Source organism: Paenibacillus sp. DS2015, from assembly GCF_050433705.1.
In the GTDB taxonomy this organism is placed as follows: domain Bacteria; phylum Bacillota; class Bacilli; order Paenibacillales; family Paenibacillaceae; genus Paenibacillus_AQ.
The window spans coordinates 115,343-173,013 of the sequence record NZ_JBNPWS010000008.1; the positions used below are offsets into that span (position 1 = coordinate 115,343).

Consider the following 57,671-nt stretch of genomic DNA (forward strand, 5'->3'; position numbering starts at 1 on the left):
AAGGGATCTTGTACTTCTGTGAAATATCATTAATCATCAGACGTGTATCGAAATTATCAGTACCATCCATGATTAAATCTACACCAGAGATTAGACTTTCCATCTCCTCCACTCGTACATCCAGCACATGGGTGTCCACAATAACTAATGAATTAATTTGTTCCAATCGTCGTTTAGCAGCCACCGCCTTAGGCAGTCGCTCCGCCGCATCATGCTCAGTGAACAATTGTTGACGTTGTAAATTGCTCCACTCCACATAATCTCGATCTGCCAAGGTAATATGTCCTACACCTGCACGTACTAAAGTTTCGGCAATGGACGTACCAAGGGCACCCGCACCAACAATAAGAACATGGCTTTCACCTAGCTTACTCTGACCTTGGACACCTAGCGGAGCAAATCTTTCTTGCCTAGAATAACGTTCAAATACATCAAATGCACCCTTACGGTCATTTCCTCCGCTTTCCATTGCTTGTCCCCTTTCGTACTAAGCCTTCTTAGAAGACCATGCTTCAACGTCCCAAGTTTTTGTAACCCAATCCTCATAGAATTCCGGTTCATGGGATACAAGAAGTACAGTCCCTTTGAACTCTTTTAGAGCACGTTTCAATTCTGCCTTAGCAACAATATCCAAGTGATTCGTCGGCTCATCAAATAGAATCCAGTTCGCCTCATGCATCATTAACTTACAAAGGCGCACCTTAGCCTGTTCGCCACCACTGAGTCTACTTAGCGGACGTGTAATATGCTCGTTCTTAAGTCCACAACGTGCTAAATGTCCCCGTACTTCATTCTGATTCAGAGATGGGAAAGCATTCCACACATCATCGATAGGCGTAATATTCTCTGCGATTGCTTCCTGCTCAAAATAAGCCGGTTGTAAAAAGTCACCCAGATATGTTCTACCACTAAGTACGGGTATTTTACCAAGAATAGACTTAAGCAATGTCGATTTACCGACACCGTTACAACCTACAATCGCGATTTTCTCTCCGCGTTCAATAATCATACTCATCTTAGGGAGTAATGCATGAGTATAACCAATCTCGAACTCAACACCTTCAAATACAGTCTTCGCGCTAGCTCTTGCTTCCTTGAAATGAAACGTAGGCTTAATCGCTTCTTCTGGTTTATCAATCCGTTCCATCTTGTCCAATTGTTTCTCCCTACTCTTAGCACGAGTAGATGTAGAGGCACGCGCTTTGTTCCGCGAAATGAAATCTTCTTGCTTCTTAATGAAGTCCTGCTGTTTCTCATAAGCCTCAAAGTGCTGATTCTTATTCATACTAGACATTTCAAGGAACTTCTCATAGTTCGCTGTGTATCTTGTCAGTTTCGAAAATTCTAAATGATAAATCACATTCACGACTTGATTCATAAACTCTGTATCATGGGATATCAGCATAAAAGCATGAGGGTAATTTTTCAAATACTGAGTTAACCAATCAATGTGCTCAACATCTAAATAGTTGGTAGGCTCATCAAGTAGCAGTACATTCGGTTTCTCAAGCAATAACTTTGCAAGCAACACTTTAGTACGCTGTCCACCACTTAATGAAGTAACGTCACGCTCAAGACCAATCACGTTAAGTCCTAATCCGCTGGCCATTTCCTCCACTTTCACATCAATCAAATAGAAGTCACCAATATCTAGTTGCTCTTGAATATCACCCATTTGCTCTAATAATACGTCCAATTCTTCAGGAGTAGCTTCACCCATTTTTTCTGTAATTGCCAGCATTTCCGTCTCTAGCACTAAAAGGGGAAGAAAAGCATCCTTAAGAACATCACGTACCGTCTTTCCTGGTGTTAGCTTTGTATGCTGATCCAAATAACCAAAGCGGACCCTAGGAGTCCACTCTACTTTCCCCGTATCTTTAAGCAATGTGCCTGTTAAAATATTCATTAATGTGGATTTACCGACACCATTAGCACCAACAAAGCCCACATGTTCTCCATCTAAAAGTCGAAAAGATACATCTTTAAATAACGTACGCCCTCCAAAGTTATGGGAGACATCTTCTACAGTTAATAAGCTCATCGTTCCTCTTTAACCCCTATCTATAGTAAAAATCATTATAATCTCATCCCGAAGATCATCAAGATTTCATTGTAACATAAATAGGAGGCTTGCTGAAACTAAGTATTTAAAATTTACAAGTTAATTTACAAGTTATGGTGTAACTTTATTCTCGCATGTTTTCTCATAATAGCCTGCCGCAGCAGCATTCTTTTCACTAGGGTATACCTCTTCGATCCGCACCTGTGGGAATGAACAGGAACTCCTATAAAAATACTTAATCCCTGTTATCTTATCTACTCCTGCATAGATATCATGTACCTTCACTAATCTTCCCCCTCCTAATGCATAATCATTATAATAGCGATCTCCTACAGGTACACCTTGTATAAATGCCATCATTCCAATATCATCCACCGAGTTATTCCATTCCTCTTGAGAAATCGACGGTAAGGTAAATAGGTACGAAATTCCGTTACGAGCGGCCCATTCATTATGTCTGTTGATATAATAAGCTAAATCTTCCTGAATCGATGATACAATGCTAGCTCTGCGTACTTGCTCGAATTTGTCATGTTCTTGTAGAAGTGGAATCGTTGTATCCTTACCTATTTCTCCCGCCAGTCCCTTTACCCATTCTCCTATTCTTGCATCAAAGGCTTCGATATAAGTATCCAGTGTAAAATGAATACTGTTCCCCAGTGCATCACTATATGTGTAAGGTTTCTTTGCCATCCATAGTGGTTCTCGGAGATTGTTACCCTCGTCATCTTGGTATTCTCCTGATGTATACACGTAGTAACCATCATAATCCATGACAACAATTACAGGTATGTATGTCTGAAGAGATCCCTGAGCAACAGGATCATCCTCAATCTCCATATTCATGTATAACGTATGCTGAAATGTACTTAAAGCTAACTCTTTGTCTGCTCTGAAATACTTCTCCGAATGGTATCCCGCTTCCATTTCCTGCTGTTCATTCATATGGAGAACCCGCCCGCCATCTTGGACAGCAGTTCGAAGCGCAGTTCTGTATTTCATTTCTAGTAACTGCACTTCTCTCTGGTCTTGTACATGGAACTCCATGATCATAAATAGGGGAAACATCATACATACGAAGATAATAGAGAAATCAGTAATCTTCATTTAATACCATTCCTCCATACGGAAATACAATAACTGTTCGACCTTTACTTAATTCTCTTATCCCATATAGAAAATCAGACATAATCGTGCCTGGAGTAATATTTGTATTCTTTACCGTAACTTTAAAGAAGTCACCGACCATCATTTTGTATTTCCGTGAATCACTATCCTTGGGTAACCCGCTATCAGGGAATAATATAGCTAATATAGACGCTTCGTAAAAACCTTCATAAACCACACTAAATGTGTCCTGAAATGTTGTAGCGTTAGCAGCATCCGTGTACTCCGGATGATACTTTTTATGCCTGTGTTCCATCTGAACCTCATAATCATTTCCGGTCACGTGAAGACTCTGTAAGAACTCATTGTACATCGATGGCGTGATATATCCTTTTACCCTAACAGCATCTACAAACTCAGTAACTACGTTATAAACAACAATCTGAGATAAATCGTCTTGACGTTGAGCCCCTTCAGCGGTGGGATATATATACAAGAGCAGCAAAGCTAGAATCACGCTTACAAATTTGGAAACAGCTTGGGTCATATGCTTGTCCCCTTCAGTCCCGTGAATATAAGTCTAATAATATTTCCACTTCCATCTCTTATATAGCCAACGCTATACATTTGCTGCACATCTATACGGTTATAATCCGTTTCTAATATTTCTGCACTATCAAAAATATATCCGTCTACTTCAACTATGATCCCTATTCGTTTACTTTCACTAAGGCTATATAACACCTGAGAACCGCTGTAGACTTCTGAACTGCTTGTACGAAGAGTCACCTGTATGCTCTGGGACTGACCTTGATTAGCAGCTGAAACAGCCTGTAATGTGTGATCCATTTGTCTTAGCATGTTCAATGTAATCCAGCTTGCACTTACAAATACGACTAGTGAGACGCTTAGAAAGATCATATTTTGTGCATTTTCTGACATTGGGTTACTCCCCCCCTCTACTACTCAAGTCACTCATTTCCTTAATATTGTCCAAAAAGCAACCCTCTGACGACGTTGGAGCTATCCTTTACGATACTGGCCTTAAATTTACCACTAGGATTTACATATTGATCACTAGCCTCATCCAATGTTAGTTGAATATCTCCTTGACGCGAATTAGGCGAAATTACAGACCCATACTTATCCGCTGCCGCTGAAGATGAAATATCCAGAACATTACCATACCAGACACCGGCATTATGAGTTTTACCTGTTTCTACTTGGATGCCAAATTGATCTTTATCTTTAAATTTCCGAAGTGCATTCGTAACCTGAGACCCACTAATCGTTGTATTATCATATACAGTAAAAGAAGCTTGTGATAATTCTGTTTGAATATCCGAGAAATTATTCTGTGCCGTCTTAGTGGCCTCTTGTGCCGAAATAAATAAAATGACCACAATGGTAATTAATGCAATGGTTAGAAAAATACCTGCTGCCACTTTTAGTGCTGATGATGCGTTATTCATAGTTCCATCTCCTTATAAATGTTGGATTTGTTCATAATACATACTCATTTGCATAAAGCTCATACTAATTAATGGAATGACTAAATAGAGAAATATCAGGGCATACATTGGTGCAAAGCCAATCATTCTTCCCCAGCCAGCCTTTGTATCAATAATTCGCTCATACTCTTGCTTACGCTGTTCGAAATAGAATGACATTTCACTCTCCAGATCATCAAAAGCCTGTGTGATTGGAATTTTATCTACAGCAAGTAATAATTTATCTATAATTCTCTGGAATTCAGGAAATAAGATTTCATCCTTAAGTCCTTGAAGCGCCATCTCCGCTCCGTGATCATAATGGAGGAGACCTTTATGAATCGGAGTTTTGAATATAACTGCGAACCGATCCATCCACTCTAATATCGTTTCAACAGACATCCTATCCATATCCCGAAGCATTGAAATAACCGTGTGAAATTGGTATACCTCATGTCTCATATCCATCGTTCGTACTTTCTTCTGAAAATAAAGAATCCATAATGGCAATTGATATCCCATGGCCCCCATCATGAACGCTAATAGAACTTCCCACCATTTCACATATTCCTCGTTATATTGTTGAAGCTTATCCAGTATACGTTGGACAGAAGCTACAAACTGATCTTGTTGTGCAGGCTTCTCATTCATTTCAATTAACTTGAGTGCCACTTGATCATAACTGGCATCCGGGGATACATCGACCCGCTCCATGACTTTCCGATCACTGGCTGCAAGCACATCTCCCTGACGTTTCTCTTCTATAGACAGACGACCGAAGAAAGAGTCACTTTTAACCGGATCATACATGATATGTTCTCTCGCTGAGTGATGCAGAAATAATATCGTCGTTAGTGTCAGTGCAAATCCAACCATGAAGAAGACAATTCTACGAATATAGAACCATTCATAACGAAGAGTACTATTTGTGTCTTTGAGCAGTCTTATGATGATCCCGTATGGCCTTGTCTGAGGCTTAGGCGCTACTAGTGACGTTACCCAGCTCAAAACACGAATAGATGACACTATCTGCTCCCATGATTTCTTAGACTTACCTGTACGGTATGTCGTCTCGTCATTCTGCTGCAGCTTCTGGAGTAACATATATGCCACAATAATAATGACAAAAATACTTATTTTAGTGATGTATCCCACTTTACTCATATAGAACTGATCCATGGCAGGAAAGCTATTTCTAGCCCAACTCTCAATGGGTTTCGTGAAAAATATAGGAGCAAGAGCGATGATATTCAACCCTTTTAGTAAATAGTCAAGTTTGTCTCTCCGTAATATCTCCAAATGGATCTCTTTACTCAGACTACTCAGCCCTTGCAAGTATATTGAACCTTGTTCCTTTGTCTTATCACCAAATTCCATAATCATATATGAAATACCCGCAAAGGCCTTAAGAAAGCGATTAGGCGCTGCCTCATAATACAGTTCTAACTGTTCATCAGGGTTTTTCGAAGTAAGTGATTCATAGATCTTGTTCGTATGTAAAGAAACCTCGTAACCCGCTGTTTCGGCAGCTTCATAGAGTGCTTCTTCTACCATGCCATGTTGATGGTAGCGATGACGAACATCTGAGAATAGATCTACCATTTGAGAAAGTAATCGTTTCTCTAAAGAATTAACATACGTATCAACTAAGAAGCTATTCAGAACGATCGCCGCTAAAATAACTGTTAGAAGAAAACTGATACTTTGATTGACCATAAATAGCAGAACAACTGAAAGTCCCAAAGTTCCAAGAACAGCATAGGTCATTTTCATGACCTCGTGCCGAAGATGAAATTCATCATAAGCATGTACACCAGAAAGACGTTTACGCATTCTGCGAATATAATGCGATAATAACGGGATTCTAAGACCCATTGAATACGAAGACTGTAAAAAAGCATGTCCCCGTTCTCTATATCTGATCTTGTCATTCCCACCCCGGCCATATAACACAGACTGCTCAACATTTCTTTCCCGACTGCGTACCCATGACAATACGCCATACAGAAGGATAAACATACTTAGCGCAATAATCAGTGTCATCTGTAACGCGGAATTAACCGACATTTCTATCACCCCAATGATCGCTCATAAATTCCTTGAAAAGAACTGCGTCTTCAGGGCTCATGTGCTCCAGCATTTCCGAACGGTTCCAATCAGAAATAGCAGCACCTACGACATATTCTCCATCTCGATACTCTACAATATTATGTGACGTGAAAGCCGTAGGGACGCCCATTCTCTGGTAATACTGACTACTTAATTGCATGAATTGGCCTAACATTTGCTTTATAGATCCACCCTGATCATTCCATTCAGGAAGAGTCATGTATTCCCGTGGTATGCACTCTGTAATTCTTTCAATGAACCTATTACCCGCAGAATCGCGTTTCATATGAATATCAAAATTTATAACACTAACTACCTGTTGCTCTGCTATAGATTCATTATGAAACACCCCACTTTTGAGTAGAGAATTCCGTAAGGAATGAATTAGATCTTTGAACGTCTTAGCATGATGTGTGAATACAGTAAACAGACTCGCAACTTGAGACATTTGAATCATCCAAGACGCCACTTCATCACTTGCCACTTCTCCAAGAATATTAACGGTACCATCCGTCTTCTTCTGGAGGTCCAATCCAGCCTGTCCGGAAATATATTCCGTTTCTCTGAAACTCAGAATATTACGGCGACTATATATTTTTCTTAAATGGAGTTCGAATGCCATCTCTTGTACTCGGAGTGTGTATGAAGCATATATATGTTGAATCATAGCCATTAATAAAGTCGTTTTACCTGAACCCTGCGCTCCCGTGACTGCCGTTATACGGCTACCTTTCATAAGATAAGAAATTAAGGTGATAGGAAGTGCTGCATTAGCTCCGTTGATCAGTTGAGAAAGGGAAGCATTAGGTATATCAAATTTACGAACGAAAAATGCCCAACTCTCCGCAAAAGGAGGTCTAACGACCACGACCCGTGATCCATCCTTCATTTCATTCACCTTATAACTAGCTGCTTCGGATAATTGCCCCGGGTAATTATATTTATAGATATTTTGACAGACACGCTTTAATTCAAGCTCGGATCCAAACGAAAGGAATCCCAAGTGGATCGATTTCCCTTTATAAAAGACCCACACACTGTCGATCCCTTTTACTGGAATATCCGTTCGATTGACGGTTTGCGATACATACCAATCTAGTTCTGCATCATAACCTGATACCCCATTCACACCTCCACTTACACCATCTATTCGTTGATCACGAAGCTCATCAATCACTGAAAAACCTTTATATTGCTGATAGATACGTTGGACCACAATCTCCACCTTTTCTTCAAAAGACAGAAGACGATATTCAGCGTGAAATAGCCTGTGAACATCCTCTGCTACAATGGCATAGATAGGTTCATCCCCATACCCTTCAACAATACGAGCCTCATCCAGATCATATTTTTCAACCAGCTTACTGAATGCATCCTGATGATATTGCTGATGAAATAAATACAGGATGATTTCGAATTGATCCTGAGCATTTAATAGATTACTCTGTTCAAAAGAGATCGCCTCGTCGACAGTTGTCTCATTCAATCCATAGCTCTTAACTAATAAATCAGCCATAAATTGTTTCACATACTGTTTGTCATATAGATCTCCTGAGATGCATCCCTTGAGTGCTTTGCGAAGTTCACTACGTTTATTCAACCTTCGTCTGTATTCCTCTTCATGAAGCCCTAAGTCCGATAATTGACTATGCGTGAGCTCGTGAAGCGTTTTTTTCACAAAATCAGTCATAGAATCAATTGTATATTTATCTTGAGCTGAATCGTTCGTTAGTAGGGGATTACGAAGCTCTAAGTATTTAATGTAAATAAACAGTGCTGCAAATAATAGAATAAGTGCAATGATAAGTAAATTGATAACACTCCCGAAAAGCATCAAGCGCCTCTCTCCATTATTTTTACAGAAGCTGTCAGATGAAGTTGAACCATAATATCCTTAGCGAGTGCCCTAATACTGTCAAAGAATGAAGCTGAAGGATGCTGAGCATTCATATGCCGACTTCTCTGGATAAAAGGTAGAACTGCTTTCATATTCCATGCATCCATGAAGTCAGTTGAATAAGGAATTCCGTGTATATTTCCTTTGAATCCGAATCTTCTTTTTACATTCTGTAAGGTACAGTGTGATTGACGATCATACCGCCCAACTACGACGATAATAGGTTTATTCTGTAGCGCTTGGGGTAAGTTATTTCCTAAAAAGAAGTTCTCTAGTGATTGAATATTCTGTGTAAGACTCACTACAATCAGATCGGCAGCTTCTAATATAGCCCCGTCTCCTTTAGCATCAATGTCATGAACCCCACAACCCGCATCCATAAGCACTAAATCATAATACTGATTAGCTAATGTAAGAATAGATTGGATTAACTGGGCACGGTATCCCGGGAGTGTTCCTTCACACTTCGCATTTCCGCTCACAAAATCAAGCCTATCTAGCATTAGAGGTACGGTATAATCACGAATATTCTCTTTATTAAGGCGTCGATTTAAGCACAACCTTTCGAGCGCATCCATTCCGCTATCGTTAAACGAAATAAAGGAGTCATCTAGAGCCACTTTCCCTGTATGAAATGCCCCTTCCACCCGCTCTCCAGCAACGCCTCCATGTCCTAGTAACATACGAACCTTATACTCTAAGCCAATCATGGCCGCAACAGACGTTATATGCGCAGTACTTCCGCTTCCCCCTTGAAGTGGACTCCAAAAAGCAACTGTACTCATATCTTTGTCCTTCCTGCGCTACGTAGAGCGCGTTTAATATGTTCATCATCTAATTCAGCTAGTTTCATTAATATTCCTAACGCTTTCTTATAACGTCTAGAGAGAGGCTTCATGCGAAGCTGTCTTTGATGCTCGTTCTCAAGTTTCAATGCCATATCCATCTCATCCCAAGGAATGATAATAGGCTCTCTCTCCCAACAAACAGGCCACCCCTCAACATAATCCTCTATATAAGAACTCTCTAAGAGCGTATCTACTGCGTGCATATAGACAAGTTGGAATATCATATCTTTCAGTTCGGAATGTTGTCTGTTAAGAGCATTCAGCCACTGGCTACCTTCAGATAGAGACCACACGCCATAGTCTGTAGTCCAGACCCTTAAATCTGAGTCGCGCCATGTCTCCATAGCACAGAACGATAAGTTCTCCACGTCATAAATAACATAATCATATCGTTCTAACTTTTCTTCTCCATATCGCAAATGTTCTTCCAAATGCACCTGTGAAGTAAAACCACACGCAACATCAAAATTCATAAATTCAGTGATCTCAAGAGGTTTATCTAGTAAACCGATATACAGAGGATATTTATGGCTCTGAGTTGCATCGACTAAAAGTACCCGCTTGTCTACTGACGCTAACAATTTACATAAATAGAGAAGCAAATCGCTTTTTTCACATAGGCCTGCAAAAATCCATGTTTTCAATGCCATTCCGCTCCTTCCTCGTATTATCGTGAAGAGTTCTACTGAACAGCTGTAAATGAAGATTCATCCGCAGCATTTTGAGATAAAATATGTTCTCTCTGCTCAATATCATTGTAAGAATCCTTCTCCTCTTCAATAGGGTTACTGTCTACATTAGGTTGTACCGTAGATGGATATGAGTTGGTTGAACCAGATTCTGAACGGATCGACGTTTCTGAGGATACTGACGGATCTATGGAAGCCAAGTCTCTCTCAAGAGCAGTCCGTACGGATTCAGATAAATGTTTCTCCGCCTTGTTCACAATATTCGGATCACTCGCCATTAATTTAAGAACTTCCTTATTCACAGGATAAGTGGGTACCGCTCGGTCTTGCATTTCAGGTTCTACATACGTTAATGCATATATCGAAGCTTGGTGAAGGTATGCATCTACCATGGCACTTGATAAAGATAAAATTTCCTCTTCGCTAAGTGTGAACCACATCGTTGGACTCAATAAATTATCAATTTTCTTCTTAGAGAGTACGATGAAATCTTGACCTGTCGGAAATTGAATGCGTATATCGATAACGTCTCCGACCTTCAAATCAGATGGAAGAATGATTTCATTTATCTCTTTATTCCTTAGATCAGGAGAAGTCATCTTACCTTCATTAAACATCGTTGCTGTCAGAGGTGTTCCTTTATGCAGCTCAATCTTCGAACTCGAACCAATAATAACCTGTGGATTATCAATCAAATTGTCAGGAGCAACAAGTCCAGGTAACTTCACAGCAATCAGGTCTTGTGAACCTATCGTCTGCCCTGGTTCAATATCCCTCGCAGACATGAATCCCTGAATCATCGACCTCTCTTGTTCAATCTGTGCATCCATTAAGACTTTAATTTCTTGCTGATACTCTTGCCTTATGTTCACCCGCCGATCATGTTCAAGCTTCATGTTATATATCGCATATCCAGCAAAAATAACGCCCATGATGGCAGCCCCAGCAAGCCCTGCATAGATAAGGTGCTTATTCCGCTGCCTAATTTTCGACATGCATATTCCCCTTTGTCCATAGACTTATTAAACTTATCAATGAAAATAAATGCTGATCTTGTATCAATGTAGCCCGAAACGAAACTTCCTTTTTTTCACAGGGACTGGTGCGAATCCTCGAAATATTTGTGAGCAGACTCTCTCCATCTCCTCGCACTGATCAAAGGGATCCATATGCAATGGCAGACTGTATACCTTCGTTGTATTTAATTGCTTACGAAGTCGTTGGACAGCTTCTCTGGCTGCCAATGCCAGACAATAGGTCCATTTCGTCTGTGGATATACAGCTAATCTAGATACCGCCTCGGTGACATCTTGCTGACGCCATTCTGAACCCGAGCCGACCAGAATTGGAACATCAGCACGCAGAAATTCTTCCAAACGATCGTTATCCTCATATGACCCCAAATCCATAATGACATAACGATAGCTGCCTCCAAGAAGACCGATGATATTGGCTCTAGCTGTCTGTACCCAATAGTCCACTCCCTCGACTGAGAAACTGCGATGCGTGTGACGTCCCGTAGTATGATCACCTACGACAATCTGTTGAATTCTACTAAAAGCATTCGCCTTTATATCCATCTCGACCAGTGCTACCTTCTCGGAGCTTCTAGCTAAGTAATGGGCCATCGCAATGGCTGTATGCGTAGTTCCAACACCTCCCGTTGCGCCCATCACAGCAATAACACATGTCCCTACCGATTCATTTCTTATTGATGTTGGCTCTTGATTGGGTATCCTTCGGTTATGAGATAAAGCCTGTCGAACATCTCTTGCGGATTGAAATCGATCATCTGGTGAATGTTCCAGTAGCTTACGAATGATAGGAATGATGTCTCGTGGAAAATCACCCTGTATATATTGATCAACCCCCGTTAACCATTCACTTCTCTTGCCCCCAGTTGACAAATATAAGAGCAGTGCGCCTAATCCATACAAGTCAGATCTCGCATCACTTTGCCCTGTCCCATATTGTTCAGGCGCGGCAAAACCAACAGTACCTAGCTTCATCGTATCTTGATCTTGATTCTGTTTATAATTACGTGCAATACCGAAATCAATTAACCTTAACTCAAGCTGAGGAGTCAACATGATGTTAGAAGGCTTAAGGTCTCGAAACACAATAGGCGGATCATGGTGATGTAAATAATCTAGAACTTCAAGCAATTGATTGGCCAAATGTAGTATGAATTCGCTCTTAACTTTTCCTTTATGATTGTTGAAATATTTCTCTAAAGTCATTCCTTGAATATAATCCATGACCAAATACGCAACGCCATATTTATCTGGTGGAAAAAAATCAACAATACGCGGCAACCGTGGGTGACTGAGTGTGATGAGCAGCTCCGCTTCTTCTTCTATACTGCTATACTGCTGTGGCAGAGGATAACATTGTTTGACAGCCCAATGTTTACCTGGTAGCTTCATATCTTCAACTAAATAAACATGGCTCATGCCCCCCGATCCAATGACTTGCTGAATCTTATATCTCTCACCGATCGTTTGTCCCTCTAGAAGCAGAGAACCTTTATCCATCCTTTCACCTCCATTTCACTGCAACAAAAAAAAAGGAAAGCCTCCCTGAAAAGTTGAAGTCTCGATTAGATTCAATCACTTCGTACTTTTCGGGATGCTTTCCCTATATTGTTGGTTGGTTAAATTTGGAATTAGTATAAAACAATATAACGAGAATTGTAAAGAGTTATTTTAAATTCCTCATTATCGTTCACACAACATTTAATTCATAACATTAATATTTAATCATGTGAAGTGTTATCTCCTCACGATTATGAAAGAGCTGCTTCGCGTACTGTAGCTGCATATTGGTCTCTTCGAACGAGGCAATAACCTCTCTAATCAGAGCCATTGGCTTTTTGTGCATCAGCTTCACAGTCACGATGGCGGTTCCCCCAGGGGACAGCGCATATAGCAGATCTTTAACCAGTTTCACCATCTGTTTCGGGCTCCAACTCATATCACAGACTAACAAGTCGAATTGATTATCACGGAATTTCACCTCGGAAGCATTCTTCCGCATAATTTTCAACTTATCGTGTCCTTTAAGTGATTCGTGCATCAATGCAGGATCAACCGCCGTTACATGCATGCCTCGTTCGAGCAGAAAGGATGTCCATCCCCCAGGTGCAGCTCCAATGTCCAACGCGTGACGAAAAGCTGAGAAATCGATACCAAACGTCTTTTCTGCCTCTAACAATTTGAACTTAGCTCTTGAAATCTGTCCATCCTCACGTTGGAAACGTACAGCCCCACCACTCCAATCCGAGATGTTATCCTTAGGATCAGATACTCCTATATAAATGTGATCTGAAGAAACAAACACAGATAGAATCCATTCAGCATCCTGCACAGTAAATTGGGCATGCAGTTCGCTAAGGTCGCTTAATAATTGTTCACGGAGCGCTCCTGCACTTTGTTCACTCAGGCTCTGCTCTGCTTTACGTACTTGTAAAGAGACCGTTGTCCCCTGCAATTCATGTTGCTGCATAACGAATGATTTTAACTGTTCTAATCCAGTAGCTAGATGATCTGTAGCGATATCACATTGTACAGGTTGAATATGTCTAACAAAGATGGGTGCTTGATTGGCAATCATTTCCGCAGCTTCCTGCCAGCTAAAAGATACTGTAACTAGAAAGACTTCCCCTGATACAAGTACAGAACTTTTAACACTACCAAATAATCTTCGTAATTCTTCTTGTGCAAAAGGAGCAAAACCATGATTTGCTGTCATGATGAATCGTGATTGTTCCTGTTCCTGTTCTTGCTCTTGTTCTTGCTCTTGTTCTTGCTCTTGTTCACTTGTACTTACCTTGTTATCATCCAAACGGATTAACCTCCAGAAGTTACCTTGATCCAGGGACGTCCATTGTCCCATTCCAGCTCAACTGGAATTTCATAGGTACGTTTTATCATTTCTTTCGTTAGAACTTGTTCTTTCGGACCGGCCCCTGCAAGCTTACCATCTTTAATAAGGGCTACGTGCGTAAAGAGGGGTACAATTTCCTCAACATGATGTGTTACATAAACCACTGTAATGTCCCGTTGTCTTAGATGATCTATTTCAATTAGCATTTTTTCTCTCTCAAATAGATCAAGACCTGCACAAGGCTCGTCCATAATTAGCAACTTCGGATCTCCCATTAAGCAACGGGCTAACATCACCTTTTTACGTTCGCCTTGAGACAACGTTCCTAGCGGATGATCTATCAATCCACCTAGATTCATATCCTTTAGCAGCTGGATCGACTTCTCTTTCACTTCCGCGGGTATATCTTGATAGAATCGCAAGAATGCATAGGCTCCCGTAGCTACAACTTCCCATATCGGATCGGTAAGTGACATTTTTTCCATTAACGTCGGGCTGATGTAGCCTATTTGTTTGCGAATTTCACGTATGTCACATTGTCCGTATACATTTCCTAATACCTCAATCCGGCCTTTGCTTGGAAAAAGATAGCCTGTCATCATTTCTAAAAGCGTTGTTTTACCCGAACCGTTACGGCCTAATATGACCCAATTCTCACCTTTGTTTACTTGCAAAGATACATCATCTAGAATAAGGTTGTCCTCTCTTTGGAGAGAAATATGCTGCATCGATATCATTCTACCACACTCCTTATTTCATTCAGTAGTTCTTCCACAGATCCCATTCGATAGCGGATAATAGGTGGATTCAGCTTGCTAGCGTCTGTAACGAGCAAAGCGGGAACACTTGTGATCTGATATAGCTGGACCAATTGAGGCATCATATTCACATCAGCACTCATTATGATACCTGGCGGAAGCAACTGCTCAGCAACCTCCAACATCCTTCTAGCAACCTTACAAGTACCACACAATGGAGTATAGAAAAAAACAGCCAGTGGCGATATCGTGTTACTAAGCTCTATGATAAGCTCTTGCTGATTAAGATCCTTCATCAGACGTGCTCTGCTGCAATTTTTTGCAATAGTTCAGTACTCATGGGTCCATTATGAAGGATGACTTCAGAAGGCTTATGTTCATATAACAACTGATACATTTCTTGCTTACCAAATAAGCTTGATGTATGCAAGTAGATTTCTTTTGGATACAATTGTTCACGAATGATAGCATTCACGACATCCCTACCGCACATATTACTTTCAAAACCAAGTTCATAATCTAGAGATAGAATATCCACCTTACACTCTCGAAGCATCATCAAACACTCTTCACCACTACGTGCCAAGGAGAAGCCTGCAGGGCAGCGGCGGCAATCATCTAAATATAAATGAATCATAGCACACCCTCCTTTCTTAATAGCTTATCCATCCAATCTAAGACCACTTCATAACTGTGGCTATATCTTCTTTATGTGTTCCATCCTCACCCGTCTCTGTTTCCATGATCGCAACGATTTGTTGAAATTCAGGAAAAGAGAAGAATTCCCTAAACGATTTTTCTCCAATATAACCCTCACCCATTCGAGCATGACGATCCTGACCAGAGCCAAAAGGAAATTTAGAGTCATTCAGGTGAATCGCTTCAACATGGTTCCAATACTCTAACTCTCGGCCCTTCTCAATCAGTGCCTTAGTATCGGATGTATCCCATAATCCTGCAGCAAATGCATGACATGTATCGAAACAGAACCCGATTTTATCTGGATGATGTGATAGACCACGAATCTGAACCAATTCCTCTACCGTAGTTCCCATCATTCCACCATGTCCGGCTTGATTCTCAATTAACAGCTTGGTTTTACCTTGCCAAGAACTTAGTACGTCATTTAAACATTCTATAATATTTTTGTATCCTTGTAATGGATCAATCCCTTTATAATGGCCAAAATGAACCACAATGCCGAGCGAACCACACGCCTCCGCAATTTCCAAATCATTCTGAAGTGAGGCTACAGTTAAATTGTAAAGTTCTGAGCCACGACTCTGACCGACGGCCATGTTCACGGGGTACGGTGTATGTGCAATACTCGAAATCCCTTTTTCTTTACAGTACATAGCGCAATCCGCTGCATCCTTACTATTAAATGTCTTAACATGCAAGCTGCGAGGATTTTTCGGAAAATATTGAAAAGACTTGGCACCCATCTCTACCGTACGACGTGCTGCACTCCCATAGCCGCCTCGGATACTCATATGGATTCCAATCTTAATCTTACTGATCATGTTGACATGATGGACAGAAAAATGCCTTCCGTCCCGTCAATTCTACTCTACTTACTACACCACCACAGTGATAGCAAGTCTCCCCTTCGCGATCATACACCTTGAACTTCGCTTTGTACCTTCCCGTCTGCTGATCATCTTTGTAGATCGGTGTATCCATGTAACCGCCATCTTCAATGGCCTCAGTTAGAACTTCAACCACGCTACTGTAAAGCCGTTGCAGAGCTTCATCTCCAAGATCCTGGATCTTAGCGGAAGGCAACAAGTTAGCACGGTAAGCTATCTCATCTGCATAACGATTCCCAATTCCAGCCACGACGTGCTGGTTTACGATCATCGTTTTGAGTCCACCTCGACGTTTTTTAGCGATTTTAACAAAACGTTCTTCATTCATTCTCCGATCTAAAGGCTCAGGTCCAAGCTCACTAAACACTTGGTCTACCTCTTTTGCTGATAACAAATGAATATATCCTAGACGTAGTCCTATAAAACATAGCTTGTAATCTCCAAACGAAATCTCAACTTGCGTGCTACGTTCCGGAAGATCCTCATCCGTACCATAATACATTAGACCACCTAGCATCAGATGAATAAGTAAACGAGTCCCATTACTCATGTGGAAATTCAGATATTTCCCTCTTCGCTCCACAAAAATAACCCTGTTCCCTATTAATGCAGAAGCAAAAGTCTCCACGGGTACATTAATCGATTTATCCCGATTCACTTTTATGTCAGAGATCGGTATATCAAGTATATGATTTGAAAGTACTCTTCGGTAATTTTCCATTTCGGGTAATTCTGGCATGATTATCATCTTTCCTTTCTTGTTGTACTATTTAGACTTAGCACTGCTTAAAAAATGTAAAGTGTTGATATGACCGCTACGGTGACGGATTATTCTTCCGAGGGCAAAGCGTATGCTTTCGAAGTAGCTTTCCGTAGGAAAGCTTTCAGACGAAGGCCAACGCTTCTCCAGAACAATTCCGTCCCTTCGCTACAATCAGCATAGAGTTCTATCATCAGCAAGCACTGATTTTATTACGGTTTAGGTATAATCAGTCCCTTTTTGCATCAAGGACATAAGAGCTCTATCGCCTCTTGTAAGTCTCTACATATTGCGTCAGGTTGAATACCCGTTACTTCAATGTGCTGCTGTAGGTTTTCTGCTGTGGTGATACCCGTAAGGACGAGTATCGTTTCACATCCTGCTGCTGCCCCTGCAGCGATATCTGTATGCATGTTGTCACCCATAACAGTAACCTCTGTCGGATGTAATTTCAACAAATCTGTTGCATACGTCATTAAATGACTTGCAGGTTTACCAATAACAATTGGCTTCACACCCGTCCCGGCTTCTATGGCTGCGCCAATCGTCCCAGCACCCGGAATGAATCCATGATCTGAGGGAAGCCTTAAATCAGGGTTGGTAAGTATCGATATCGCACCTTCATTAATCCACCGAACGGCTGCTGATAAGGAATCATATGTAAATGACCGATCTATCCCTTGCACTACATATTCAGGAGATTCATGTACTTCTTGCAATCCTGCATTTAACAATGCACCCCGTAATCCTTCTTCTCCAAGAATTAATACTCTAGCACCTGGAGACTTCTGAGCAATATACTTTGCTGTTGCCTGCGAAGAAGTGCATACATCTTCCGGATCTGCTTGAATTCCCATACTATTCAGTAATCCAGCAACACTTTGTGGTGTCCGAGATGAATTATTCGTAACAAATAGATAAGGAATATGCCGAGATTTCAATGTATCAATTAGAACATCCGCTCCAGGAATCATTTGATTTCCATGATAAAGCGTACCATCCAAATCTATCAGTAACCCTTTGATTTGTTTCATTTTTACGTAAACACCCTTCCTAACCTTTAGTTCATGTGATGATTTATTAATCAACTTAACTATCGAGTTTATTAACCAGTACTTGCTCCATTGGAAAGGTATCAAAACAACTTATTTATTAAACGTATTTCCCTGAGATTTTAGCATATATGGCGCGTATGAATGAAATTCTAATCAAGATTCGTCATAAATTATCGAAGTTTGATTGCTGCGGTGGTTAATGACATAGAATATATTGTCATTCCTTGCGCTTTCCCGAGAAATAATGATCCATCTCCATTTCCCGGGTATCATCACTATATCTAAGATCTTCTAACTTCAATTATGCTTAGCTCTTCAGCTAGTCTCGTATTAGGAAATACTTCTTGAGCCTCATCTAAGAGAACTGTTAATTGCTCTAAATCCTTATAACGAGAGCTGAAGTGGGTTAACACCAGTTCGGTGACGTCTGAATTCTTCGCTGCTACTGCAGCTTGTAAAGCTGTACTGTGGTAGTAATCATGTGCAGTATCCACCATATCATGCAGGAAAGTAGCTTCATGTACAAGTAAATCTGCATCTTTAGCAAGCAAATGAACAGAAGGACAAGGTCTTGTATCACCAAGAATAGTAACAATTCTTCCCTTCTTGGGAGTACCAAGTACATCTTCTGGCTTTAATATCTTTCCATCACCTAGGTCAATGCTCTCACCCCTCTTGAGCTTGCCATATACAGGACCTGGCTTAATCCCATGAGATTCGAGTAAAGCAAGGTTAAGACTACCCGGTCTTTCCTTCTCTGTTATGCGGTAGCCGTAGCTATCTATCCGATGTTCTAACAATTCAGACTCCACTTTGAAACCATCATCTTCAAAAATAACGCCACCATCATGTTCCACTATATTTAATTCATATTCCATTCTAGATTGACTCAAAGACATAACGGTATCAATAAACTGTTTTAAACCAACGGGTCCGTATAGCGTCAGTGGAGATATTCCGCCTTGATTAGACCTGCTGGCAAGTAAACCCGGAAGCCCAAATAAATGATCACCATGTAAATGTGTAATGAATATCTTCTCAAGTTTACTCAATTTAAGTGAGGAGCGTAATATTTGATGTTGTGTAGCTTCTCCACAGTCAAACAGCCAGAAACTTCTTCTCTCTTCGAATAGTCTTAGCGCAATAGCCGTTACATTACGTTGCAAAGTCGGAACCCCTGCATTTGTTCCTAAGAAGGTTATCTCCATTACACTCACATTCTCCCTTCACTAATCCAGCAAAAAAGCCTCCGAAATATCGGAGGATTATTGCACTTCAGGTTCATTCTCTTCACTGATCTTATTATTATAACTTTTCCACATTGAAATATTGAGCTTGCGGATGACTGAACACCATGGCCGATACAGACGCTTCGGGTTCCATCATAAAACCTTCTGTCAATTCAATCCCTATATCCTCTGGATTCAGAAGCTTAAACAAAGGCCCCTGATCCTCTAGATCAGGACAGGCAGGATAACCAAAGGATACACGAATGCCTTGATAACGAGCACCGTGCCGTTGCTTCATGGTCATCGTAGCTGGATCTGAGAATCCCCATGTGTCTCTCATCATATGGTGAATTCGCTCAGCTAAGCCCTCTGCAGTCTCTAACGCTGTTGCCTGTAGAACATGAGAGCGAAGATAATCTCCTTTGTCCTTCCATTCTGTAGATAGCTGTTGAATACCATGACCGGCTGTAACGATTAAGAAACCTACATAATCCATGATCCCGCTGTCAACAGATTTCAAGAAGTCAGCTAAGCATAGATAGGGTTCTACCTTTTGCCGTGGGAAACTAAATGTGTGCAATATTCGGGTCTGATCTTGCGGATCATAGATGATAACATCGTTTCCTTGAGACTGAGCTGGGAAAAACCGATAGATCGCATGTGCCTGAATAATTCCATCCTGAGTTGCTTCTTTTAATATAGCATCAACACTCGCTTTTAATTCCACTGCTTTAGGATTCTCTTCGGCAAGCAACTGCTCAACTGACCCACGAAGTCCAAGATGATGCCCCATCAGCATCTGCATATTTACATAAGGAAGAATATGAGATATAGGGTAATTCCGCAGTACATGTCTCTCCAGATCTGGCGGTATATATACTGGATTATCTGTAGCAATATTGGACTTCACTGCTCTTGTTAACTCAGGCAACGGTACAATATCTTTCTGAGCAGCATCTTGAGCTTCCTTCTCTGCTTCCATTTCCACTTGCATCAATTCACGTTGCTCTGGATTCATCAGCTTGTTAGCTATGTCTAGACCATCCATTGCATCTTTAGCGTATACAACCATGCCCTCATATTCGGGTCTAATCCGATTCTTAGTAAATTTGCGAGTAAGCGCTGCGCCCCCCACCATAATCGGAATATCAATGTTCGCATTTTTCAAATCCTGTGCAGTGATAACCATCTGTTGAGCGGATTTCACAAGGAGGCCCGACAGTCCAATGATATCTGCCTTCTGCTCACGATAAGCTTCAATAATCTTCTCCGGTGGTACTTTTATACCCAAGTTAACGATATGATAACCATTATTAGATAGAATAATCTCAACTAGGTTTTTACCAATATCATGTACATCGCCCTTAACTGTCGCAAGCAATATTCTTCCTTTGAAGCTACTTTCATTCTTCTCCATGAAATCTTCGAGATATATAACGGATGCCTTCATCACTTCCGCACTTTGTAATACCTCAGCGACGATTAATTCATTGTTGTTGAACAGTCTACCTACTTCCGACATCCCTGCCATCAGCGGGCCATTAATCACCTCTAATGCGCTGTACTTCTGTAGAGCCGCACTTAGATCAGGAATAAGTCCTTCTTTGGTTCCTTCAACCACATAAGAGGCAAGGCGTTCCTCAAGCGTAAGTGTAGAAATTTTATCTTTTTTCACAACTTTCTTCTCACGGAATGCCGCTACGAAAGCCGCTAATGTCTCATCACTTGTCTCATATATCAGAGCCTCTGCAAGAAGCCGATCCTCTTTGGATATGGAAGCATATCGTTCTAGCTTCTCCGTATTTACGATAGCATAATCCAAGCCTGCTTTGGTACATTCATACAAGTAGACAGAGTTTAGAACTTCGCGCCCTGATTCAGGTAACCCAAAAGAGATATTACTAAGTCCCAGAATAGTCTTAGTCTCAGGATACTTCTCCTTGATTAGTCGTATTCCTTCAATCGTTTCTAATGCAGATCCAATATACTGCGGATCACCTGATCCGACCGGGAACATGTTAGGATCAAAAATGATATCCGATGGATTAAGACCATATTTATTCACTAATAGTTCATATGAACGCGTTGCGACGGCTAACTTAGCTTCACGAGAGACAGCTTGTCCGCTCTCATCAATCAGGATACACACCACGGCAGCACCATAACGATGAATAAGAGGAACTATCTTCTCGAATTTCACTTCACCATCTTCAAGGTTAATGGAGTTAATTATCGCTTTGCCTTGAGAATACTGTAATCCCAGTTCAATGATATGATCGTAGGTAGAGTCAATCATGAGCGGAACTTTGACCTTCTTAGCTACTAAAGGAAGAAAGTTGTTCACAGCAAAGGCCTCATCAATATCGGTATCCTGTAAATTGATATCAATAATTTGTGCTCCACCCTTAACTTGAGAACGAGCAATCTCAGATGCTTCATCAAATTTCTCTTCTTTGATCAATCTCTTAAACTTTCTTGATCCTGATATATTTGTTCGTTCACCGATCATGATCGGTCGATTCTCGGGTTCAATGAACAAAGCATCTACACCAGATACCGCAGGTAAATGCTCCCCTTTTATAAGTCGAGGATCGTACTTCGCTAGTGTTTCTGCCATAACCCGAATATGTTCTGGTGTCGTACCACAACATCCACCAGCTATATTCAGCCAACCTTGTTCTGCAAAAGCAGCCATCTTGCGTGCAAGTGATTCAGGTGACTCATGGTAATTACCGTTCTCATCTGGAAGTCCAGCATTCGGATAACAGCTGACCGCAGACTTGGAAATCTCCGCAAGTGTACGAATATGATCTCTCATGAATTCCGGTCCAGTGGCACAGTTTAGACCTATTGAGATAGGTTTCAGATGCTCTAATGATATATAGAAGGAATCAATACCTTGTCCAGCAAGGGTTGTACCCATAGGTTCAATCGTTCCTGATATCATAATGGGTAGTGTTACGCCACATTGTTTAAAAGCATTCTCGATCCCGATGCTTCCCGCTTTTACATTGAGTGTGTCCTGACTGGTCTCTAACAGCAATAAATCTGCGCCACCCTCGATCAGAGCAATCGCTTGCTCTTCATAACTATCTATTAATTGTTTAAAAGTAACTCCACCTGTTACAGATAATGTCTTGGTCGTAGGTCCCATTGCTCCAATGACATAACGTGGTTTGCTTTCCGTACTATATTTATCTGCAGCTCTGCGAGCAATTTCAGTGGCCCTAAGATTGATTTCACGAGATTTTTCAGGTATGTCATATTCAGAGAGCACAACAGCCGTTGCTCCAAATGTATTCGTCTCAATCATATCCGCGCCAGCTTCTAGATACATCTCATGAATGCGTTCAATAATATCAGGACGAGTAAGCACTAACATTTCGTTACACCCATCCAACTCTTCGCCACCAAAATCCTCGGCAGTAAGATCTTCTTGCTGGATCATGGTACCCATTGCGCCATCCATAATGAATATCCGTTCTTTTAATGCTTCTTCTAAGCTTGGTCTCTTCAACATATATCCCCCCTGAAAACGTTAATCCTTAGTTTAACAGAATAGCTATCATTAGAAAAGTCAACTTTTCAACCTTTACCCCATATGGGCAGGGAGTTTATCATAAATCAACCATCGACAAAGAAAACAACCTATATTATAATACTAATTAATCCAAGTGGGAAAGAAGGGTTTTACATGGCTGAAATTGTAATTCGTAATACGAACGAACGCATAGCTGGAGAAGAAAATGTTCGTGCTTTCTTAGAGCAACAAGGGGTCATTTATGAAAGTTGGGAGACCACCAAATTACCTGAGGAATACCAAACTAATTTTGTTCTAAACGATGAACAGAAGCAAGACATTCTAGATATCTATGATGGTGAAATTAAGGACTTAGCTGCTCGTAGAGGATATAAAATCTGGGATGTCATCACACTCTCTGATTCGACGCCGAATCTAAGTGACTTATTGAACAAATTCGAAGAGGTACACACGCATACCGAAGACGAAATCCGGGCTATTGTCGCGGGTAAAGGTATTTTTGTTATTAAAGGAGCTGGCGATCTAGGTTATTTCGATGTTGAACTAACTGCTGGTGATGTTATTTCTGTTCCAGAGAATACCAATCACTTCTTCACTCTAATGGCGAATCGTCAAATTATAGCAGTTCGACTCTTTGTCGAAGAGAATGGCTGGATTTCTCAACCTGTAAATGACCCTGATTTTCAAAAAGCATAAGTACAACAACTAATCATGATTAAGAGTTATACATCGGACAATAATACCCCGCTTAACCTCTTCAGGGAAACCGGGGTATTTCTTATTTTCACATTTTGGTGCCTATTCAACTATGATGATTTCTTTGGATGGCATCGCATGCATAGCTCCGACAGTAACATGTGATGTAATCCTATATGTTCCTACTTGCTTCAAAGATGTCTCGACCACATATTTCCCCTCACCTACGTGACTTGCCGGTATCTCAATGTGCTTACTTTCTTTATCCGGTGGAGCAATTTCAATAATGACTTTATCTGCATCACTTATTTTCATGTTTTGCTGCGTTACTACGACTTCTATTGCAATCTTCTCATTCACCTTAATCTGCTCAGGCACAATACTTAGATCTGCTTCAATAGGATTCATAGAATCATTGAACCCCATCTCCATATCTGCATGATTGTTATTTCCACATCCAACGACAGCTAGTAAGAGCAGTATGTACATCACAATAACTATTTTAGATTTATATCTCATCTTATCCACCTCTCGACATTCTTCGAATCCTTTATCCTTTATCCTTTATCCTTTATCCTTTATCCTTTATTACTCATTATTCATTGTTCATATTATAACGAGATTTCAAGCCTAAAGAGTGAGAGCTTAGTCACAATATTGTGACATTTATCATATCTCAAACAAAAAACCCATTCTCTTAAACCACAAGAGGACAGGTTGATCGTGTATAGTACTCAGGAATTTTATGAGTTAAAAAGTTCCGTTATAATATCGTGCACTTGAGATAAATGTGTGATCTCGTAATCTGGCGTGATTTCAGGATTCGATTCTTTCCTGGTTCTATTAATCCATACCGTCTTAATCCCTGCACTTAGCCCTCCACGAATATCCGTAGTTAACTTGTCCCCTACCATAAGTACTTCATTAGAAGATAAGTTAACAGAAGATAAAGCATGTTGGAAAATAGATACATCTGGTTTACCTTTACCAAAGTTGCCCGAAATGACAATCTGATCAAAAAACGGAGTCAACGCTGGCACTCCATCTAGCTTCTCTTGTTGTAATGCTGGACAGCCATTCGTAAGTAAAAGTAATTTCACCTTACCATGAAGTTCCTCTAACACTTGCAACGTTTCCTCATACATATATGGACGTGAACGTCTCTCAGATCCAAATTGCTCGGAAATTTCACCAGCTAAGTTCTCATCATCTATACCTAATTTCAAAAGGCCAAGCCGCCATGATTCCTTACGATATGTAGGCACAATCTTCTCTAATTGACGAAATTCAGGCTGTTCGCCAGCTGTGAAATTCCCCCACAAGCCTTCAAAAGGGTTAATACCGATCATAGAAGTGAAGGAGAAGGTCTCGTATGATTCATATAAGGATCTGGCTTCGCTTCTTACAGCCTCCTCCAATTGTTTAGGATCAACCCCTGTAGCAGTCGCTGCTGTCTGACAAGCGGCTGCAAAAGCTTCTTCCACACTTCGTTCATCCCATAACAGTGTGTCATCCAGATCAAAAAAAACGGCTTTTATCGGCATTTCTTTATCCCTCTTTCCAGTCATTTACTTTTCGAGTGGAATCTTGTGAGTCTCAGCAAAAATTTCCAACCGTTCTCCCATAGCTTCTGTATCATACCGGTTTATAAGGCGAGTGAATACCCAGTTACGCCCCTTCCCTTTCAGCGGTGTAATAACGACAGATCCTGATTTCAGACTAATCTTAGCGATATTAACAGCACCTATACGGGTCTCACGATTCATCCTTGTTGTATACAGGGAATCTTTGTCTACACGTAAATAAGGACGACGCAAATAAATAATCACAGCGAGTAAGATATACAAACCTATAACTATCCAGTTAACGACTGAGCTTTGCTCATTGTTCTCAACGAGTTGCTCGGCGTATACTCCTAGAAGTCCATAAAGTAAGGACAATACAACAAGTGTAAAGGGTAATAACATTTTACGCCCCTTAAAGATGTCACCGCTCACTTTTGATCCTGATCCTGTACTTGAGATACTTGATAGACCTTGATCTTTACGTTTCTTATTCAATTGCTTCCTATTCTTCTGTACCATTCTTTCCCAAGAACGTGCCATTCTTTATCCCCCTTAAATTAGAACACTTCTATTTTCTATTTCCGCCTGATTTAGGTAAGTCGTCAGTGAATTCAATTGTATCTAATTGATTCCGGAAATTGTTACGAACATTCTGAAGATAAGTTTCACGAAGACTCGCACGTTCTTGTGTCTCTTCTTCTGTTAATCCTGTAGATTTATACTTCTTAGCAAGCTCATTAATCCGTTGTATCAAGCTGTCTATATCCATGAAATCTCCTCCATTAATGAATTCATTCCTAACTTTGCCATGATCAAAAGAGCTTGTCAAGGATTCCTCCTTTCCAAGCTCTTTCGTTTACCTTAGTATTGAGGCAGCGATAACACTTCACCTGCTCTAATTCCGCTTTGGGACAATCCATTTATCTCTTTCATTTCCTTAATATACACACGCGTATCTAAATAATCAGGTTTCTCAGATACTGCAATCTTCCAGAGGGTATCACCCGGTTGTATAATAATATTCTTCATCATAATAGACTGATCAGATTTCCCTGAGAAGGCGCTAACCGCACCGGTACACCCTATAATAAGAAGTAACATAACTAGTAATAACTTCAGAAGTAAGGGTTGAGATATGGTATCTCTCATTCGATCTCTCCACACATATGTCTGTATATCCTTATTTGTATCATAAATACTACGGTATGTACTATATTTCATCATCATTGACCATCTCCCAAACGTTTGTTCTCTTAATAAAATCAATATAACACGAACACTTGTTTTATTCAACCCATTTTAGAACAATTGTTCCCTTTTTATTAGAACCTACGTTTGTACGAACGGAAGTTCTATGTTATAATTTTGCTAAAGTCACTAGAAGGGTGAGAGTATTATGTCGAAGGTATCTAGCCGGCAACTGGCCATATTAGAATTTATACGTAGTGAAGTACGCTCTAAGGGATATCCGCCATCTGTGCGGGAAATCGGTGAAGCGGTCGGACTGGCTTCTAGTTCAACGGTCCATGGACATCTGGATCGATTAGAGAAGAAGGGCCTCATTAGAAGAGATCCTACCAAGCCACGTGCTATTGAAATATTAGGACATGAAGAATCAGATAATAGTCATCTTTTCACTCATACCGTATCCCGCGTGCCTATGGTCGGTAAAGTTACTGCTGGCGTTCCAATTACAGCCACAGAGAATATAGAAGATTATTTTCCTCTACCTCAACATTTTGTAGGTGAAGACAAAGTATTCATGTTGTCTGTCATGGGCGATAGTATGATAGAAGCCGGTATACATAACGGTGACTTTGTTATCGTACGCCAGCAACAGACAGCTGATAACGGAGATATTGTTGTAGCTATGACGGAAGATGATGAAGCTACGGTCAAAACCTTCTATAAAGAGAAGGACCACATTAGACTTCAACCGGAGAACCCAACATATGAACCCTTGCGTTTGAACCATGTTACAATATTGGGTAAAGTCATTGGACTTTTCCGCGACATTCATTGATTTCTATTTTGTTATTTAAAAAGAAACGGATACTTGCCATTCAGATGGCGTGTATCCGTTTCTTTTTGATAGAAAATAGATTTGATGATGTTCATACAAACTGAGCACTATATTCTAGCATATATTGTTCGATATATGTGATTTGAAAGGAGCATGTCCTTCCACTCACAATTTAGTCGTTACAACCACCATTAATTCATAACTTTTACACTAGGTTAATCCTTTCAATCATCCTAGCTAACATTCTGGAACTACACTAGAAAGGTAATCAGTTAAATGTGAAAGGGTAATCCATCGTGGTAGCTATGGTTAAAAATCAGCAACTCAAAGAACCCGACTGGTCGTTCGGATGTACCTCTGTGAAACGTATCCAACTCACTGAACTTGTTCACCAATCCCCTACCGTATTTACGTCTCAGAATTGTAAGGAAACATTGGCTATTGTTTATGCGTATCCCGAATCTGAATGTATCGTCGTCTCCAATCACAATAATATGCCCCTTGGATTAATCCATTGTGATAAATTCTTCCTAAAATTAACAGGTCGGTTCGGGATGGACATGTTCTACAGAGAATCCGTAACTAAGCTCATGAATCGCAACCCCCTAATCATTGACATCCAGTGCACGATTGAGACGTTACTCGACCTCCTTGCTCTTCGTCCTTACTACGCTCGAAACGACTCCATTATAGTGACTAAGCAAGGTAAAATCGCCGGTACTGTCCATCCATCTGATTGGATTCATACAAATTAACACTTAAATGTAGAGTTGAGGCTGTCCTGTACTTAGGGATGGTTTTTTTATTGTTCTCGTCCCACATCTAATTCAGTGTCTGTTAAAATTCCATCCAATAGTTAATGCTCTCCTTCGATGCTGAAGAAACGACAGTTTTACTTTCCCCTCTCTCCCATCCCTGTATGATCTGAATGGAAGCAAGCGATGCTTTATTTTCCCAATAGATGTAATTCAGATTCTCCAATGTCATCAAGCTTTCCTCTAGGCCTTTCTTATTCCTACCCATCAGTCGTTCCAAATCGCCCATGGTTGGTATCACATTATGTTGTCTTACATAGTTATATAGCACTCTTAATAGCTTTCGTTCTGTATCAGCCAGCATTATTATACGCCTCCTCCACAGCTGTTCTCGGAGCCTTCCAAGCCAATATATTATCAATGAGAAACATGCGTGGCGATCCAGTCATTAGGCAGGTAGCTCTAAGTAATCCATCACGAATACTTTTCACTTCAATGCGCCGCTGCGTGATCTTTCCTGATTGGTCCATATACATGATCTCAACGATTTTCCCTAAGTACTTCACTGGCATATTGGGTTAGTCATAGTTATTCAAGCATGTGTACCCCCATTCAATTTACATTTATCCACACTCAAAAAAAAATAAGAGAGAGCTTCATGGTTATACCAGAAGCTCCCTAAATTTATCAATCTAACAATGTTATGCCGGTCCCGCTTGAGCAATTCCACTAAAAGCAACAGGTCCGGTAATTGTGATATCAGGACCTGGTCCGGAGTCAAAGGCATACATAGAATAACGAAGTTCACCTGATAGAGGTACAGTCGGATGAAAATCAGCCGCATGAAAAGAAAGTAAATTGTTACCAGTATATAAATCCACGGTTGCAGTATATATCAGCACTCCAGAACCGCTCACACCCGTCCCTCCTCTTTCAATGATAATCGTGACTTCATTCGCAGCAACCCCAGCAACTCCAATCGTTCCCCACAATTCCACACGAACATCTGCAGCATTTGGTGTTCCCAAGACAGCAGCGACCTGTAAACCAATATCCCCCAAAAGCAGCGTTGGTGTTGACGAAAGTATTGTTACTCCCGTGTTAATGTTACTGAACTCGGAGGTACGTGAATCTAAAAATTCAATAGCCACTGCAATCACTACCTTTCAAATATTAACCAGTATAGTAGGTTCACTTTAATATATGTGGTCTATTAATATATGATTGGACATTTCGAACATAATAGAATAAAAGAACAGAGAGTCAACAATGAATCTCCCCGAGCATATTAGCCTCCCCAAACAAAAAAAACCCTCAACGCTTAGAGCGTCAAGGGTTTGAACTTCCTAGTACAACGTCATATATTGATCGCGTTCCCACGCGTGAACTTGTGTGCGGAACATATCCCACTCAATTTCTTTCAATTCATAGAAGTATGCTAGTGCATGATCTCCTAATGACTCTGTAATAACTTGGCTACGAATAAGTTCATTCAATGCTTCCTTCAAATCTGATGGCAAGCTAGGAATGCCTTCTTCAATCCGCTCTTCTTCCGACATCACATAAATGTTACGGTCGATTGGAGCAGGTAGTTTCATTTCGCGCTTGATTCCGTCTAATCCTGCTTTCAGCATCACTGCAAGAGCTAGATATGGATTAGCCGCTGGATCTGGATTTCGTACTTCTACGCGTGTACTGAGTCCACGAGATGAAGGAATACGAATCATCGGACTACGGTTACTACCAGACCACGCTACATAACATGGTGCTTCATAACCAGGTACAAGACGCTTATATGAGTTTACTGTTGGATTTGTAATAGCTGCAAAAGCACGAGCGTGCTTCAGAAGACCTGCCATATAATGACGAGCTGTCTGACTTAGGCCAAGCTCATCGCTCTCTTCATAGAATACATTCTCATCACCCTTGAATAAAGATTGGTGGCAGTGCATACCTGATCCATTCACACCATAGAGAGGCTTAGGCATAAACGTTGCATGCAATCCGTGTTCGCGCGCTATCGTCTTCACGACTAGCTTGAACGTTTGGATCTGATCTGCTGCTTTAATTGCATCTTCGTATTTAAAGTCAATTTCATGTTGACCTGGGGCAACCTCATGGTGAGAAGCTTCAACTTCAAAGCCCATCTCTTCAAGAGTAAGCACGATTTCACGACGACAGTTTTCACCAAGATCCATAGGTGCAAGGTCGAAATAACCACCATGATCGTTTAATTCAGTTGTAGGATTCCCTTTTTCATCTGTTTTGAACAAGAAGAATTCAGGCTCTGGTCCAACTTGCATGGATGTATAGCCCATCTCTTCTGCTTCCTTAAGATTACGTTTCAGGATACCACGTGGGTCACCAGCAAAAGGAGTACCGTCTGGCATATAGATATCACAAATCAAACGTGCAACGCGACTTTCTGTTACCCAAGGGAAAACAACCCAAGTATCAAGATCCGGATACAAATACATATCTGATTCTTCAATCCGTACGTACCCTTCAATAGAAGAGCCATCAAACATCATCTTATTATCGACTGCCTTTTTTAATTGACTGACAGGGATCTCAACATTCTTGATCGTTCCGAGTAGATCAGTAAACTGCAAACGTATAAAACGCACATTCTCTTCCTTGGCGAGACGAAGAATATCCTCTTTTGTATAACTCACTTATACCCTCTCCCTTTCGGTTCTGTATTCATTGTTATATGAATTGCTTATTTATTAAAAAACCGGGACAATTCGCCTTGAATTAATGACACTTGACCCGGTCTCTTACCAATGACTAGCTGCTGTTTCAGTAAACGGTGGAGTTGTGAATCAGATAATTCTCTACGTTTAACCTCAGTATCTGGAGTAATAACAGTAGCTTCTTCTGATTCTCTCGAGACAGGATTCATTACCTGCTTAATGCCAGCAATGTTAACACCCTTCTCAATCAGTGCTTTAATCTCAAGCAACCGTTCAACATCATTAAATGAGAACAATCGCTGATTCCCTGCTGTTCTAGCAGGTACAATCAAACTGTGTTGTTCGTAATAACGAATCTGCCTAGCAGATAAGTCTGTTAACTTCATAACAATACCAATTGGGAATAAGGCCATATTTCTACGAATATCGTCACCCATGACTCATCAACCTTCCAATGATCTAATATCTATCATTGTACATTTCATGATATGTGATGTCAATGGTATGTTAGATAAACTCACAATAATTTTCTGTCTTGCATGATCTGTATCGCTTTAAGTACACCATATTTCACATGGGAGTACGTTAATCCACCTTGCATGTATCCAATATAAGGCTCACGAATCGGCGCATCAGCGGATAATTCTAAACTCCCCCCTTGAATAAAGGTACCCGCGGCCATGATGACAGGATGCTCATATCCCGGCATATCCCAAGGTTCAGGTACAACATGACTATCTACCGCAGCAGCCCGCTGAATCCCTTGCACAAATGCGATAAGGTGTTCTGGCCCGGCAAAAGATATCGCTTGGATCAAATCCGTACGTTTCTCATCCCATGCCGGCTTGGTATCGAAGCCAAACCTAGCAAACATTGCCGAGGCAAACACGCTCCCCTTTATGGCTTGTCCAACGATCATTGGAGCCAGAAACAACCCCTGATAAATTCCACGGGTTGTTCCTAGCATTGCTCCTACTTCCCCACCAATCCCCGGTGCAGTTAAGCGATAAGAAGCGAGCTCTACGTACTCCTTCTTCCCACATATATAACCGCCTGTCTCAGCGATTCCTCCACCAGGATTTTTAATTAAGGAACCTGCCATAAGATCTACGCCTACTTCTGTTGGTTCAACTTCTTCGGTAAATTCACCGTAACAATTATCTACGAATATAATAATCTCTGGTTTGATTGACCTAATGCGGCGAACCATTTCTCCAATCTGTTCCACTGTAAAAGACGAACGCCAATCGTATCCTCTCGATCGCTGGATCCCAATCACTTTGGTAGCTGATGTTATTCCAAGCTCAACAGCGTCCCAGTCCACGCCTCCATCTTCTTTCAATGCAGCTTCTTGGTAGGTTATCCCAAAGTCAAGCAGTGAACCATTCCCATCGCCTACATTTCCGATGACTTTATGCAGTGTGTCATAGGGGCGCCCCGTAATGTAGAACAGTTCATCCCCTGGACGTAGAACTCCAAATAACGCCGTAGATATTGTGTGCGTACCAGAGGCAAAATGAGGGCGAACTAAAGCAGCTTCCGCACCGAATACATCTGCATAGACTAAATCTAACACTTCACGTCCGCGATCATTATATGCATAGCCTGTAGAAGCAGCAAAATGATAATCACTTACTTGATGTTGTTGAAAAGCATCAATGACCTTCCACTGATTGTGATCTACTATCTTATCTATTACTTTAAGCGGACCTTCAATTTGTTCCTCCACTTCATTCATACATTGTTCCAATTCTTCACTGAACCGTGCCATCGTTTTTTAATTCTCTCCCCTGCTGTCATCAATCTAACATGAATTGTCTTATATAATGTCCAAACTTGCCATTAAATAACATCTAACTTACAATTCAATGAATTCTTTAAGCATGTATTCATGTTTTACGTAATCTGCTTTGTGTAGTAAAACCTTATAAAGTAGATCGCTCTCATCAAACTCCTGCTCTATGACATCTCCTACACGATACAATAAAGAGGTTAAGTCTCCACGATCGGCAGGAATACGGAAAGTGATTGTATCTCCAGTCAGTGTCGTCTGTACAGCTTCACGGATCGATAACAGATCTGCTTCGTCGAACGCACTTATTTTTAAATAACCGTCACCCGAACCCAGCATCTGTAACTGTTCCGGATTGCACATATCCTTCTTGTTATACAGGACAATCTGAGGCTTAGCCGCTACTCCAAGATCCTGTAAGATCGACTGTACCACTTTCATTTGGTCTTCTCTCATCTCTGAAGAAGAATCCACCACATGTAGAATCAGATCAGCTTCGTTCACTTCTTCCAGAGTTGCGCGGAATGCAGCTATCAAATCGTGTGGTAAATTCTGAATGAATCCTACTGTATCCGTCAATACCACTTCTTTACCACTCGGTAATTCTAATACACGAGAGGTAGGATCAAGTGTCGCAAACAACTGATCTTGAATATATACATCTGCATCTGTCAGTTGATTCAACAAAGTGGATTTACCAGCATTTGTATATCCCACAAGAGCCACCTGCGTAACGCCACTCTTCTGTCTGCGTTCACGATATAATTTTCGGTGTTTTGTAATTTCATCCAATTGTTGCTTCAGATCATTGACTCTGTCCCTGATATGGCGTCGATCCATCTCCAGTTTACTTTCCCCAGGTCCACGAGTCCCTATCCCACCACCGAGCCGAGAAAGATTCTGACTTTGTCCTGAAAGGCGGGGCAAGAGATAGGTTAACTGTGCTAATTCCACTTGAATGATTCCTTCGCGTGTTTTAGCTCTCTGTGCAAATATATCTAGAATGAGTTGCGTACGGTCAATAATTTTCACATCTAAGCTTTCCTCTAGATGTCTAACCTGAGCACCTGAAAGTTCATGATCAAAGATGGCAGTAGTCGCATTGGTAGCTTCCATCACTAGTCGAAGTTCCTCAACCTTCCCTTTACCAATAAACCATTTAGGGTCAGGCTTTTGAAGATTCTGCCTAAGTGAATCTAGCACCTCAACACCTGCGGTTTCTGCTAGTTGGACAAGTTCATGGAGTGAATATTCGGGATCAATCCCTTTTCTCTTTACCTCATCCGTTACTAGACTTACTAGAACCGCCCGGTCCTTCATATCTGTCTCTGTGTCATGTGTGGAGTTAATCATGAATAAATGGCCCCTTTATCTACTTGTTGTTCGAAATGGCATGCCTTTCACTATATTCCCTGCCTCGAATCCAATTTGAAATCTTCTGTTCGGAGTGTCATGAGCTCAATCTTACCTGGTTGACTATTCACGTATTGATTCAAGAGCCGCACGGCATGGTTTCTTATCGACTTTTCAATCATGTTGCGAATATATCTTCCATTACTGAATGCATGCAAGCTTTCATTCTTCTCCAACAGAATGTGTTGCTTCATCTTAAGTATCGCCTGTGGCATAAGAATATAGTCTCTTTCTTTAGCCATTCCTTCAGAAATTTGAATCAGTTGATCCACTGTGTAATCGGAGAAGTCAACCTGGATAGGGAATCGAGAAGGGAGTCCGGGGTTAGTCTGTAAGAAGAATTCCATTTCTTCAGAGTAGCCCGCTAGTATAAGAATAAACTGATTCTTATGGTCTTCCATAGATTTCACTAAAGTATCAATAGCCTCTTTACCGAAATCCTTCTCACCACCTCTAGCAAGACTGTAGGCTTCATCAATAAATAGAATTCCACCCATCGCCTTTTTGACGAGTTCCCTAGTCTTCTGTGCTGTATGCCCAATATACTCACCCACTAGGTCAGCCCGTTCTACCTCAATAAGATGTCCCTTACTGAGTACACCCATTTTTTGAAAAAGCTTAGCGATGATACGCGCTACCGTCGTCTTACCTGTCCCCGGATTACCTTTAAAGATCATGTGATACACATGGCCACCACTTGCCAGTCCAGCTTCTGAACGTAAATGCGCCACCTGAAGTAACGCATAGATTTCGTGAACTAGTTCTTTAATGTTATCCAGCCCAATCAATTGATCGAGTTCTCGTTGAATTTCCTGGTATAGCCCCTGCTCAGTCTGTTTCTTATTCACCTTTACAGGCTCTATATCAGGCACTACATTGTTTAGTACGGGGGCCTCTTGACTCCGCAAAATCACATTAATTTGCCTGGATGGCCTGCCTTCAGGCTGGCCATTTGCGGCCGCGACACGCCCGTTCATGCATCCATCACCTCATTATCTACTGGGATGACATCTCTATTCAATGTATTCTACTTCATGGAACGTTATTAACAGTTTCATCCGATTTAAATCCAATAATCATTAATAATTCATTCATCTTCCATTTCGTGAAGGCTAGGGCCTCTCTTGTTTTGTGAACAGACATCTGTAGCACCTTCGATTCTGCAAGCCCAAGTTTCGGTTCATCATATTGTAAATACTTTGCTATCTCTAAGGAACGCATCCCATGGTATGTATGTGTAATGATCACGGCAGACGTCCAACCCTGCTTATCCATAAGCTGCTGGCTGAACAATAAATTTTCCCAAGTATCTGTCGCTTCATTCTCTAGAATAATTGCCTCTTCGGGAACTCCATGATCCAGTAAATACTGAGTCATCCCTTGTGCCTCTGTATATCTCATGTCTGGACGATCCAATCCTCCAGTTACAATAAAGTTCTTAAATTTACCTTCGTGATATAACCGTAATCCTTCTTCTAGCCTTTCACGAAGACCTGGACTCGGAACATCCCCCCATAGAGCAGCACCCAGAATAATAGCAACATCTACGGGTGGGTTGATATCCGAGCTAGTCGTCCGATTAATTTGCCAAACAACATATCCAAGCCATAGTAGAACCACTAGACAGATAGATAGAATGATGCAGAATATTTTTTTGATTGTATGACGACCCTTATTTAAGGAAAAAATCATATTCTCCTCCTGAATTCACCATTTTCAAACAAATGTTTACGGTGTTCAAGCGACATCATGAAGTAGGGAAATTGTTGTGCTTCAATCTCGTGTAATAAATGCTCAGCGGTTAACGTAGCAAGATTATAATCCTCTAGCGTTATGTCGCTTCGTCTTAAAGCATCATCTAATTCATCTTCATCCAGTAGGAAGACTTCCCCATTCTTTAATACCACCACATCCAAATACAAATCATCGAACCAAGGTACCCCCTGATCGGTTACACCTTGAACTTTGCAAGTATCAATATACCATTGAATAATTTCTTGTCGTTCATCAAACATAGCAGTGACGATATAATGGCAGTTCTTAGGGAAGTACTGTAACCAAGAATACCCTTTGTCTGCAATACGATACGTATGATTCCCATAAGTTTTCCATAGTGGTTCTTTTAGGTTATAAATCGTATACAACGTAATATAACCCGTGAACCTCTCGGACTCTACATATCGACAAGTAAAACGCCGGCGTGAAATACGACGCCAGTTCGCGCGATCTCCAAATTTACGTTTCATGGAAAATACCCTCTCCAGTATGGTAGCTACAGCTAGCTTAACACATTTAGGAATCACACTCAAAAAGTTTAAAAAATTATGTATAGCCGGATTGTCATGCCCCTTACTTATCGTGACAATCCGTCCATTATAAATGGATAAAGCCCCCACATGGGAGCTTTATCCGTCATCGTTATGGATTTACCGTTCCAGAGTCCGCCCCTCCATCAGGTGTACCCTGTTGAGATCCGTCAACTGATATACCGTCTGTTGGTGTTTCTGGCTCAGTCTGAGTGTTATCTGGCGGTGTAACTTCTGCGCCAGTATCACTACCTGTGTCGCCCCCAGGAGGAGTAACTTCTACACCATCACCACTACCACTATCACTACCATTACCATTACCATTACCATTACCGTTATTGTTTCCATTACCTTTATTACCGTTTCCATTACCGTTATGATTTCCATTATCTATATTACCGTTACCACTTCCGTTACCATTCCCATTATTCTCATCAATAGGAGGTTCTATCGGTTCTGTTTCATCAATTGGGTCTTCAAAAATATCCGTCACTTCGATCATAACCTGAACGGTATTAGATTGTTCTGATTCAACACCACTATCAGGTTGAATTGCTGTCACATAATACTCGTAAGTAAGACCTTCTAAGGCATTGAAATCTTCCGCCTCAGATGAAGTGGCTGAGTCGGTAATCACCGAATAACTACCTTCTGAAGATTCTTTACGATATACACGATACTGCACATTCTCTTCTTGTGATGCATTCCATGATAAGGATACAATCTGAGTCTCTGGATTATAAGATGCAATTAAGCCACTTACACTTGCCACAGGTTCTGGCTCAGTTACTGGTTCTTGTTCTGGCTCAGCTTGCTGCACCTCTTTGGGTACTGGGAAACTTTTGGCATCGAATCCTTGGACGGCCTGCTCCATGACCTTGCCCCAGAATCCAGCAGCAAGCGAGCTACTCTTCTTAAGCATATGATCTTTATCTGGTTTGTCATAACCCATCCATACCGCCGCAGTGAGCTCAGGGGTATAACCTACGAACCATACATCACGATTCGAACTATTACCAGTGATTCCACTTTGTGTTGTACCTGTTTTACCTGCAACGGGCCTATTAATTTTAGCCTTTGTTCCCGTACCACTATTGACGACATTCTGCAACATTTGTGTCATTTGATAAGCGGTATTATCACTCATGACTTGTGTTCCTTTATCTTTATGCTCATATACTGCCTTTTCATCACTATCGATAATACTCTTAATGGAGTAAGCCGGATTAAGAACTCCACCATTAGCAAACGCACTATACGCTTGGGTCATTTCCAACGTATTCGTCCCTGTACTCATTCCACCGAGCGCTAATGATAGATTCTTGTCCTCATCCTCCATGTTGATACCTAACTTTTGCGCAAACTTAAATCCTGTACTTACACCAATTTCGTTCAGCAGCCACACGGCAGGGATGTTCTCCGATTTCTGGATCGCATCAGCCATACTTATTGTATTCGAGTAACCATGTAGATTACGGGGACAATAATTTGCGAAACACTGCTCTCTATTACTCAAAGGTGTATCGATTGTAACGCTACCCGATTCGAGTGCAGGAGCATATGACACAATCGGCTTAAGAGATGAACCCGGTTGACGACGACTATCCGTTACACGACTATAACCCTTACGTTCATAGTCACGCCCACCAAGTAATGCAATTACCGCACCATTATCATTATTCATGATCATCATGGAGCCTTGAACTTGCTGATCATCTACACTCTCTTCAAAATTACTAGCATCAGCGAATTCCTTCTCCACGACTAATTGTGCATTAGCATCCATCGTCGTATAAATTTTGTATCCACCGATATTCAGATCATCTTGTGATAGCCCACTTACATTCTCCGCTTCACTCATGACATAATCCATAAAAGCTAGATACTTCTGCTTCTTGGCTGGTGGAGTATAATCATAAACCACAGTTTTGGCTACGTTTCTTTCTTTGCTCGTAATATATCCTTGCTCTTCCATCAATTGAAGAACAACGGAACGACGCTGCATAGATAGATCTGGATTGCGAAGCGGATTATATTTAGTTGGTCCCTTCGGCATGGCTGCTAATGTAGCCATTTGCCACACTTCCAGCTTATTCAGATCACTTTTACCAAAATAATATTCAGAGGCTGCCTTGATTCCATAGATTTGTCCTCCGAAATTAATCCGGTTGAGATACAACGTAATAATTTCATCTTTTGTTTTATCTCGCTCAAGCGCCATGGCAATAGACACTTCAGTGGCTTTACGGAAAAAGGTTTTGTCTCTAGTTAAGAACACATTCTTGGCCAATTGCTGCGTAATGGTACTACCACCCTCAACTGCAGATCTTGCGATAACGTCCTTAACCGCAGCACGTCCGATCGACCAAATATCGACCCCACTGTGTTCATAGAAGCGCTTATCTTCCGTAGCAACGAAGGCATCTTTCAGCAGCTTAGGAATTTCGTCTCCATCAACAGGATCGCTTTGTTGGATTGAAAGTTCACCCATCAGTTTACCATTACGATCATAGACTTTCGAATTCTCATGAACTGTCAATTTATCCTCATTGTTAGCTAACAGCTTCTGACCAGCTATCGTAATGTATAAATATCCACCTAAGGCACAAAAGATAGCAAAGGCTACCGTAAAAAACATAGTCCAAAAGACACGTTTTTTTGTAATTCTTTTCTTTTTCTTCGGTTTGGGCACTTCTCTCTTTGTAGTTGTCGTTGTCGTTACCCTTCCCCTTGGGGTTTGTTTCTTATCCATTGTAAACCTCCTAAATCCTCTTTATTACCTAGTCCTTTTAATGAAAAGAACAACCTTTACAGGTTGCTCATGTCTGCTACCTATTCTCTTAAACGAAATAATACCGAAAAAGTTTCATTGCTTAAATTATCTTTTCATTATCCCTCAGTCTGGGATTCCTGCATCAGCGAAACATTACGCTGTGGGGTTATGGTTGAAATTGCATGCTTAAACAGCATTTGTTGGCGGCCTTCACTATCCACAACAACCGTGAAATTGTCGAATGCTTTAATCGTTCCCCTGATTTGGAAACCGTTGACCAGAAATATGGTAACAGGGATGTTTTCTTTCCGCAGTTGGTTCAAGAATGTATCTTGGATGTTGATGGATTTGTTCATGAATTGTACCCCCAATGATTCAATTAGATTGTTTAGATATATATTCAATATCTGATATAAACTTTCCTGCTATTATACCACGGATCTGTTCGAAACTCGTAGAAAAGTTTGCAGGTTCTGTAACATCTACCCACGAAATCTCGTTCATGTGGCGAAACCAGGATAGCTGTCGTTTGGCAAACCTTCGCGTATCCCGCTTCAATAGCGTTATCGTATCCTCAAGATTCATCTCTCCTTGTAGATACGATATTATTTCTTTATACCCTAACCCCTGCATAGAGATTAGACCTGACCCGTAGCCTTTATGCAGCAATGAGGATACCTCCTCAACCAAACCCTGCTGTAACATCTGATCGATGCGGCCTTCAATACGTTTATATAGCATTTGCCTATCCATTGTCAAACCCATGAGGCATAATTGATAGGGAGACTCCTTACTCTGAGTTGCCATTTGAGCCGAAAGAGTCGTACCTGTGAGATGAAATATTTCTAGCGCACGAACAACTCGTCGTTGATCATTTGCATGGAGTCTCTTAGCACTGACCGGATCTACCAACTTCAAGCGATCATGCAGTTCCTCAGCACCGTGAGTATCTGCGAAGGCAAACTGTTCTCGTCTGAAATCCTCGTCCGCACCCACTTCTGTGAACTGAAATCCGTAGCATACAGACTCAATATACAATCCCGTTCCGCCTACGATAAAAGGAAGCTTTCCCCTAGCATGGATCTCGCTTATTAAGCGGCGGCACTGTTCCTGAAATTCAGCGACTGAATAAGGTTCATCAGGATCATGGATATCGATCAAATGATGTGGAATTCCGTCCATTTCATGTTCGGAGATTTTGGCTGTCCCAATATCCATCTGCCGATATACCTGCATAGAATCTCCTGAAATAATTTCACATCCATAACGTTTAGCAATTTCAATGCTCATCTTAGTTTTACCAACTGCTGTAGGTCCAACGAGCACAAGTAAACGTGGTTTAGTCTCTGTTGTCAAGGAATATCACTCCATACGCGATTTTTGATTGGCCATGTTCCTGCATAGTAAAGCCTAATCGTGCAAATTCAGGACTGCCCCATTTCTCTTTAAGCAGAATTGATTTGCGGGCTACCCTCTTTGCTTCCTCAATGACTGCAAGACTGAGCGCATCACTATTAGCAAATTTCCGCAATGGATTAATCGCAGCGGAATCCATTATAGGCTCTCGAAACATCGGATCAAAGTACACAATATCCACACTATTGTCCGCCATTTGTTGTAAAATATCAAGGTGATGCCCTAGCCTTACCTCAATTCTGCGCATCGCTTCGTTTACTTTGACAACCGCTGTCACATAATGATTGAGCCCTTCTGTAAGTAACACTGCTAAATGTTCAGAACTCTCGACCGCAATGACTTTCCCGTCCGTACCACCCTTTACAGCGAATACAAGAGCATCACTACCGAGGCCCGCTGTACAGTCTAGCACCGTATCTCCCTCTACCATTCCGGCTACTTCAAGCATCGGATCAGGTTCGCCTTTGAGCACTCTTTTGGCACGAACGAATCCCATACTTGGGTGATACTCCATGGGTGGGAACCCAGGTCTAACCAAGCGCGCTCCATTCTCAAGCACCACAAGAACAACGGAATCATTATGAGCTTGAACAAGTTTGTTCAGAGAAGTTTTACACCGGGGTACATATGTGAACCCTGTAAGTGCAGATAATGCCTTAGCGCGGGTAACCAAAGCGTCTGAATCCGCACTTCCTGTTGTTATAATCATTCCATTCTCCTGACGTTATTCCATATTTATCTCACACTCACTGAGCCTTAATTTCAGCTCAAAATGGCTACATGACACGCTTAAATAATTTTTCTAAATCATAAGTGGTAAAAGAAATTACAATCGGCCGGCCATGCGGACATGTGTACGGTTGCTTACATGTAGCAAGACGTTCGAGCAGTGTATCTGATTCAAGGTTCGTAAGCTTCTGATTTGCTTTAATTGAAGCTTTACAAGAGCACAACACAGAGGATTTCTCTCTTAATTTGGCAAGATCGATGATACGTTCACTAAGAACCCATTCCGCCATTTCCTCAATAATAGCTTGTTCATCCCCTTTTGGGAACCAATACGGGTGTGAGCGCACGCGGAAGGTTTGCCCCCCAAAATGTTCCAGATACACCCCCACTTGTTCGAACCAATTCAGCTTCGATTTCAGTTGCTCGCTTTCAGAAGGTGTAAATTCTAACGTAATCGGTAATAAAAGCTCCTGCGAAGCATCTGCGGGTTGTCCAAATTGTTCGTAATAGAACTCATAATTAATCCGCTCATGAGCCGCATGTTGATCAATTAAGTAAAGCCCCTTATCATTCTGAGCAATCAAATACGTACCATGATGCTGTCCAATAAGTGTCATTTCAGGAAAGGGCGGAATTTCGCTTGTTCCACCTGTTGCTTGCGCAAATAACTCCTGAGTGAGCGCGGGATTCACAGATTGTGAATTCCGATAATTAGGAACTCCATTCGTAGTTCCTTTGGCATAGTAGCTTTGGGCGCTTGCTTCACGTACAGCATCATTTCCATCAGACCGAAGTTTAACCCCATCTTGTGACTGCTGAAATGGATTGAACGCGTTGTGTTCCATCTTATTCTTATCCCTAACTTCTGGGTTATTAGAATCAGAAGGGTCCGTGACGGAGGGTGCTTTGGAAAATCCGAACTGTTCTTGTATAAAAGATGAGTTACTATTTCCTATATTGGTCTTCACAGGCTGTGGAATAAGTACCTCTTGTCGTAAGACAGCATGTACCGATTGCTCTATAAAAGGATACAGTTCTGCTTCCTTACTGAACCGAACCTCCAATTTCGCAGGATGAACGTTAACATCAACTAAGGATGGGTGCATGTTCAAAGATAGAATACCCATTGGGTATCGATTGATAGGTAATAACGTATGATAAGCTCTCAAGATCGCATGATTCAACCCATTATTTCGAATGTAACGTCCATTCACAATGGTTGAAATTCCGTTACGATTGGAGCGTGTCCATTCTGGACGGCTAATAAACCCTTGGATACTGAAATCCATGTCTTCTGCTTGAATGGGGAGCATCGCCTTAGCGGCCTGTGTCCCATAAATCGCAGCAATGACCTGTAATAAGTCACCATTGCCTACCGTCTGTAATAACGTATTATCATTATGTTTAAGCGTCAAGCCAATCTCAGGATGCGAGAGTGCTATCCGATATATATAATCCGAAATATGTCCTAATTCTGTCTGGATGGTCTTCATATATTTCAACCTTGCAGGTGTGTTATAGAATAGTTCCTTGACGACAAAATCGGTCCCCCGTGAAGAAGCTGTATCCTCTTTTACAATTAACTTTCCACCTTCTATAACAAGCCTACTTCCCAATCCATTATCACTGTTAGAAGTGATTAGTTCGACCTTTGACACAGCCGCGATACTTGCCAGCGCTTCTCCTCGGAACCCGAGACTTGTAATGTGGAAAAGATCTCGCCCATGCATAATCTTACTTGTCGCATGACGGTAAAAGGCGGTCTCACAGTCTTCTGGGTCTATACCTGACCCATTGTCCGTTACTCGGATGGTCTGAAGCCCACCCTCCTCTACTGTGATCACAATCTTGGCGCTTCCTGCATCGATTGCATTCTCCACCAATTCTTTCACAACAGAAGCTGGCCGTTCAACTACCTCACCTGCAGCAATCTGATTGGCAACATGCTCGTCCAATATATGAATTTTGGCCATGCCGATTCCCCTTCTTTCACCATGATTACATCTGAACTCATGTTAACACTTATAGGCCCTTGGCCTTCACACTCAGTTCATGCAGAATCTGCATCGCTTGTAGAGGTGTCATGTTCATAAGATCAACATTTTTGACAGACTCAATAATGTCAGCTACGGATCGATTCATAGGCGCTATAGCTGGATTAGCTTTCTTACTCACTTTCAAGTCTTCCTCACCAAAAATAGAAAGTTGCACGACATCCTGGGCTGTGCTAAGGGTCTCCTGAAGATAAGTATCAACCCGCTCTTGAACTTGTGAATTACCCTCTTCACCGCTGACCAAATTCCCTAATTTCATCGTAGGGATCTCAGAGCCTTGGTTCTCCTTCTGCTCTGAGCTAGAACCCGCTAGAGCCTTATCCTCCACTCCAACCGCAACCTGTGAAGTTGCTTGTTCTAAGTGATTTAATAGCGTATTAGCACGATCAATAATAGACCCTGGCAAGCCTGCCAGACGTGCGCAATATATACCATAACTGCTACCTGCCGCTCCAGGAATTAACTTCCGTAGAAAATGGACCTTATCACCACTTTCCTGTACAGACATCGAGTAATTACGGAGCCCACTCAGCCCTTCCTCCATATGTGATAACTCATGAAAGTGAGTCGAGACAAGTGCTTTACAGCCGATGCTATCATGTACATACTCAATGACAGCTTGAGCGATGGCCATTCCCTCGCTCGTGGATGTACCGCGTCCAAGCTCATCGATAATGATCAAGCTTCGTGGTGTCGCTTTCTCAGTCATCACTTGAATATCAGCCATCTCAACCATAAATGTACTCTGTCCACCAATTAAGTCATCGGCTGCGCCAATCCGCGTAAATATGCGGTCAATCATCGGCATATTGGCAAAAGATGCCGGTACGAAGCAACCGATCTGTGCAATAATCGCGATCAAGGCTACTTGACGCATATACGTACTCTTACCAGCCATATTGGGTCCAGTAATTAGCAGAATATTTGCAGATTCACGAGACAATTCGGTCGCATTAGATATAAAAGAAGAATCTTTCATAACCGCTTCTACAACCGGGTGGCGGCCACCTTCAATGATAAGATTGTAATCGTCTGTAAGCGTTGGCTTGACAAATCCTCGTTCTGCGCTCACTGCAGCTAATGATTGATACACATCAAGTTCTGCAACCTTCTCTGCAAGACTCTGAAGACGAGGAATTTGAGCATTAAGCTTATCTCTCAGCTCTGTAAAGAGCTCATATTCTAGGTCTACCATCTTGTCCTGAGCTTCGAGAATAAGTCCTTCTTTCTCTTTCAGTTCAGGCGTTACATACCGCTCAGCATTTGCCAACGTCTGCTTGCGCTCATATCTACCTTCAGGCAACGAAGTAATATGAGATTTAGTCACTTCAATATAATAACCAAACACCTTATTGAAACCTATCTTCAATGACTTAATTCCCGTAGCTACTCTTTCTCTAGCTTCAAGTTCAGCAATCCATTGCTTACCATTCATACTTGCTTCGCGTAATTCATCTAAATGCTCATGATACCCTGGCTTAATAAGTCCTCCGTCCCGAACAGATATAGGAGGCTCATCAACAATGGCTCGATCAATGTCATCACATAAATCAACACAAGCATCCATCTCATTGGCGATCTTGCCAAGAGTACGAGAGGAAGAGAAAGCGCACAGTTCTTTAAGTGATGGAATTTGTCTCAAAGATACTTTGAGAGCTGTAAGATCACGACCATTCGCATTCCCAAAAGCTATTCTGCCTACCAAACGTTCTAAATCATAAATTTTCCCAAGAGAACCGCGCAAATCTTCTCTTAGAATAAGCTGATTATATAATAACTCCACAGCTTCGAGACGTTCCTCTATCCGGCTAACATGTAAGAGAGGTTTATCTATTCTACGTCTAAGAAGCCGAGCCCCCATAGATGTCTCTGTACGATCTAACAACCACAGGAGTGAGCCCTTCTTCGATCTTTCTCTAACCGTCTCTACTAGCTCTAAATTACGCCGTGTAAATGGATCAAGAATCATATAGTGCCCCGGTTCATAGGGCGAAATCTGTGTGAGCTGTCCAAGGGAACGCTTCTGAGTCTCACTTAGGTAAGAGAAGAGTACAGAGATACAAACCTGCCGCTCTTGATCCAGTCGCACCCATACAGCTTCACCGAATTGGCTTCGTACTAACTTCTCATCACGTCTGTTCCAAGGCGTGTAGACAACGGGACGATTCCCCTGAAGCTGCAATGAACGAATACTTTCCAATACGCTCTCGTCCCCGATAATCTCGGAAGGTTCATAGATATTGATCTCGTCACGTAACCACTCTAATGAGGAAGGTACAGAAGTCACATAAAGTTCCCCCGTAGACAAGTCACAAGCTGTTAAACTCATCATCCCGCCTGTCTCCACTGTACATACGATGTAGTTGTTGGATTTATCCGCAATATTTTTGCCTTCCATCACTGTACCTGGCGTAATAATGCGTACAATCCCACGTTCCACCATTCCTTTAGCGGCTGAGGCTTCCTCTAATTGTTCGCAGACTGCGACTTTGTATCCTTTTTCAATTAAACGCTGGATATAACCTTCAGCTGCGTGATAAGGAACACCACACATGGGAATCTTATCTTCCCCACCCCCTGCACGTGCCGTTAAGGTGATTTCCAACTCCTTGGAAGCTACTACCGCATCTTCAAAAAACATTTCATAGAAATCCCCTAGACGAAAAAATAAAAATGCGTCTTGAGCTTGTTGTTTAATATTTAAATATTGCTCAATCATTGGCGTATAGTTGGCCATGACTTACCCCCGTATTTGTACTTAAGTTGTTATTTATTATAGCACAGGAACATTCCATAGCGGACGGATATCCCTTGATTCATCCCATGTATTGCCTCGTAACATATGATCTAGAAGGGGATCTATATATTTAGCGTACTGTGGATAGTCCGTAAGAGATATCATATCTTGAAACAGAGGATGAATACAATCCTGTAAGATTTGTCTATTGCCCTCATAATAAGCCTTATGAATCGTTTCACGGTTTAAAGGACGTCGTACGAGCTGTTTGTAATTCCTCACAATTAAATAAGCCATGTATACGATTCCCTTTGCCACAAGTGGCGAGACTAGGAAACTAGGCAGCGTGCGATACTCGAACCCACCATGAGGTTGTCTTCTAAAGTCCCCTAGGAAGCCATACTTAGGTCTTCTATTTAAACAGGATATATCCTCTAGTAGCACTATAGGAAGAGCTAGATAGTTATCTAAGACATGGAGAAGTGATGGTGTCAGCACAATCCCACTAAAATGCAAATGACCTCCTAAGGGCAGCCCAGGAATCGGCATCCCCCCAGCTTGCCAGATGAGCGAACGATCCTCAATCAAATAGCTAGCGGTAGCCATGGCATGCATGAGTTCAACCAATAGGCCTCTTGGTTGCATACTTGGATTCGGGCGTAGCTCTGCTACAGGGTAAGAGGTCATCCCCTCGATATGTACAGCATCACAACCTACCTCACCTTCACGATCAAGGAATTGGGAGGCTGGAACCATCTTCCCTGCACTCTGGTCTACCAGCAGAAATTCTGGATCCATCCCCATCATCAGCTCTATACCTTGTACTTCTTCAGCCTGAAGTGCATCCTTCATATCTCCAGCCTGTTGCTTATACTGTTTAACCCATTGGGGATCAGTCAACTTCGAGGCGGGCGTGATCTGTTCTAGGACGTAGCGTCGGTCACCTGAAGCCGACAGGATAACCTCACCCGCGGCTAAGCCTAATGTATACAAACATCGAATCGCTACCTTCTGTAGCCGCTGCAACCATTTGTTCTGCACATCTATATCCTTAGCTATCGGAAACAATGTCCTTCTTATCCCTTTTGAACCCCCACTTTCAATCACACTGATGTGAAATACGCGCAAATAATATATCTGAATAACATATCTGCGACGAAATGAAGTCTGGTCGTGTAATGTTGTACTTGGTAACAGATGTGATTCTATACCTGATCGAATAAGCCAAGCATGACGAACAGCAAGGGGCATGGACTCATAGCGGCGAACGCCTTGGTTCAATTTCATCTCCACCTTTTTAGAGGTTGTAACAATCATGTCTGTGAAAAACGCTTTATACCCAAAAATAAAAATAAAAAAAGAGGGCATACGCCCTCTACGCCGCCGCCCTCGTTACATATACTACTGTATACTTCTTGTTACAATCCCCGATGATTACAGGTCGTCATCCAGTGTGTCGGGGTCAAGATCATCGTAATCTACAATTCCATCATCCGCGAACTCAAATTCTTTGTCTTCATAATCTCCACAGCCATTCGTGCAGATCTGAACGCATACTTTAGTCTCAGCTACTAATTCAACTGAGAATTCCCTTTCAACGCGGATGATGACACTGCCCCCTCCTGAAGATACACTGGCTTCGACACAACTTGGTTCCTGCGATGCCTCAGCAGATACCTCCACTGTTGAAGTCCGGTGTTTAGGGTCTAGATACGATAGCGGTACAAAATCTACATAGGGTACTGATTCCTTCGCAACGTCGGTTTGAGAGTTTTTGTCATAGGAATACCAAATGTTGATGTCGTAAGTACCAATAACTTCAATTCCGTCCCCGGCAGAAACCGCTTCGTACTGGTGATTTATAATCCAAGCACCTAGTATACTAGTCGGGTTATGAGGTGGAGTTACGGTATGTGTTACGGTAGAGAACTTACGACCTTTGCCGCAGATCGCTTTCGTAATAATCTCTCTACATTGATGTTTACGGCTTAATGACATCTTTGAACCTCCTCCATACAATCATTCACTATTAAGTGTATGCAGGACATGGGCGAATGTTGAATATATTGGTATAAATAAATTTTGTGAGGCAAAAATAAGATCTTTGCGAATGATTCTCTTATGCATATTAGCAGTTATAAACGCGCACAATAACTGCTAATGACACTATAGAGTTTATTTATTTAGAACATATTAAAGGTGGGTTACAATGAATAGAGTAAAAAAGTCTCACATATTCTGCCTGTTTATCACTCTAAATTTCATATGTATAAACATTACTTTTGCTGAGCCCAATTCTACTGTCAGTAAAGGAAGAGAGTATTATGAGAAACGCGGAGAGATTGTGTGGGAAGTACCGTCAGCTAATAAGCAAATTGCGCTTACCTTTGATGATGGACCTGATTCTATAAAAACACCGAAAATTCTTGATTTACTGAAACAATATGAAGCAAAGGCCACTTTCTTTGTTGTGGGTAATCGCGCTGAGAAACTACCTGACATCGTAAAGCGAGCACAACAGGAAGGACATGAGATTGGAAATCATTCCTACTCCCATCCCGCCTTTAGTCGCTCCTCCATAAAAGGGATGAAATCAGAGTTAGATCGAACACAAGAGATTATCTACAAAGCCACGGGACACAAAGCCACGCTGTATCGTCCACCTGGTGGAAGCTACAACGAATCCGTTGTTAACATTTGTAAACAAAATGAATTATTAATGATCCTATGGTCATGGGATCAGGATACCAAGGATTGGGCCAGCCCCGGGGTAGGGAGAATTGTTAATAAAGTAATTCAGAATGTACACGATGGCGATATCATTCTTATGCATGATTATGTTCACAAAAGTTCACAAACCGTTGAGGCCTTAGCAAAAATATTACCAGAGCTTAAACGAAGAGGATATTCCTTCGTCACAGTATCTGAGCTACTCACCAATAAAGAGGAATCGGACAACCATATAAAGGCTACGAAATAATATGTGTTGCTTATGAACAGATACCCTTTCCTATTAAGTCACTCGACAGGTCCTCTACCTAATATGCAGAATAAAAGCCTGAAGCATGCCTCTACAGCAGCTTTCTTTGGGCTTCTATTTCCTGGCATCAGAACACTCTAACTTTCCCTTGCTCTGGTACAGAGGCTTTATTTTTTTTAGCTATTTTCAGATACAAGGATAGTTCACGGCATAGTTGTAGAATCGAGGATCGAACTTCAAACTCTTCTCTTGTTGTCGGAAGATCCATTGTTTTGAAATCCTGTTCCAATTGACTTAGTAAAAGTTCCGTACGCCCAGTGTATTGCTCTTCAGTCACATCGCCACTTAACTGCTCAAATAGCTCAGCCACTAGATCTGCTTGGGGCAGCTTCTGGTATACATCCGCAATTAGCTGCATCATCAGCATCATCAAATCTAGTTGTTCTCTCCGCATATAAAAGTATATATTCCATGCCTCATCCGGATGAACCATCTGGTTCTCCATCGCTCGATCAGCTGCTATAGCGCCGCTCTGGATAGCTTTACTCGCTTCAATAATTTCATTTCCATTCCATATGTACTCTGGATCACGTAACGTACGACCCACATGGCTAAAAATAACCGCGAACAGCCCGTCCACTTTTTTGCGAATATCCATCATCTGTTCTCCGCCTCTAGGCATATAGATCATATTCACAATCATCGCAGACCCAAGCCCAATCACAAGTAATTCGATTTGTGTAACCAATGTATTAAATGAGACATTTCCACTACCAAACACACGGAACACTACGACTGAACTCGTCACAATACCTTCTTTGAAGCTTGACCTTACAATCAGCGGAAATCCAAACAATACATATAAAGCAAGTACCCAGTAATGGAAACCAAATAGTAGAAATAATCCACACGCAAAAAGAAGCCCCACTAGCGAGGCAAAAAATCGAGCTGTAACGGTCCTAAGACTTCTTTTGCGCGTCACCTCCACGCCCAGTATTGCTAATAACCCTGCCGATTGAGGATTGGGAATCCCCAATGCGTTAGCAACCATAATGGACATTAGCGTGGCAATCGCTGTTTTGATCACTCGAAACCCCATGAGGACCCTCCTCTGTTCATTATAAAATGTCTTCTCATGGTACTAAATTTTAAAGATCTATACAATGTGACATGTCACCTCATTAGCATTTATCGGTGTGACATTAACTTATGCTCCATATACACAACAAGCTGGTACATCAGTGTAGCAACAACTGCAATCACAAATAAGCTTGCCAATACGAGGGTGAAGTTAAACACTTGAAAACCGTATATAATCAAATATCCAAGCCCCATCTGCGCCACTAGGAACTCACCAACAATAACCCCTACCCAAGATAATCCTACATTCACTTTTAAAGTTGAGATAATGGCTGGGAAAGAAGCTGGAAAAATAACTTTACGAAACACTTGTGATCTAGAACCTCCGAACGTTCGCACCACCTTAACTAGATTGGCATCCACTTCTGAGAAACTATTGTAGACAACAAGCGTTGTTATGATCACTATCACCGATAACGTCGTAATGACGATAGCTAGAAATCCTGCGCCGAACATGACGATAAATAGCGGCCCCAGGGCAACCTTCGGCATGCTATTGAACACAACCATATAAGGATCTAACACCTTAGATAAGAAAGGCGACCACCAGATCAGTACGGCAAGCAGTGTACCTAACAAGGTCCCTAGAATGAACCCCACCACCGTCTCTCCAACTGTAACTGCTAGATGCCCCCATAGCTCACCGCTAACGATATCTTTCCAGATTTGTTCGAATATTCTCGTCGGATAGCTGAATAACAGGACATCAATCCATTTGAATCGCCCTGCTGTCTCCCATAAGGTGAAAAAGAGCAGCAATATTCCCATTTGTACTGAGAACACGCTGCGGCGTTGTTTCTTTTGAGCTTTAAGTTGCTCTTGGTATATTTCATCAAGCCAACTTTGCTCAACAGGAAGGCACTTATCCATCCTCGTCCTCATGTTGACCAACACCCCCTCTATACACTTGTACTATCCATTTCGCTCCATATTTCATGAAACAGCTCTTGAAACCCTGCTTGATCACGTGCATCAAACGGAAGTGCATCCCTTATATTATCCGGTACTTCGAACATCCGACGAACCGTTCCCGGGTTGGCATCCAGAAGAATGACGCGATCACTCATCGCAATCGCTTCAGATAAATCATGAGTAACTAGAACAGCCGTCTTATCTCGAGCTCGTAGAGTCTTTACGATCAGATCCTCCAGTTGAAGTTTTGTCTGATAGTCAAGCGCGGAGAACGGTTCATCAAGTAATAACAGACCCGGTTCTGTCGCTAATGTACGAACGAGTGCTACCCGTTGTCGCATACCACCTGAGAGCTGTGGAGGATAAAATTTTTCTTTACCCGCGAGTCCCATTTCTTCTAATAATTTCGAGGTCATCTCTACGCTTTCTGGTGTTATTCTATGGGTTAATTCCAGTCCTAACAGCGCATTATCCATGATGGTTCGCCAAGGGAATAAGTAGTCTTGTTGGAGCATATACCCCACTTCTGGAGAGGGTCCCTCAAGTTTATTTCCGTAGATGAGAGCCTCCCCAAGAGTTGGAATAATGAGCCCCGCAATAATAGATAGAATGGTCGTCTTCCCACATCCACTCGGACCTACGAGACTGACGAATTCGCCCTCAGATACCGTGATTTGTAGATCATTAACAGCTAGAGAGGCCTCTCGATCCGTAACGTAGACATGTGCGACATGATTCAATTCAACTACGGGAAACATGAGCACTCTCCTTTCGTTTGATAAGCCAAGTTAATCTGAGGAAGCTTTTGCCTTATCTGCAAAACTGTTGTCAACAATGACTTCAGGGGCTACTCTCTCCTTCAATTCTCCTGCATTCTCCATAACATCAAGAAGATTGTTCCATTCCTTGTCGTCAAGGACAGGATCGGTCGCATAAGTCCCTTGTTCTTGATATCTTTTAACCGCTGAGACAACAATATCGCGATCTGTATCTTTAAAATATGGCAGAATAACATCAGTAATCTCTCCGGGGCTATGTCCCGCTACCCAAGTCTGAGCTTTCTGTATAGCATTCGTAAATTTCTGCACGGTCTCTGGATTTTTCTTAATAAAGCTCTGTTTACTCATAAACACCGTATAAGGAAGGTGTCCGCTCTCTACCCCGAAAGAAGCTACCACATGTCCTTTACCTTCTTTTTCAAAAATGGAAGCCTGGGGTTCGAATAATTGCACGTATTCACCTGTACCGGATGCAAAAGCAGCTGCTATGTTGGCAAACTCAATATTCTGTATTAATTCCAAATCCTGATGAGGATCAATACCCTTCTTCTTCAGCGCAAACTCTCCCGCCATTTGTGGCATTCCACCCTTACGCTGCCCTAGGAACACGCTCCCTTTCAACTGATCCCAAGCAAATGTCCCACTCTTCTCCCTAGCAACAAGGAATGTTCCATCTGTCTGCGTCAATTGTGCGAAGTTAATAACCGGGTCCTCCGATCCTTGCTGATACACATAAATCGACGTTTCCGAACCTACAAGTGCCACGTCCACGGCATTCGATAACAACGCGGTCATCGTCTTATCTCCACCAAAAGTGGTCTGGAGTTCAACATCTAATCCTTCCTCCTTGAAGAATCCCTTCTCCAAAGCGACATACTCAGGAGCATAAAATACAGATCTAGTCACCTCACCAATCTTCACCTTGGTTACCGAGTTCTTATCTCCACATCCTGTAGCTACTATCCCGCACAGGAGAAGAATAGATATCGCAGTTGCTAACCCTTTCGTTCCTTTCCTCATCGTTATCCCTCCATTCTTCTACTTTGATATAAGGCATCATATGCATGAGCCTAGAAAAGGTTAAAGTATCTTGTAGAAATGAATCGGTAGAACAGCAAACAGCCCTCTGCAGTGAATGCAAAGGGCTGTTTATTGGTGAAGCTTCTATATGAATTCTTATCTTATTACCATAAAGTTACTCAATGAATTAGAACTTATAGATTTCTTTATACTTTTCTTCCAAATAATCCGCTAGATAATCTGGATTTAGGTCTTCGCCTGTGATGGCAAGGATCAATTCAGAAGGTGTACGGCTCTTTCCATATCGATAGATTTTGTCCGTAAGCCATTCTTTAATTGGCAACAACTCGCCGTTCGCAATATATTGTTCGAATTGTGGCAATTCTTTACGCATCGTATTTATAATTTGTGCTGCATACATATTACCGAGAGAATAGGAAGCGAAGTAGCCGAAATCTCCACCGGACCAATGAACATCTTGCAGTACACCTAATCCGTCATTCGGAGGTGCAATTCCAAGATACTCCTCGTATTTCGCATTCCATACTTGAGGTAGATCTTTGACAGACAATCCTTCATTAAATATCATCTTCTCAATCTCATAACGAATAATAATATGAAGATTGTAAGTTAATTCATCAGCTTCAATGCGAATCAGTGAATTCTCCACACGGTTCACTGCCCGATAGAAGTCTTCCATCTTCACGTCTTGCAATTGCGGGCCAAAATGTTGCTGTAAATCGCTGTAATAACGTTCCCAGAATGAACGACTACGTCCAATCATATTCTCCCACAAGCGAGATTGCGACTCATGAATCCCCATCGACGTTCCTTCTGCAAGAGGAGTGCCCGCCAAGTTTGCATCAATGTTCTGTTCATATAACGCGTGTCCACCTTCATGTAAAGAGCTGAACAATGCACTAGTCACATCATCAAGTAAGTAGTGTGTTGTGATTCTTACATCTCCAGGGTTCAGTCCTGTTGCAAATGGATGTACACTTTCATCTTGACGACCTGCTTCGAAATCATAGCCCATTTGTTCTAATATAAACAACCCGAATTTCTCTTGTTGTTCTTTCTCAAAAATTTGATTTAAGAATTCATTATCCGGTTGATTACGCGAGGCCTTAATAGCTTCAAGAAGAGGGACCAATCTACCGCGTAACTTGCTGAATACTTGATCCAACTTCTCCACAGTCATATCAGGCTCGTACATGTCAATCAGTGTATCGTAACGTGTTCCCTTGACTCCCCAGTATTCGATAAACTCCTGCTTCATGTCCACAATTTTACTCAGATAAGGTTCGAAGCCCTCGAAATCACTATTTTCTTTAGCATCTTCCCATAACGTCTGGGCATGCGCTGTTAGCACTGAATACTCCTGAAATTTTTTGGCGGGAATTTTTTTATTCCGTTCATACTCTTTCTGACAATCAAGAATAATTCTCCGATCGATATCATCAAGCTGATCAGCTACATTTGGATTTGAAAGGTATTCCAAATATCCTCCCATCTCATCTGAAATTTGTAGCTTAAACATTTCTGTATCCAGCATTCCAATCGTTTCTGAGCGAACTTCAGCTCCCTTGCGTGGAGCTCCTGTCCGAAGATCCCAATGAAGTAAAGCTACAGCCTCGTAATAACTTCTTATTTTTCGAACGAGTTCTTTGAATTGTTCTAATTTAACCTTTACATCATTATCCATTTTTAGCACACCTCACAAATTATTTTTCTTCTACCCTCTTGATGATACTTTTTGCAAAAAGTATAATCAACTTTAATACATTGTCCTGAATTTGAAGGATTACGCTATTTCTTTATAGAACAAGTGTCTTATACTTACTACTATATTGTAGATAATCAAGCTTGTTTAGTCATTTATAAACCATTCCAAGGAAGGACGAGATGCCTTATGAGTCACATTAACGAAATCATGGAGTTCAATCGTAACTTTGTAGAAAAGAAAGAATATGAGCCCTTTTTAACTAGTAAATTTCCTGATAAAAGAATTGTTGTGATTACATGTATGGATACTCGCTTAGTAGAACTACTACCCAAAGCCATGAACTTCAAGAATGGTGATGTAAAAGTAATCAAGAATGCAGGAGCTATTATTTCTCAACCTTTTGGAAGTGTTATGCGAAGCGTGCTTGTCGCTATATATGAACTAAACGCAGATGAAGTATTTGTGGTTGGTCATTTAGATTGCGGTATGGCAGCGTTGAATGCGGACCGCATGATTAATTCAATGAAAGAACGTGGCATTCCCGATACTGTATTGTCCACACTTGAGAACTCAGGGATAAAATTAACAAAATGGTTACGAGGATTTAGCGACATAAAAGAAGGGATAGTTCATACTGTTGATGTCATTAATAAACATCCATTATTACCCACTAACACACCTGTTCACGGTATGATCATTGATCCAGCGAATGGGTCATTGGAACTTGTAGTCAATGGCTATGATCACATTTATTAAGATACGAATTAAACCGATGCGAAAGATTTTCTTTCGTGTCTTTTTTTTGTCCAAAGATCCATTGGTTGCTAAGCGTACAGTTTAAGTGTACACTTTTTGTATTGTAAAATTCATTCAATATAGGAGCTAAAGACTCATGAATACACTCTCTTACGGTTTACTTGCCTTTTTATCACGAGCCCCATACTCTGGCTACGACCTCATGCTGAAGCTTCAGCCCTACTGGCCAGCTAAGCATAGTCAGATCTACCCCCTACTATCCCAAATGGAGTCTGATAAGCTTCTTACTTCTACTTGGATTAAACAGTGTGAGAAACCCGATAAGAAAATTTATAATATCACAGAAGATGGAATCCGTAAGCTCAAAGAATGGATGTATATTCCTGCGGCTGATCCCATTGTCCGGGATGAATTGAACTTGAAGACATATTGTATGCATATGACAAATATAGACAATGCTATTGATATTATTGAGAGAAGAGAAACTTACTATCTTAAGCGATTAGACATTTATAATCTGCTATTAGAAGATATGCCTGAGGAGAACCGGGAATTCGGAAAACATGAATTTTACGATTATCTGCTCATACAAAAGGCTATCTATAGTGTTTCAGCAGGACTTGAGTGGACTCGTTTGATGATAGAAACATTAAAAAATCAACGTACAAAGCAACAACAAAATTAATTATATTAATATTGAAACTTTTAAGAATCTCGTACGTATTATTTCTCATGCGTATACTATAAATACACAACATACTTATAGGGGGTACTTCAACTAATGAAGAAATGGATTATGATTGTTATGGCATTCACACTAATATTCGCAACAATTGCACCAGCTAGTGTAGATGCAAGACGTGGTGGGGGTTTCAAATCGACTCCTAAATCTTTCACGAACACGCCTAAAAAATCAACAACGAATAGCAATGTCTCGAAGTCTACTACCAACAAAAGTTCAACTGCTGGAACGACTGCTAAGCGTGGATTCTTTAGCGGCGGCGGCTTGATGAAGGGGTTAATGATTGGTGGTTTAGCAGGTATGTTATTCGGAGGTATGTTCGGTAACATGGGCGCTATGGGTGACTTTTTCGGATTATTAATTAACGTTCTAGCTATCTATGTACTCTTCACCATTGCACGCGCAGGATATAGAGCTTACAAGAATCGTCGCAAACCTGCAGATGATCGTGACGGAAGGTACTGATTAATATGGTTTTAAGCATGGATGAAATCATTAACGCCATTTGTCTGCACATGGCGGAACGTAAAGCTGTACGTCCTACGGATGTAACGGTCGAACTTAGTTGGGATGAAGAAGATGGTTATACCGCTGAAGTATGGGTGCAAGGTCGCAATCAGTTTCTAGTGGAATCTAACATGATTGAAGCGATTCTTCGTTATCTACAAAGTGAATATCAAGTTCGCGCTTATCGTGAGCAAGTAACACTTGATTTAGATGAAGAAATCACTGCCATTGTTAGAACTTAATGTCTGTTAAATAAGGGGATGTCCAAGAGTCTGCAAAGACGAATTGGACATCCCCTTTTACTTTGTATTTGGATAGGGCCATGTACAGAATTGGGACAGATGCTCCATCGGCTTCTCATATTCCTTCTCCAACGCATCGGTCATTATCTCACTATTACGTTAGGCGATACCAGACAAAGGTATGATGCTTTTTATGCAAGATTTGATGCAGTTGATGACCATTTCAGCGTTTTACAGGTGATTGAATCCAAGTAAAGTGAAAGAGACCTTCAACACCATGAATGTGGACTTGAAGGTCTCTTTTATAAGCTATATCCTACCTACGGAGATACGGACTAATTAAGTATCTGTGAATAGTCTGCGAGTCTGCTATGCTATTGTTTGAACTTACCATTCATTCATTCTTGTATATCCGATCCATGAAGCGAGACCCGCGAAGCTCATATCCAGCCGCATTAGCATCCTTCAACATTTCTTCAAACGGCTGACTGATCATAAAGGTCATCATAATAAGCGATAGCTTATTTAACTTCTCATCGACAATTTGTGCCGATTTCACTACATTATCTTGTGTCAGCTTTAGTGCGTTGTTTTCTAGAATGGCTGTTGCTATGGAATAAGAGAATCCACCTGAAATAAGAATGGAAAGAATAATTACAGCTAAGAAGGCAATTCTCAGCTTATTACGTAATGAAATTCTCCTCAAACTACCCAATATATCACGTCCTCATTGAAAATTTATCTGTAGTCTGATTATGTCACTCTACTCTTGCTTCTACAACGCTTCAACTTGATTAAAGTGGATCCACCGTACTTGAATAGTTGATTTACTATATGTCTATATGGATTTAGAACATGATCATGATTAGACTACTAATTCTTGAACTGCGGGT

Annotated in this window: 58 protein-coding genes (1 of these 58 cut by a window edge); 8 read left to right on the forward strand and 50 right to left on the reverse strand. The window is 41.4% G+C overall.

The window, feature by feature from the left end:
• From J2T13_RS09775 to metH, 21 genes are all read right to left on the reverse strand, one after another.
• Nucleotides 1-469, reverse strand: partial view of a MoeB/ThiF family adenylyltransferase gene (locus J2T13_RS09775; protein ID WP_429370693.1) — the start only. The gene continues 593 nt to the left of window position 1, outside the view; the window shows 469 of its 1,062 coding nt (coding positions 1-469); it begins with the start codon at nt 467-469; its stop codon lies off the left edge, out of view.
• 18 nt (nt 470-487) lie between these two features.
• On the reverse strand, nt 488-2,041 hold the full coding sequence (locus J2T13_RS09780; RefSeq protein ID WP_429370695.1) for an ABC-F family ATP-binding cassette domain-containing protein: 1,554 nt from the start codon (nt 2,039-2,041) through the stop codon (nt 488-490).
• A gap of 132 nt (nt 2,042-2,173) precedes the next feature.
• Nucleotides 2,174-3,169 carry a hypothetical protein gene (locus J2T13_RS09785; protein ID WP_429370696.1) on the reverse strand — a complete coding sequence of 332 codons (996 nt, stop codon included), beginning with the start codon at nt 3,167-3,169 and terminating at the stop codon, nt 2,174-2,176.
• Nucleotides 3,156-3,716, reverse strand: a complete 561-nt coding sequence (locus tag J2T13_RS09790) for a hypothetical protein (RefSeq protein WP_429370697.1) — start codon at nt 3,714-3,716, stop codon at nt 3,156-3,158. The genes J2T13_RS09785 and J2T13_RS09790 overlap by 14 nt, the downstream gene beginning before the upstream one ends.
• Nucleotides 3,713-4,111: a hypothetical protein gene (locus J2T13_RS09795; protein ID WP_429370699.1), complete on the reverse strand. Its 399-nt coding sequence runs from the start codon at nt 4,109-4,111 to the stop codon at nt 3,713-3,715. Before J2T13_RS09795 ends, J2T13_RS09790 begins: the two co-directional genes overlap by 4 nt.
• Nucleotides 4,112-4,152: 41 nt before the next feature.
• On the reverse strand, nt 4,153-4,641 hold the full coding sequence (locus J2T13_RS09800) for an ABC transporter permease (RefSeq protein WP_429370701.1): 489 nt from the start codon (nt 4,639-4,641) through the stop codon (nt 4,153-4,155).
• Nucleotides 4,642-4,653: 12 nt separating this feature from the next.
• A complete protein-coding gene (locus J2T13_RS09805; protein WP_429370703.1) occupies nt 4,654-6,726 on the reverse strand; it encodes a hypothetical protein in 2,073 nt (690 codons plus the stop codon).
• A complete protein-coding gene (locus J2T13_RS09810) occupies nt 6,716-8,602 on the reverse strand; it encodes an ATPase, T2SS/T4P/T4SS family (RefSeq protein WP_429370837.1) in 1,887 nt (628 codons plus the stop codon). Before J2T13_RS09810 ends, J2T13_RS09805 begins: the two co-directional genes overlap by 11 nt.
• Nucleotides 8,602-9,450: a hypothetical protein gene (locus J2T13_RS09815; RefSeq protein ID WP_429370704.1), complete on the reverse strand. Its 849-nt coding sequence runs from the start codon at nt 9,448-9,450 to the stop codon at nt 8,602-8,604. The genes J2T13_RS09810 and J2T13_RS09815 overlap by 1 nt, the downstream gene beginning before the upstream one ends.
• Entirely contained in the window at nt 9,447-10,163 is a 717-nt protein-coding gene (locus tag J2T13_RS09820) for a hypothetical protein (RefSeq protein WP_429370706.1), read from the reverse strand. The genes J2T13_RS09815 and J2T13_RS09820 overlap by 4 nt, the downstream gene beginning before the upstream one ends.
• 32 nt (nt 10,164-10,195) lie before the next feature.
• Complete coding sequence (locus J2T13_RS09825) at nt 10,196-11,197, reverse strand: SAF domain-containing protein (protein WP_429370707.1); 1,002 nt, start codon at nt 11,195-11,197, stop codon at nt 10,196-10,198.
• Nucleotides 11,198-11,260: 63 nt separating this feature from the next.
• On the reverse strand, nt 11,261-12,736 hold the full coding sequence (locus tag J2T13_RS09830) for a protein kinase domain-containing protein (protein WP_429370709.1): 1,476 nt from the start codon (nt 12,734-12,736) through the stop codon (nt 11,261-11,263).
• Nucleotides 12,737-12,950: 214 nt separating this feature from the next.
• Nucleotides 12,951-13,952: an SAM-dependent methyltransferase gene (locus J2T13_RS09835; protein ID WP_429370839.1), complete on the reverse strand. Its 1,002-nt coding sequence runs from the start codon at nt 13,950-13,952 to the stop codon at nt 12,951-12,953.
• Between the two features lie 98 nt (nt 13,953-14,050).
• Complete coding sequence (locus J2T13_RS09840; protein ID WP_429370711.1) at nt 14,051-14,824, reverse strand: ABC transporter ATP-binding protein; 774 nt, start codon at nt 14,822-14,824, stop codon at nt 14,051-14,053.
• Nucleotides 14,821-15,141 carry a thioredoxin family protein gene (locus J2T13_RS09845; protein WP_429370712.1) on the reverse strand — a complete coding sequence of 107 codons (321 nt, stop codon included), beginning with the start codon at nt 15,139-15,141 and terminating at the stop codon, nt 14,821-14,823. The genes J2T13_RS09840 and J2T13_RS09845 overlap by 4 nt, the downstream gene beginning before the upstream one ends.
• Nucleotides 15,141-15,482, reverse strand: coding sequence for a cyclic-phosphate processing receiver domain-containing protein (locus tag J2T13_RS09850; protein WP_429370714.1), 342 nt, complete (start codon nt 15,480-15,482; stop codon nt 15,141-15,143). Before J2T13_RS09850 ends, J2T13_RS09845 begins: the two co-directional genes overlap by 1 nt.
• Nucleotides 15,483-15,519: 37 nt before the next feature.
• Nucleotides 15,520-16,368 carry a deoxyribonuclease IV gene (locus J2T13_RS09855; RefSeq protein ID WP_429370716.1) on the reverse strand — a complete coding sequence of 283 codons (849 nt, stop codon included), beginning with the start codon at nt 16,366-16,368 and terminating at the stop codon, nt 15,520-15,522.
• Complete coding sequence (locus J2T13_RS09860) at nt 16,358-17,173, reverse strand: Fpg/Nei family DNA glycosylase (RefSeq protein WP_429370718.1); 816 nt, start codon at nt 17,171-17,173, stop codon at nt 16,358-16,360. Before J2T13_RS09860 ends, J2T13_RS09855 begins: the two co-directional genes overlap by 11 nt.
• A gap of 266 nt (nt 17,174-17,439) precedes the next feature.
• Nucleotides 17,440-18,228: a TIGR01457 family HAD-type hydrolase gene (locus J2T13_RS09865; RefSeq protein ID WP_429370720.1), complete on the reverse strand. Its 789-nt coding sequence runs from the start codon at nt 18,226-18,228 to the stop codon at nt 17,440-17,442.
• A gap of 302 nt (nt 18,229-18,530) precedes the next feature.
• On the reverse strand, nt 18,531-19,457 hold the full coding sequence (gene rnz / locus J2T13_RS09870) for a ribonuclease Z (protein ID WP_429370722.1): 927 nt from the start codon (nt 19,455-19,457) through the stop codon (nt 18,531-18,533).
• A gap of 97 nt (nt 19,458-19,554) precedes the next feature.
• Nucleotides 19,555-22,998 carry a methionine synthase gene (gene metH / locus J2T13_RS09875; RefSeq protein ID WP_429370724.1) on the reverse strand — a complete coding sequence of 1,148 codons (3,444 nt, stop codon included), beginning with the start codon at nt 22,996-22,998 and terminating at the stop codon, nt 19,555-19,557.
• Nucleotides 22,999-23,172: 174 nt separating this feature from the next.
• Between metH and J2T13_RS09880 the strand changes: the two genes are divergently transcribed.
• Nucleotides 23,173-23,715, forward strand: coding sequence for an acireductone dioxygenase (locus J2T13_RS09880; protein ID WP_429370726.1), 543 nt, complete (start codon nt 23,173-23,175; stop codon nt 23,713-23,715).
• A gap of 102 nt (nt 23,716-23,817) precedes the next feature.
• Here J2T13_RS09880 and J2T13_RS09885 read toward each other — a convergent pair whose 3' ends face one another.
• From J2T13_RS09885 to J2T13_RS09905, 5 genes are all read right to left on the reverse strand, one after another.
• Nucleotides 23,818-24,234: a FixH family protein gene (locus J2T13_RS09885; RefSeq protein WP_429370728.1), complete on the reverse strand. Its 417-nt coding sequence runs from the start codon at nt 24,232-24,234 to the stop codon at nt 23,818-23,820.
• A 224-nt stretch (nt 24,235-24,458) separates the two neighbouring features.
• The gene (locus J2T13_RS09890) at nt 24,459-25,259 is read right to left on the reverse strand and encodes an HAD family hydrolase (RefSeq protein ID WP_429370841.1); all 801 of its coding nucleotides are present in this window, start codon (nt 25,257-25,259) and stop codon (nt 24,459-24,461) included.
• Between the two features lie 24 nt (nt 25,260-25,283).
• Nucleotides 25,284-25,820 (reverse strand): hypothetical protein, encoded by a 537-nt coding sequence (locus tag J2T13_RS09895; RefSeq protein ID WP_429370730.1) that lies wholly within the window; start codon nt 25,818-25,820, stop codon nt 25,284-25,286.
• Nucleotides 25,821-25,848: 28 nt separating this feature from the next.
• Nucleotides 25,849-26,049: a DUF896 domain-containing protein gene (locus J2T13_RS09900; protein WP_429370843.1), complete on the reverse strand. Its 201-nt coding sequence runs from the start codon at nt 26,047-26,049 to the stop codon at nt 25,849-25,851.
• 92 nt (nt 26,050-26,141) lie between these two features.
• A complete protein-coding gene (locus J2T13_RS09905; protein ID WP_429370732.1) occupies nt 26,142-26,507 on the reverse strand; it encodes a LysM peptidoglycan-binding domain-containing protein in 366 nt (121 codons plus the stop codon).
• Between the two features lie 169 nt (nt 26,508-26,676).
• Here J2T13_RS09905 and lexA point away from each other — a divergent pair, with 169 nt between their 5' ends.
• Both lexA and J2T13_RS09915 read left to right on the forward strand, forming a co-directional pair.
• Nucleotides 26,677-27,303: a transcriptional repressor LexA gene (gene lexA / locus J2T13_RS09910; RefSeq protein ID WP_429370734.1), complete on the forward strand. Its 627-nt coding sequence runs from the start codon at nt 26,677-26,679 to the stop codon at nt 27,301-27,303.
• Between the two features lie 296 nt (nt 27,304-27,599).
• A complete protein-coding gene (locus tag J2T13_RS09915) occupies nt 27,600-28,058 on the forward strand; it encodes a hypothetical protein (protein ID WP_429370736.1) in 459 nt (152 codons plus the stop codon).
• 82 nt (nt 28,059-28,140) lie between these two features.
• On the opposite strand, the gene J2T13_RS09920 is transcribed toward J2T13_RS09915, so the two are convergent.
• The 18 genes from J2T13_RS09920 to J2T13_RS10005 all read right to left on the reverse strand — a co-directional run bounded on the left by J2T13_RS09920 (nt 28,141) and on the right by J2T13_RS10005 (nt 47,972).
• Nucleotides 28,141-28,422: a hypothetical protein gene (locus J2T13_RS09920; protein ID WP_429370738.1), complete on the reverse strand. Its 282-nt coding sequence runs from the start codon at nt 28,420-28,422 to the stop codon at nt 28,141-28,143.
• Nucleotides 28,412-28,630, reverse strand: a complete 219-nt coding sequence (locus tag J2T13_RS09925) for a hypothetical protein (protein ID WP_429370740.1) — start codon at nt 28,628-28,630, stop codon at nt 28,412-28,414. The genes J2T13_RS09920 and J2T13_RS09925 overlap by 11 nt, the downstream gene beginning before the upstream one ends.
• Nucleotides 28,631-28,759: 129 nt before the next feature.
• On the reverse strand, nt 28,760-29,209 hold the full coding sequence (locus J2T13_RS09930; protein WP_429370742.1) for a hypothetical protein: 450 nt from the start codon (nt 29,207-29,209) through the stop codon (nt 28,760-28,762).
• 195 nt (nt 29,210-29,404) lie between these two features.
• Nucleotides 29,405-30,733 (reverse strand): type I glutamate--ammonia ligase, encoded by a 1,329-nt coding sequence (glnA, locus tag J2T13_RS09935; RefSeq protein ID WP_429370743.1) that lies wholly within the window; start codon nt 30,731-30,733, stop codon nt 29,405-29,407.
• Between the two features lie 47 nt (nt 30,734-30,780).
• Nucleotides 30,781-31,191 (reverse strand): MerR family transcriptional regulator, encoded by a 411-nt coding sequence (locus tag J2T13_RS09940; protein WP_429370745.1) that lies wholly within the window; start codon nt 31,189-31,191, stop codon nt 30,781-30,783.
• 80 nt (nt 31,192-31,271) lie between these two features.
• Entirely contained in the window at nt 31,272-32,525 is a 1,254-nt protein-coding gene (locus J2T13_RS09945; protein ID WP_429370747.1) for an aminotransferase class I/II-fold pyridoxal phosphate-dependent enzyme, read from the reverse strand.
• Nucleotides 32,526-32,612: 87 nt separating this feature from the next.
• Nucleotides 32,613-33,899, reverse strand: coding sequence for a GTPase HflX (gene hflX / locus J2T13_RS09950; protein WP_429370749.1), 1,287 nt, complete (start codon nt 33,897-33,899; stop codon nt 32,613-32,615).
• 50 nt (nt 33,900-33,949) lie between these two features.
• Nucleotides 33,950-34,936 carry an AAA family ATPase gene (locus tag J2T13_RS09955; RefSeq protein ID WP_429370751.1) on the reverse strand — a complete coding sequence of 329 codons (987 nt, stop codon included), beginning with the start codon at nt 34,934-34,936 and terminating at the stop codon, nt 33,950-33,952.
• 55 nt (nt 34,937-34,991) lie between these two features.
• On the reverse strand, nt 34,992-35,651 hold the full coding sequence (locus J2T13_RS09960) for a YdcF family protein (protein WP_429370753.1): 660 nt from the start codon (nt 35,649-35,651) through the stop codon (nt 34,992-34,994).
• Nucleotides 35,648-36,205 carry a DUF402 domain-containing protein gene (locus J2T13_RS09965; RefSeq protein WP_429370755.1) on the reverse strand — a complete coding sequence of 186 codons (558 nt, stop codon included), beginning with the start codon at nt 36,203-36,205 and terminating at the stop codon, nt 35,648-35,650. The genes J2T13_RS09960 and J2T13_RS09965 overlap by 4 nt, the downstream gene beginning before the upstream one ends.
• A 172-nt stretch (nt 36,206-36,377) precedes the next feature.
• Nucleotides 36,378-39,017: a PBP1A family penicillin-binding protein gene (locus J2T13_RS09970; protein ID WP_429370757.1), complete on the reverse strand. Its 2,640-nt coding sequence runs from the start codon at nt 39,015-39,017 to the stop codon at nt 36,378-36,380.
• Between the two features lie 137 nt (nt 39,018-39,154).
• Nucleotides 39,155-39,394: an RNA chaperone Hfq gene (hfq, locus tag J2T13_RS09975; protein WP_044876706.1), complete on the reverse strand. Its 240-nt coding sequence runs from the start codon at nt 39,392-39,394 to the stop codon at nt 39,155-39,157.
• 19 nt (nt 39,395-39,413) lie between these two features.
• Nucleotides 39,414-40,394, reverse strand: coding sequence for a tRNA (adenosine(37)-N6)-dimethylallyltransferase MiaA (gene miaA / locus J2T13_RS09980; protein WP_429370759.1), 981 nt, complete (start codon nt 40,392-40,394; stop codon nt 39,414-39,416).
• A complete protein-coding gene (locus J2T13_RS09985; RefSeq protein ID WP_429370761.1) occupies nt 40,378-41,163 on the reverse strand; it encodes a class I SAM-dependent methyltransferase in 786 nt (261 codons plus the stop codon). The genes miaA and J2T13_RS09985 overlap by 17 nt, the downstream gene beginning before the upstream one ends.
• Before the next feature lie 67 nt (nt 41,164-41,230).
• Entirely contained in the window at nt 41,231-43,156 is a 1,926-nt protein-coding gene (gene mutL, locus J2T13_RS09990; protein WP_429370763.1) for a DNA mismatch repair endonuclease MutL, read from the reverse strand.
• 49 nt (nt 43,157-43,205) lie between these two features.
• Nucleotides 43,206-45,974: a DNA mismatch repair protein MutS gene (mutS, locus tag J2T13_RS09995; RefSeq protein ID WP_429370765.1), complete on the reverse strand. Its 2,769-nt coding sequence runs from the start codon at nt 45,972-45,974 to the stop codon at nt 43,206-43,208.
• A 36-nt stretch (nt 45,975-46,010) separates the two neighbouring features.
• Nucleotides 46,011-47,261 (reverse strand): putative amidoligase domain-containing protein, encoded by a 1,251-nt coding sequence (locus J2T13_RS10000; protein ID WP_429370767.1) that lies wholly within the window; start codon nt 47,259-47,261, stop codon nt 46,011-46,013.
• 147 nt (nt 47,262-47,408) lie between these two features.
• Nucleotides 47,409-47,972 carry an outer spore coat protein CotE gene (locus J2T13_RS10005; RefSeq protein ID WP_429370768.1) on the reverse strand — a complete coding sequence of 188 codons (564 nt, stop codon included), beginning with the start codon at nt 47,970-47,972 and terminating at the stop codon, nt 47,409-47,411.
• Between the two features lie 211 nt (nt 47,973-48,183).
• Between J2T13_RS10005 and J2T13_RS10010 the strand changes: the two genes are divergently transcribed.
• Complete coding sequence (locus J2T13_RS10010) at nt 48,184-48,954, forward strand: polysaccharide deacetylase family protein (RefSeq protein WP_429370770.1); 771 nt, start codon at nt 48,184-48,186, stop codon at nt 48,952-48,954.
• Between the two features lie 127 nt (nt 48,955-49,081).
• On the opposite strand, the gene J2T13_RS10015 is transcribed toward J2T13_RS10010, so the two are convergent.
• The 5 genes from J2T13_RS10015 to J2T13_RS10035 all read right to left on the reverse strand — a co-directional run bounded on the left by J2T13_RS10015 (nt 49,082) and on the right by J2T13_RS10035 (nt 54,510).
• Nucleotides 49,082-50,053: an aromatic acid exporter family protein gene (locus J2T13_RS10015; RefSeq protein WP_429370772.1), complete on the reverse strand. Its 972-nt coding sequence runs from the start codon at nt 50,051-50,053 to the stop codon at nt 49,082-49,084.
• Nucleotides 50,054-50,142: 89 nt separating this feature from the next.
• Nucleotides 50,143-50,976, reverse strand: coding sequence for an ABC transporter permease (locus J2T13_RS10020; protein WP_429370774.1), 834 nt, complete (start codon nt 50,974-50,976; stop codon nt 50,143-50,145).
• Between the two features lie 17 nt (nt 50,977-50,993).
• Nucleotides 50,994-51,764: an ABC transporter ATP-binding protein gene (locus J2T13_RS10025; RefSeq protein ID WP_429370776.1), complete on the reverse strand. Its 771-nt coding sequence runs from the start codon at nt 51,762-51,764 to the stop codon at nt 50,994-50,996.
• A 30-nt stretch (nt 51,765-51,794) separates the two neighbouring features.
• Nucleotides 51,795-52,805 carry an ABC transporter substrate-binding protein gene (locus J2T13_RS10030; protein ID WP_429370778.1) on the reverse strand — a complete coding sequence of 337 codons (1,011 nt, stop codon included), beginning with the start codon at nt 52,803-52,805 and terminating at the stop codon, nt 51,795-51,797.
• A 187-nt stretch (nt 52,806-52,992) separates the two neighbouring features.
• The gene (locus tag J2T13_RS10035) at nt 52,993-54,510 is read right to left on the reverse strand and encodes a carboxypeptidase M32 (RefSeq protein WP_429370780.1); all 1,518 of its coding nucleotides are present in this window, start codon (nt 54,508-54,510) and stop codon (nt 52,993-52,995) included.
• Between the two features lie 207 nt (nt 54,511-54,717).
• Here J2T13_RS10035 and J2T13_RS10040 point away from each other — a divergent pair, with 207 nt between their 5' ends.
• From J2T13_RS10040 to J2T13_RS10055, 4 genes are all read left to right on the forward strand, one after another.
• A complete protein-coding gene (locus tag J2T13_RS10040; RefSeq protein ID WP_429370782.1) occupies nt 54,718-55,287 on the forward strand; it encodes a beta-class carbonic anhydrase in 570 nt (189 codons plus the stop codon).
• 136 nt (nt 55,288-55,423) lie between these two features.
• Entirely contained in the window at nt 55,424-55,972 is a 549-nt protein-coding gene (locus J2T13_RS10045) for a PadR family transcriptional regulator (RefSeq protein ID WP_429370784.1), read from the forward strand.
• A 96-nt stretch (nt 55,973-56,068) separates the two neighbouring features.
• The gene (locus J2T13_RS10050) at nt 56,069-56,494 is read left to right on the forward strand and encodes a hypothetical protein (RefSeq protein ID WP_429370786.1); all 426 of its coding nucleotides are present in this window, start codon (nt 56,069-56,071) and stop codon (nt 56,492-56,494) included.
• Between the two features lie 5 nt (nt 56,495-56,499).
• Nucleotides 56,500-56,778, forward strand: a complete 279-nt coding sequence (locus J2T13_RS10055) for a YxcD family protein (protein ID WP_429370788.1) — start codon at nt 56,500-56,502, stop codon at nt 56,776-56,778.
• Between the two features lie 394 nt (nt 56,779-57,172).
• Here the strand turns inward: J2T13_RS10055 and J2T13_RS10060 are convergent, their stop codons facing one another.
• A complete protein-coding gene (locus J2T13_RS10060) occupies nt 57,173-57,493 on the reverse strand; it encodes a hypothetical protein (protein ID WP_429370789.1) in 321 nt (106 codons plus the stop codon).
• Nucleotides 57,494-57,671 lie beyond the last annotated feature (178 nt).

Excerpts from the sequence above, each read along its gene's own strand:
- J2T13_RS09780 (WP_429370695.1), bottom strand. The coding sequence starts at position 2,041 with ATGAGCTTATTAACTGTAGAAGATGTCTCCCATAACTTTGGAGGGCGT.
- J2T13_RS09785 (WP_429370696.1), bottom strand. The coding sequence starts at position 3,169 with ATGAAGATTACTGATTTCTCTATTATCTTCGTATGTATGATGTTTCCC.
- J2T13_RS09790 (WP_429370697.1), bottom strand. The coding sequence starts at position 3,716 with ATGACCCAAGCTGTTTCCAAATTTGTAAGCGTGATTCTAGCTTTGCTG.
- J2T13_RS09795 (WP_429370699.1), bottom strand. The coding sequence starts at position 4,111 with ATGTCAGAAAATGCACAAAATATGATCTTTCTAAGCGTCTCACTAGTC.
- J2T13_RS09800 (WP_429370701.1), bottom strand. The coding sequence starts at position 4,641 with ATGAATAACGCATCATCAGCACTAAAAGTGGCAGCAGGTATTTTTCTA.
- J2T13_RS09805 (WP_429370703.1), bottom strand. The coding sequence starts at position 6,726 with ATGTCGGTTAATTCCGCGTTACAGATGACACTGATTATTGCGCTAAGT.
- J2T13_RS09810 (WP_429370837.1), bottom strand. The coding sequence starts at position 8,602 with ATGCTTTTCGGGAGTGTTATCAATTTACTTATCATTGCACTTATTCTA.
- J2T13_RS09815 (WP_429370704.1), bottom strand. The coding sequence starts at position 9,450 with ATGAGTACAGTTGCTTTTTGGAGTCCACTTCAAGGGGGAAGCGGAAGT.
- J2T13_RS09820 (WP_429370706.1), bottom strand. The coding sequence starts at position 10,163 with ATGGCATTGAAAACATGGATTTTTGCAGGCCTATGTGAAAAAAGCGAT.
- J2T13_RS09825 (WP_429370707.1), bottom strand. The coding sequence starts at position 11,197 with ATGTCGAAAATTAGGCAGCGGAATAAGCACCTTATCTATGCAGGGCTT.
- J2T13_RS09830 (WP_429370709.1), bottom strand. The coding sequence starts at position 12,736 with ATGGATAAAGGTTCTCTGCTTCTAGAGGGACAAACGATCGGTGAGAGA.
- J2T13_RS09835 (WP_429370839.1), bottom strand. The coding sequence starts at position 13,952 with ATGACAGCAAATCATGGTTTTGCTCCTTTTGCACAAGAAGAATTACGA.
- J2T13_RS09840 (WP_429370711.1), bottom strand. The coding sequence starts at position 14,824 with ATGATATCGATGCAGCATATTTCTCTCCAAAGAGAGGACAACCTTATT.
- J2T13_RS09845 (WP_429370712.1), bottom strand. The coding sequence starts at position 15,141 with ATGAAGGATCTTAATCAGCAAGAGCTTATCATAGAGCTTAGTAACACG.
- J2T13_RS09850 (WP_429370714.1), bottom strand. The coding sequence starts at position 15,482 with ATGATTCATTTATATTTAGATGATTGCCGCCGCTGCCCTGCAGGCTTC.
- J2T13_RS09855 (WP_429370716.1), bottom strand. The coding sequence starts at position 16,368 with ATGATCAGTAAGATTAAGATTGGAATCCATATGAGTATCCGAGGCGGC.
- J2T13_RS09860 (WP_429370718.1), bottom strand. The coding sequence starts at position 17,173 with ATGCCAGAATTACCCGAAATGGAAAATTACCGAAGAGTACTTTCAAAT.
- J2T13_RS09865 (WP_429370720.1), bottom strand. The coding sequence starts at position 18,228 with ATGAAACAAATCAAAGGGTTACTGATAGATTTGGATGGTACGCTTTAT.
- rnz (WP_429370722.1), bottom strand. The coding sequence starts at position 19,457 with ATGGAGATAACCTTCTTAGGAACAAATGCAGGGGTTCCGACTTTGCAA.
- metH (WP_429370724.1), bottom strand. The coding sequence starts at position 22,998 with ATGTTGAAGAGACCAAGCTTAGAAGAAGCATTAAAAGAACGGATATTC.
- J2T13_RS09880 (WP_429370726.1), top strand. The coding sequence starts at position 23,173 with ATGGCTGAAATTGTAATTCGTAATACGAACGAACGCATAGCTGGAGAA.
- J2T13_RS09885 (WP_429370728.1), bottom strand. The coding sequence starts at position 24,234 with ATGAGATATAAATCTAAAATAGTTATTGTGATGTACATACTGCTCTTA.
- J2T13_RS09890 (WP_429370841.1), bottom strand. The coding sequence starts at position 25,259 with ATGCCGATAAAAGCCGTTTTTTTTGATCTGGATGACACACTGTTATGG.
- J2T13_RS09895 (WP_429370730.1), bottom strand. The coding sequence starts at position 25,820 with ATGGCACGTTCTTGGGAAAGAATGGTACAGAAGAATAGGAAGCAATTG.
- J2T13_RS09900 (WP_429370843.1), bottom strand. The coding sequence starts at position 26,049 with ATGGATATAGACAGCTTGATACAACGGATTAATGAGCTTGCTAAGAAG.
- J2T13_RS09905 (WP_429370732.1), bottom strand. The coding sequence starts at position 26,507 with ATGATGATGAAATATAGTACATACCGTAGTATTTATGATACAAATAAG.
- lexA (WP_429370734.1), top strand. The coding sequence starts at position 26,677 with ATGTCGAAGGTATCTAGCCGGCAACTGGCCATATTAGAATTTATACGT.
- J2T13_RS09920 (WP_429370738.1), bottom strand. The coding sequence starts at position 28,422 with ATGCTGGCTGATACAGAACGAAAGCTATTAAGAGTGCTATATAACTAT.
- J2T13_RS09925 (WP_429370740.1), bottom strand. The coding sequence starts at position 28,630 with ATGCCAGTGAAGTACTTAGGGAAAATCGTTGAGATCATGTATATGGAC.
- J2T13_RS09940 (WP_429370745.1), bottom strand. The coding sequence starts at position 31,191 with ATGGGTGACGATATTCGTAGAAATATGGCCTTATTCCCAATTGGTATT.
- J2T13_RS09945 (WP_429370747.1), bottom strand. The coding sequence starts at position 32,525 with ATGGCACGGTTCAGTGAAGAATTGGAACAATGTATGAATGAAGTGGAG.
- hflX (WP_429370749.1), bottom strand. The coding sequence starts at position 33,899 with ATGATTAACTCCACACATGACACAGAGACAGATATGAAGGACCGGGCG.
- J2T13_RS09955 (WP_429370751.1), bottom strand. The coding sequence starts at position 34,936 with ATGAACGGGCGTGTCGCGGCCGCAAATGGCCAGCCTGAAGGCAGGCCA.
- J2T13_RS09960 (WP_429370753.1), bottom strand. The coding sequence starts at position 35,651 with ATGATTTTTTCCTTAAATAAGGGTCGTCATACAATCAAAAAAATATTC.
- J2T13_RS09965 (WP_429370755.1), bottom strand. The coding sequence starts at position 36,205 with ATGAAACGTAAATTTGGAGATCGCGCGAACTGGCGTCGTATTTCACGC.
- J2T13_RS09970 (WP_429370757.1), bottom strand. The coding sequence starts at position 39,017 with ATGGATAAGAAACAAACCCCAAGGGGAAGGGTAACGACAACGACAACT.
- hfq (WP_044876706.1), bottom strand. The coding sequence starts at position 39,394 with ATGAACAAATCCATCAACATCCAAGATACATTCTTGAACCAACTGCGG.
- J2T13_RS09985 (WP_429370761.1), bottom strand. The coding sequence starts at position 41,163 with ATGATTATAACAACAGGAAGTGCGGATTCAGACGCTTTGGTTACCCGC.
- mutL (WP_429370763.1), bottom strand. The coding sequence starts at position 43,156 with ATGGCCAAAATTCATATATTGGACGAGCATGTTGCCAATCAGATTGCT.
- mutS (WP_429370765.1), bottom strand. The coding sequence starts at position 45,974 with ATGGCCAACTATACGCCAATGATTGAGCAATATTTAAATATTAAACAA.
- J2T13_RS10000 (WP_429370767.1), bottom strand. The coding sequence starts at position 47,261 with ATGAAATTGAACCAAGGCGTTCGCCGCTATGAGTCCATGCCCCTTGCT.
- J2T13_RS10005 (WP_429370768.1), bottom strand. The coding sequence starts at position 47,972 with ATGTCATTAAGCCGTAAACATCAATGTAGAGAGATTATTACGAAAGCG.
- J2T13_RS10010 (WP_429370770.1), top strand. The coding sequence starts at position 48,184 with ATGAATAGAGTAAAAAAGTCTCACATATTCTGCCTGTTTATCACTCTA.
- J2T13_RS10015 (WP_429370772.1), bottom strand. The coding sequence starts at position 50,053 with ATGGGGTTTCGAGTGATCAAAACAGCGATTGCCACGCTAATGTCCATT.
- J2T13_RS10020 (WP_429370774.1), bottom strand. The coding sequence starts at position 50,976 with ATGAGGACGAGGATGGATAAGTGCCTTCCTGTTGAGCAAAGTTGGCTT.
- J2T13_RS10025 (WP_429370776.1), bottom strand. The coding sequence starts at position 51,764 with ATGTTTCCCGTAGTTGAATTGAATCATGTCGCACATGTCTACGTTACG.
- J2T13_RS10030 (WP_429370778.1), bottom strand. The coding sequence starts at position 52,805 with ATGAGGAAAGGAACGAAAGGGTTAGCAACTGCGATATCTATTCTTCTC.
- J2T13_RS10035 (WP_429370780.1), bottom strand. The coding sequence starts at position 54,510 with ATGGATAATGATGTAAAGGTTAAATTAGAACAATTCAAAGAACTCGTT.
- J2T13_RS10040 (WP_429370782.1), top strand. The coding sequence starts at position 54,718 with ATGAGTCACATTAACGAAATCATGGAGTTCAATCGTAACTTTGTAGAA.
- J2T13_RS10045 (WP_429370784.1), top strand. The coding sequence starts at position 55,424 with ATGAATACACTCTCTTACGGTTTACTTGCCTTTTTATCACGAGCCCCA.
- J2T13_RS10050 (WP_429370786.1), top strand. The coding sequence starts at position 56,069 with ATGAAGAAATGGATTATGATTGTTATGGCATTCACACTAATATTCGCA.
- J2T13_RS10055 (WP_429370788.1), top strand. The coding sequence starts at position 56,500 with ATGGTTTTAAGCATGGATGAAATCATTAACGCCATTTGTCTGCACATG.